The organism is Peptostreptococcus anaerobius 653-L (assembly GCF_000178095.1).
GTDB classification, from domain to species: Bacteria; Bacillota; Clostridia; order Peptostreptococcales; family Peptostreptococcaceae; genus Peptostreptococcus; species Peptostreptococcus anaerobius.
Window position 1 is genome coordinate 1 of sequence record NZ_ADJN01000069.1, and the last position, 44,043, is coordinate 44,043.

The following is a 44,043-nucleotide window of genomic DNA, read 5'->3' on the forward strand; positions in this document are numbered from 1 at the left end:
GGATTAATAACTATTCGTGTATAATATCTAGATTGTATTGGTCTGAGAAATATTCTAGGAATTTCTTTTCAGTTGGAGTAAAGATTTTCTTTTTTGAGAATAGGAAATAGAAATCCCTATTCAGATTAAGTCCTTTAATTTTATAGTGTTTAATTTCTCCTCTTGCTATACTGCCTTCTACTGACATCTTTGAAACAAGTGAGGAACCAAGACCGTTTATTACCATTTCAATAATTGCTTCGTTGGATTCGACTACGGCTCTAACGTTTAAGTTATTAATTGAGATTCCAGCCTCAGAAAGTGACTTTGAAAGGGCATTTCTTGTACCAGACCCATCTTTTCTCATAATTAATACAAGGTCTTTAAAGGTGTTTATGTCTACAACCCCATCCTTGTTTGGTATTTCTAGGTCAGTAGGGCATATCAGACAAAGATCATCTTCGAGAATCTTATGGTACTCAACATGCGGATGCTTTGTTTTTGATCCTACTATACCGAATGTCGCCCTTTCACTAAGAATCTCAGGTACTACAAGGTTAGAATCGCAGTGGCTGATATAGAAATTTATATTTGGATATTCTTTGCAAAATTTAGACAAGAAACCAGGGAATATGTAGGTCTCGGGTATAGAACTACAGACTATATGTATAGAACCTTCAATCTTACCTGAATACTCTTTGATGTCGTATACTGCCTTTTTACAGTTGTTTATTATGACGATAGCATGTTTGTAAAGAAGTTGTCCAGAGTCTGTCAGTGTTATAGTCTTATTGGACCTGTTTAATAGGACTGTTTGTAACTCGTTTTCGAGGTTTTGTATATGTGAACTTACAGTAGGTTGTGTTAGAAAAAGTTCCCTAGCTGCCTTGGAAAAACTCTTGTACTTTGAGACAGCTACGAAAACTTCCAGTTGTTTTATATCCATTTAATCCTCCTTTAGAAAAATAGAATACTATTATTATATTTTCATTATACTACAATAGACAAAAAAAAGATAGATTTTAGCAATAATAGTGATAGGAATATATAATATATCGATTAGTAAGGATTGATTATTGCATATTTATCCTACACTTTCATGATATTAGTAGATATTCACTATATAAGATGATTTTTATAAAGACTAATTAGGAATTGTTTCTAATTTTTATTATAATACACCGATAAAAGTATAAAAATTATCTGAAAACATTAAAAAAGTAGTAAATTTTTGGATATGAATAAAAATATTAGAAAAAACTAAATATTCATATTAAATTCATATTAAAATTACTTATAATTCATATAGACCTGTTATCATAACAGTGTAAAGACGATGTGGTCGTTTTTATAAAATATAATTACCCTATAAACTGGTGACGAACTCCCTCACATCCTCGATAATCGTCATCAGGGCTATTTTTTTCCTATAGGCGGGATTCTCGTCTATAGGTTTTTTGCTGTTTAGATGTACTAGTAGAGGGCTGGTTATTGAGCAGTAAAAAATAGTGTGAAGTAAATACTATCACACTATTATTAGTTCTATATGATTTTTATTAATTATATCTATCCACTCTTGACTGATTCCTGAATCGGTTATTATCTTATCTACCTTGTCTAGATTACACACAAAAGATGGTCTTACCTCTCCAAACTTACTTGAATCTACTAATAAAATAACTTCAAGAGAATTTTCTATGCTGAATTTTTTGATTGCAACTTCATAGGAGTTTGCACATGTCAGACCTAATTTTTCATGTACACCTGCAGCTGACAGGAATAGCTTTGTTGTCCTGGTATTGCTTACAATTCTGAGTGCATCTGGTGATTCAAACATACCTGTGTCTCTATGAAAGCTTCCACCTGAAAAAAGTATTTTAACATTGGGTTTTGATAGCATATGTATTAGGTTGTTTGCACTGAAAATTAGACTTGTAAATGTTAGATCGGGGTCTATATATTGTGATAGCCTCTCTGTAGTCGTTCCTAAGTCTATACATACAATATCATCTTCGTTAATTAGTTCAGCTGCTTTTTTTCCTATGGCTAATTTCTCATCTTCCATTTTTCTGGAGTTTTCATTTAAGTTATATGTAAAAACAATGTCATTTGTTTGTTTAAGAGGATTGCTCTGTCTAGGATTAAAAACAGCAGATCCATAGAAGTTATCTATTATTTTTTTTTCTTCTAAGTATTTTAAATCTCTTCTAATAGTCATCTCTGATACATCCAACATAAGGGCTAGTTCTTTAACTGAAGCACCATTATGTTCTTCGAGTATCTTTACTATATTATTCAGTCTATCTTCTTTTTTACTCAAATATACCGCCTCCATTCTCATTTATTATAACAAAAAAATATTGAGATTGGTAGAAAATGTGAAAAAATAACAAAAAATATTAATTTTAGAAAAAACGTTATCAAAAAGTGATAAAATACAAACAAAATTATTGACATATGTTCGAGTATGCAATATTATAATAGTGTAATCAAAATTAAGTTTTAAGTAAGTTTTTTAAATAGCATAATTTATTGGAGGTATATAAAATGAAAAAAGAAGAAATACTTAGTTGTATCGACCATACTTTGTTAAAAGCATTTGCAAAATGGGAAGATATAGATACTTTATGTGAGGAAGCTGTAAAGGCAAAGACTGCATCAGTATGTGTTCCTCAGTCATATATCAAGAGGATAAGTGAAAAATATCCTGACCTAAATATATGTACAGTAGTAGGTTTTCCTCTTGGTTACAATAGCACAGGATCAAAAGTACAGGAAATAAAGGATGCCTTGGAAAACGGTGCAAATGAAATAGATATGGTAGTAAACATATCAGATGTTAAAAACGGAGACTATGACAAGGTCGAAGAAGAGATAAGAACTCTAAAGGAAACTTGTAAGGGCAAGGTCCTAAAGGTAATAATAGAGACTTGTTACTTAAATGAAGAAGAGAAGATAGCGATGTGTAAGGCTGTTACAAACGCAAAGGCAGATTATATAAAGACATCTACTGGATTCGGAACAGCAGGAGCTACTATGGAAGATATTTTATTATTTAAGAAACATATAGGACCAGATGTAAAGATGAAAGCTGCAGGTGGAATTAAATCAGTTGCTGACTTAGAGGCATTTATTGAAGCAGGATGCGATAGAATAGGCACTAGCTCAGCACTAAAGATGTTAGAGGGGGCTTCAAATGGTGGAGAATATTAATAAGATAAAAAGAGTTTTTTTGATAGTATTAGATAGCTTTGGAATTGGTGAGCTAGAGGATGCGGCTGATTATGGTGATGAGGGTAGCAATACCCTAGCAGCCATAGTAAAGTCAGACAAGTTCAAGGCTCCCAACTTGCAGAAGCTAGGACTTTTCAATATAGAGGGTGTAGACCACTCAATGGCAGTTGAAAAACCTCTTGCAAGTTTTGCAAGACTAAAAGAAATGTCAAAGGGCAAGGATACTACAATAGGCCACTGGGAAATAGCTGGTATAGTTTCAAATAAACCACATCCAACATTTCCAAATGGATTCCCAAAAGACTTCTTAGAAGAGTTTTCAAAGAGAACTGGAAGAGGTTACTTGTGCAATATGCCATACTCTGGTACAGCTGTTATTGAAAGATATGGACAAGATCATATGAAGACAGGTGATTTAATAGTCTACACTTCAGCTGACTCAGTATTCCAAATAGCTGCTCATGAAGAAGTTGTGAGTCTAGATGAACTATATAGATACTGTGAAATAGCTAGAGAATTACTAAAGGGAGACGACTTAGGAGTAGGTAGGGTAATAGCAAGGCCTTTTGTAGGAGAGCCAGGTAACTTTACAAGGACTCCTAACAGGCATGACTACTCATTAGTTCCTCCTAAAAAGACAGTGATGGACGAACTTTTAGAAGAGGGTAAGGATTCTATAGGTGTCGGCAAGATATACGATATATTCGCAGGCAAGGGAATAGCTCAGACCCACAAAATGAAAAACAACGAAGACGGAATGAATATAACAATTGACCTTATGGACAAGGACTTTGAAGGTATGTGCTTTACAAACCTAGTTGACTTTGATATGAAGTTTGGGCATAGAAATGATATAGATGGTTATGCAAATGCTACGACTGAGTTTGATCTTCAACTTGGACAGATGATGGATAAGATGAGAGACGATGATCTATTGATACTAACAGCTGATCATGGTTGTGACCCGTCTACACCAAGTACTGACCATTCAAGAGAACACGTTCCAATGCTAGCATATGGAAAGATGATTAAAGAAGGTATTGATTTAGGAACTAGGACTTCTTTCTCTGATATAGCTAAGACAATATCAGAAGCCTTCTCTACAAAGGGAGAAATCGAAGGAAATAGTTTTTATAAAAATATAGTAAAGTAAAAAAATACATCTAATTCGGGAGGAAATATGAAATTTTTATTTAATTTATTGGGAATCGTTCTTGTTCTAGCTCTTATGGTTTTGGTTTCTTATAACAGAAAAGCTATAGACAAGAAACAGGTTTTAAAGGCATTATTGGCGCAGGTTGTTATGGCAGCGATTATAATCAAGGTTCCAGCTGGTAGGGCAGTTATATCAACAGTAAGTGATGCTATAGCTAAGGTACTAAATTATGGTAGTGAAGGTATACAGTTTGTATTCGGATCTTTGGGGTTGGCTTCATCACCAACAGGATTTATATTTGCATTTCAGACTCTAGGTAACATAGTATTTATCTCTGGTTTGGTATCTGTACTATACTACTGTGGTATATTAGGATTCGTTGTTTCAAAGTTAGGCTGGGTACTTGGTAAGGCGTTTAAGACATCTGAGGTTGAGAGTTTTGTAGCTGTTGCCAATATGTTTTTAGGACAGACAGATTCACCAATACTTGTAAGTAAATACCTAGGTATGATGACAGACAGTGAAATAATGTTAGTTTTAGTATCAGGTATGGGTAGTATGTCAGTTAGTATAATTGCGGGTTATGTGGCTCTTGGTATACCAATGGAATCATTACTTATAGCATCAACTATGGTACCGATCGGGTCAGTTATAATATCTAAGATAATTTGTCCACAGACTGAAGAAATCAACGAGGTTGGAGAAGTTAAGATGGATAGAAAGGGTAACCACGAAAATGTTATCGACGCTATGTCAACAGGAGCTATAGACGGTATGAACATGGCGCTTGCAATAGGAGCAGCACTAATAGCTATAATATCTATAGTTGCCCTATTAAACGGAATACTAGGTAATTTTGGACTTTCACTAGAAGGAATATTATCTTACCTATTTGCACCTCTTGGTTATCTAATGGGTCTTGAAGGTGGTAATGTATTAAAGGCAGGAGAACTACTAGGTTCTAAGCTTATATTAAACGAGTTTGTTGCATTTGGTAAATTAGGACCAATGCTAAAGGCTATGGATCCTAGAACATCACTTATGTTATGTGTATCACTTGCAGGGTTTGCTAATGTAGGTAGTATAGGTATGTGTGTATCTGGTATATCAATACTTTGCCCAGAAAAGAGAGCTACTCTAGCTAGACTTGGAGTAAGAGGTATGATAGGTGGATTCTCAGTGAGTTTATTATCAGCTATGATAGTAGGTTTATTGATGTTAATATAGAAATTATTCAGTAAGATTGATGAATTAGTAGAATAGATATAGAAGATATATTTTTAGGTAAGAATTAGATATATACTTTTTGAAGTTTATTTTGGAGGTGGATATCATGAGAATGATAGATATAATAGAAAAGAAGAAAATAAAAGAAGAATTAACAGACAAGGAAATACAGTTCTGGGTTAGTGGAGTTACTGATGGTTCTATACCAGACTACCAGACTAGTGCCCTATTAATGGCTATACTTCTAAATGGTATGTCAGAAAGAGAAACAGCTACTCTTGCAGAAGCTATGATGCATAGTGGAGACGTTATAGACTTATCTTGCATAGAAGGTATAAAGTCTGACAAGCACTCCACTGGAGGTGTGGGTGATAAGACATCAATAGCCCTAGGATCAATAGTTGCAGCTTGTGGTTTAAAGGTTGCCAAGATGTCAGGTAGGGGTCTTGGACACACAGGTGGAACACTTGACAAGCTAGAATCTATAGATGGATTAAATATATTCCTTACAGAAGACGAATTTAAAAAGCAGGTAAGTGAAGTTGGTCTAGCTATTATCGGTCAGACTGGTGAGTTAGTCCCAGCTGACAAGAAGCTATATGCCCTAAGAGATGTTACAGCAACAGTTAACTCTATACCTCTTATAGCATCATCAATCATGTCAAAGAAATTGGCTTCAGGTTCTAATGCTATACTACTTGATGTTAAGTATGGTGAAGGAGCATTTATGCCTACAGTTGAAGATGCAAAAGAACTTGCTACAGCCATGATATCTATAGGTAACAGACTAGGTAGAAACACAATGGCTATGATAACTGATATGAACCAGCCTCTAGGAAATACAATCGGTAATGCCTTAGAAGTTGAAGAAGCAGTTGAAACAGTAAAGGGAAATGGTCCAAAAGACTTCACTGAATTGTGTATGTGCGCTGGTGAGATAATGTTGATGCAGGGTGAACTAGCATCAAACAAGGAAGAAGCAAGAAAGATGCTTGAAGAAGCTATATCTAGTGGAAAGGCATATGAAAAGCTAATTCAGATGGTCAAAGCCCAGGGTGGTAACATAGAACAGATAAAGGATACAAAATTATTACCACAGTCTAAGTTCGTAACAGAAATGAAGTCAAAGGAAGCTGGCTTTGTTCATAATATACATTCACAGCAGCTTGGAATATTGGCTATGCACCTAGGAGCTGGCAGAGCTACTAAGGACGATCCAATCAACTATGCTGTAGGTCTTAAGATGAACTCAAAGAAGGGTGATAGGGTTGAAGTAGGAGACCTACTTTGCACAGTATACCATGATGAACCTCTTAAAGATGAATGGATAGAAATGTTCTACAACACATTTAGCTTTGGTGATGAAAAAGTTGACCCAATACCAATTGTTGAAGCTATACTAGACTAATTCAATTGAAAAAAGAGACAGAAATAAATCTGTCTCTTTTTTGCTATACTATTAAACATAAAGTGAAAAATATATATTCTGATAAACAAATATGATAAAAATTTTATAGATTTATTGATACAAATGTTGTATACTAGTATTGTATAAATTTAGTATTAGTTAAGAATAGGAGGTAACAAAATGAAGCTCTTAACTTTTAAGGGAGGTATACATCCTCCGTATGGAAAAGAGTACGCTAACAAAAAACCAATTGAGAAAGCAGCAGCGCCTGCTAAAGTTTATATCCCTCTTCAACAGCATATCGGTGCACCTGCAAAGTGTATTGTAGCAGTTGGTGATGAAGTTAAACTTGGACAGAAAATTGGTGAAGCCCAAGGCTTTGTATCTTCTAACATTCACTCTTCAGTTTCTGGAGTTGTAAAGGCAATTGAGCCATGTGGTGTTCCTGGTGGGACAGCTATGTGCGTCATAATTGAAAACGATTTTCAAGAAACTCTTCATGAGAGCGTTAAGCCAAATAAAGACGTTGAAGAATTGAGCAAAGAAGAAATTGTAGGAATTATTAAAGAGGCCGGTATAGTTGGTATGGGTGGTGCAACATTCCCTAACCACGTAAAGATATCTCCTCCACCAGACTCAAAAGCAGAATTTGTTATACTTAACGGTGCTGAGTGTGAGCCTTATCTTACAGCAGATGATAGGTTGATGGTTGAGTATCCAGAAAAAGTTGTTTACGGTCTAAGAGCGCTTTTAAAGGCATTAGATGTCAATAAAGGATTCATAGGTATTGAAGCAAACAAACCAGAAGCCTTAAAGAACGTGACTGAAGCTGCTAAACCTTATCCAGAAATTGAAGTAGTTGGAATGCAGGTTAAGTATCCAGAAGGTGCTGAAAAACAGCTTATATATGCATGTACAGGAAGAGAAGTTCCATCAGGAGCACTTCCAATAGCTGTTGGAGCAGTGGTAAGTAACGTCGCTACAGCTGCAGCAATATCAAACGCTATTAGAGAAGGTATGCCTCTAGTAGAGAGAATAACAACAGTAACAGGTCCTTGTATAAAGGAACCTAAGAATTTAATAACAAAGGTTGGAACAAAGTTCAGTGAAATAATTGAGCAGTGCGGTGGAATCAAGGAAGGCGTAACAGCATCTAAGCTAATCGCCGGTGGTCCTATGATGGGTCTTGCACAGTATACTTCTGACATATCTACTAACAAGGGTTCTTCAGGTATCCTAATATTGCCAGAAGAAATGGCTGTAGCACCAGAACAGATGAACTGTATCAAGTGTGGTAGATGTACAGACGTATGTCCAGCATTCCTTCAACCATTATTTATAAGTGCATATTCGTTAAAGAATAATTTTGACGAAGCGGAAAAGCATAGGGCTATGGATTGTATAGAGTGCGGTTCATGTTCATACATTTGCCCAGCTAGAAGGTTATTACTTCCTTCTATAAGACAGGCAAAGAGAGAAATAGGCGCAAAGAGAAGAAAAGCTCAAGCAGCACAGAAGAAATAATAGTTAGGGGGAAAAATGATGAATAATAAATTGATAGTATCTTCTTCACCTCATATTAGGACAAATCAAGATACTTCATACATAATGAAACAAGTTTTACTTGCATTACTTCCAGCTACTCTAGCAGGTGTATACTACTTTAGAGTACAGGGTATAGTGACAATATTAGCTTGTGTAATCGGAGCAGTATGTTCTGAGTGGTTATATTGCAAAATAACAAAGAAGCCTTCAACAATAGGTGACTATTCAGCAGTGGTTACAGGTTTATTGTTAGCTTTTAACGTGCCTGCAGGTCTTCCTATATGGATGTGCATATTTGGTGCAATATTCTCAATAATAGTTGTAAAAATGGTATTCGGTGGTATAGGATTCAACTTCCTTAACCCAGCTCTTGCAGGTAGAGCCTTCTTATTGGCTTCTTTCCCAGTAGCTATGACTACATGGTTAAAGCCAGGTGCTAACCCAGATGCGGTTACTACTGCAACTCCTCTAAGCTTCTTAAAGCTAGCAGGTGCAGAGGGAATGGGAAGTGCAACAGATGCACTTACTAGGATACATGGAGCAAACATAAGTATAGCTGATATGTTCATGGGTAACATAGGTGGTACAATAGGTGAAACATGCTCATTGCTTTTAATATTAGGTGGAGTATACCTAATCTATAAGGGAATAATATCATATGTTATGCCTGCTACATATATCTGTCTAGTAGTTGTACTTACATTTATATTTGGCGGATTCAATGCAGAATTTGCAATCTATCAGGCATTTGCAGGTGGTTTGTTACTTGGTGGTTTCTTCATGTTGACAGACTACACTACATCTCCAATGACTAAAAAGGGTCAGATAATATATGCAGCAATTGCAGCAGTGATAGCTACTTGTATCAGACTATGGGGTGGATATCCAGAAGGTGTATCTTACTCAATCTTATTTGCAAACTGTCTAGTTCCACTAATAGACAAGTATGTACACAACAGAGTATTCGGGGAGGTGCGTAAATAATGAATAGTATGGTTAAAATAGGAACAACATTATTTGCATTCTCAGCAATAGCAGCTGGTCTACTAGCTGGTACAAACCAGATGACAGCTCCGAAGATAGCAGTGCTTAATGAAAAGGCCAACAACGAAGCAAGAATGCAGGTTCTTCCAGAAGCTAAGGAATTCAAAAAGGTAGAAGAAGGCCAGTACAAGTCAGCAGGCGCTGCTACTGTAAGAGAAGTATTCGAAGGTAGCAACGGTTCTGAAAAGGCTGGTTATACAATAAAGGCTGCTCCATCTGGTTACGGTGGTGAAGTCGAAATAACAATCGGTATATCAAAAGATGGAAAGATTTCCGGTGTTTCAATAGGCAACAACTCAGAAACTCCTGGTCTAGGTGCCAAGTCAGCTGATCCAGCTTTCAATGGTCAGTACAAGGGTAAGGCAGCCAAGCCAATCGAAGTTATAAAGGCTGGTAACCCAGCTGATAACCAAATAAAAGCAATATCTGGTGCAACAATAACATCTAAGGCAGTAACTAGCGGTGTTAACGATGCAATCAAGGTATTTGATACATTAAACAAATAGGGGGAGATAAGATGAGTAATTTAATAAAGATATTAAAAAACGGTATAATCGATGAGAACCCTACATTTGTTCAGGTAATAGGTATGTGTCCAACACTAGCCGTTACAAGTTCAGCAATAAATGGTATAGGTATGGGGTTGTCTACAGCAGTGGTACTTTCTTGTTCAAACTTGGCGATATCACTTCTTAGAAAGATAGTACCAGATAAGATAAGAATACCATGTTTCGTAGTAGTTATAGCTACATTCGTTACAATAGTACAGATGATGTTAAAGGCTTATATGCCAGCACTTGATGCCGCACTTGGTCTTTACATTCCGCTTATAGTTGTTAACTGTTTGATACTTGCAAGAGCAGAAGCTTATGCTTGTAAGAATAAGCCAGTTGATTCATTCGTAGACGGTATAGGAATGGGTCTTGGTTTTACACTTGGTCTTACAGCTCTAGGTGCAGTTAGAGAAATATTAGGAGCAGGAAGCATCTTCGGATTCGTATTCCTTCCAGCTCAGTTTAACACATTGTTATTCATATTACCTCCAGGAGCTTTCTTAACTCTAGGATTCTTGATGGCGATATTTAACAAAGTGACAAAGAAAAAAGCGTAAAGGGGTGTAGAGATTGAAATTAATATTATTATTCTTATATATAGTACTTGTTAATAATGTTATAACTTCTCAGTTCTTGGGTATATGTCCATTCTTGGGTGTATCTAAGAAGACTGATACAGCTATCGGTATGGGTGTAGCAGTTACATTCGTTATAGCGCTTGCATCAGTTATAACTTATTTCATACAGATGGTTTTAGATAAATTTGGTATTGGATACCTACAGACAATAGCATTTATACTTGTTATTGCTTCTATAGTTCAGTTCGTTGAAATGGTAATAAAGAAGTCATCTCCATCGCTTTACCAGGCGCTTGGTGTTTACCTTCCTCTTATCACAACAAACTGTGCCGTGTTAGGTATTGCTATTGTTAATATAACAAAGGGTTACAATCTAATTGAAACTCTAATAAACGGTGTGGGAGCTGGTATTGGCTTCACACTTTCAATAGTAATATTTGCAGGTATCAGAGAAAGACTTGAATTGGCAGACATACAGGAAGCTTTTGAGGGATTCCCAATAACATTGATTTCTGCGAGTCTAATGTCAATAGCCTTTCTAGGATTCACAGGTTTAATTAAATTATAAGGGGGGTACTAGAGAATGCTAATTGTATATGCGGTAGTAGTACTAGGTGTACTTGGTTTGATCTTTGGTATGATCCTTGATTTCGCTTCAAAGAAGTTTGCTGTAGAAGTAGACCCAAAAGAAGCTGAAGTATTAGAAGTATTGCCAGGAGCAAACTGTGGTGGTTGTGGATTCCCAGGTTGTGGAGGTCTTGCAGCTGCTATAGCTAAGGGAGAAGCACCAGTTAATGGCTGTCCAGTTGGTGGAGCAGGCGTTGCAGAAAAAGTTGCAGCAATAATGGGTGTTGATGCCGGTTCAGGAGAAAAGTTAGTTGCTAATGTAAGATGTAAGGGCACATGTGAAGCTACTAAGAATAAATATGAATATAGTGGTATACAGGATTGTAGGGCTGCAGCATCTCTTATAGGAGGTCCTAAGGGATGTTCTTATGGATGTTTAGGTCTTGGAACTTGTGTACAGGTTTGTAAGTTCGATGCTATCCACGTTATAGATGGAGTTGCTGTAGTTGACGAAGAAAAGTGCGTTAACTGTGGTAAGTGTATCGATATATGTCCTAAGGGGCTTATTGAACGTAAGCCAGCTAACAAGACTGTTACAGTTCAGTGTAAGTCAAATGACTTTGGTAAGGCAGTAAAGGAAAATTGTTCAGTTGGTTGTATAGGTTGTGGTATCTGTTTCAAGGAATGTCCTTTCGATGCTATAATCTTTGAAAACAAGCTAGCACAGATTGATTATGACAAGTGTAAGCAATGTAACAAGTGTGCAATGAAGTGTCCTACTAAGGTTATTAAGCCAAAGGAAAGAAAAAAACCAGCTCCAAAGCCAGCTCCAAAGCCAGCTGAAGCAGTAGCTCCTAAGACAGAAGCTAAGCCAGCAGAGGTTAAGGAAGAGGCTAAGACAGTTGAAGCAACTGATGAAAAACAGGGTAACTAGTCTTAACTAATATAAAATAAAAAGATCCTTGGGATTTCCTAAGGGTCTTTTTTATATGCTTTTAAAATTTTGTGTATGCAACCGTGTATATGTGATTCTTGTATATATGGCTTGTGTAAGCCACATGGCCTATAAGACCTTATTTCGGTTTAAAAAATTATCCTTAGTGTCTATATAACTACAAAATATATAAGTTGGAGGACACGCTGTGAAAAATATAAGGATAAGAGAAATGAACGATGATGAAAGACCTGTGGAGAAAATGATAAAAAAAGGAGTCAAATACCTAAATAACTCTGAGTTACTGGCTATACTGATAAGGACTGGAAGTAGAAATGACAGTGCTATTAGTCTATCTACAAAGATACTAGCTAAAACTGATAAGGGTATCAGGGGCTTGGTAGATATGACTATAGAAGACCTGTGTATGATAGAGGGTATAGGACCTACAAAGGCTACCATAATAAAGGCTGCCCTTGAACTTGGGTCTAGGGTGTCTGGATATATTCCTAAAAACTACAAAATCAAAAACCCATGGGACATATATTCTTTTTATATGGAAGAGATGAGGTACCTAAAGAAAGAAGTATTCAAGGTAGTATTACTCAACACCAAAAATGAAATAATAAGCGACATTAACATATCTATTGGCAGTCTTAATTATTCTATTGTGCATCCTAGAGAGGTATTTACAGAAGCTATAAAAAAGAGCGCAAACTCTATAATACTTATGCACAACCATCCATCAGGCAATCCTAATCCTTCACTAGAGGATATAAACGTGACCAAGAGGCTGAGAGAATCTGGTGAAATACTGGGCATAGAGGTACTCGATCACGTCATTATAGGAGAAGGGGTTTACTACAGCCTTAAGGAAGAGGACGATATCTAAGGAAATGGAAGTTTTTAAGTGGTTTACTTATGTTGACACGCCTATATGTCTGACGTATAATATAAATTAGTATAGTATGTTAGAATAAAATTCAAGTATGAGAAAATGTATTATCTATATAAGTTTTTGGTCTTGTAAAATAGCAATATTTTATAAGTAGACAAGTATTTTGGAGCGAAACCGATAAAAATATATAGATAGGCACATTCAAATAGTACTTAACTATAAAATAGGAGGATGTTATGGGTTTCTTTAGTAAATTATTCGGTACAAAGGTAAACAACATTATAACAAATGATATGGCTATAGATCTTGGTACTGCCAACACGCTTGTATATATCAAGGGTCAGGGAATAGTGGTGGATGAACCATCAGTAGTAGCTATAAGAGAGGACAATAATGAAATACTAGCTGTAGGTAATGAGGCTAGAGAGATGATGGGAAGGACGCCAGAGAACATCTTAGCAATTCAGCCAGTTAAAGAGGGTGTTATATCAGATTTTGAAGCAACTCAGGCTATGATGAGTTATTTTATACAGAAGGGATCAAAGGGACTAGTAAGTCCTAGGATTATAGTGTGTGTTCCTTATGGCATAACAAAGGTTGAGAGAAAGGCTATCGAGGAGGCAGCTATGCAGTCTGGCGGTAGAGAGATATTTATATTAGATGAACCTATGGCAGCAGCTATAGGAGCAAAACTAAATGTCAACGACCCAGAAGGCAATATGATAGTGGATATTGGTGGTGGAACTTCTGAAATTGCAGTTATATCACTTGGTGGGGTAGTTGCAGCCAATTCAATAAGAATAGGTGGAGACGAGTTCAATTCAGCAATAGAAAACTATGTTAGAAGAGAATATAACATTGTAATAGGTACTAGAACTGCAGAGATAATTAAGCTTGAAATAGGTTCAGCCTATCCAGGTGACAAGGAAATGGAAATGAACGTAAGTGGTAGGGATATTATGACAGGCCTGCCTAGAACTATAACAATAGGCTCTACAGAAGTTAGGGAAGCCTTGAGAACTCAGATTGAAGAGGTAATAGAAGCTATAAGGACTACTCTTGAACAGACACCTCCAGAATTGGCGTCTGATATATTGGACAAGGGTATATTTTTAACAGGTGGAGGATCTCTTCTTAGGGGTCTTGATAAGCTGATAAATGTTGAGACCTCGCTTGATGTCAAGGTAGCTGAAAATCCACTTATGGCGGTTGCACTTGGAGCAGGTGCAGCAGTGGAAAATGAAGACATATTCCATAGCATAGTAATGATGAATCAAGAGAGTTAGTTGGTGGTATAGTTGAAGTTAAGTAAAAATGAAAGAAGGAAGCTAACAACTAAGGGACTATTGTCTACTATTGTCATAGTAGTAGTTCTTGGTGTTACAGCCATTTCATTTTCAAATGGCGGAAGAGTTGATCAGATAGAAAATAGTGGAATACACCAATTTTTCTATGGATTTGGCAAGCACATTAATAGGGTCCTTGATTTTGGTCAGGGATTTGTTAGCGATATTATATACTTTAGGCATAATTCACGCAAGTTGAAGGAAGTAGAGGCCCAAAACGACAAGCTAAAGAAGGAGATTATTGATCTAAAGGGAGAAGGAGAAAAGATGGAATCTCTAGATAGACTCAAAAAATCCCTTAACTATGTCAGTAGTGACTCTAGAAATGAATTGGTATCTGCAAGTATTATAGGTAAGAATGATGGAGACTGGTACAAGTCTTTTATAATAGATGCTGGTTCGGATGCAGGTGTTTCAAAAAATAGTATTGTTATAAATGACAAGGGTGTAGTGGGCATTGTCTATAGTGTGAGTAATAGGTATTCTAAGTCTATAAGTCTGGTTGATTCCAGGGCATCTGTTAGCTTTAAGGTACCTGGAGAAAGTGACAAAAATGGTGTTATCACAACATCTTCAATGGTTGGTAATGCAGATTTTACGGATGTTGACAAGCTTTTGAGGGGATATATGTTCGATTCAAAATCAAAAATCAAGACAGGAGACTTGATAGTTACATCTGGAGTTGGTCTTTATCCTGAGAACATACCTATTGGAAAGATAACTAGTGTGAATTATGATAAAAATAAGTCCATGAAGATAATAAAGGTAAGACCTAATGTTGATTTTAAAAAACTAAATGACGTAAGTATAATTCCTCCAAGAAGGACAGAATAGGAGGCCAGTATGAAAAATATTATGCTATTTATTATAGGAGTGGTTATCCTTTTATTGGAGACCTTCCTTACTAACTTTTTAAATGCTAGTGTAAGTATAAATTTTCTACTCGTATTCATAATTTTGATTTCACTTTATTATGATAAGAACTATTCACTTGTTTTAGGAGGAATTTTAGGTTTAATAAGCGATTTGGTTTCAGGGGGGATAATAGGTGTTACAGGAGTTCTTTTCCTTGCGACATCATACTTTATTTCCAGCATAGAGAAGTCTATATTCAAGGATGACAAAAAAATCATATGCCTTTTGGTGTATATAGTTAGTGCGGGCTACTCCTTGCTAAATGGTGTAGTGTCTGCTATATTTTTTGTTCCACCATCCTTGTTTGTAGCTCTACTTAAGATGATTATAGTATTTCCAATATTAAATTCTTTAATAGCTTTTGTAGCCTATACTTTATTTGAAGATAGGCTGAAGAAATTGAGAGAAGATTAGGGGGGTAAAATGAACAAAGATACATTATTAAAGTCTAGGCTTAAGACCTTAAACAAGGTGATTTTTGTTATTCTAGCCCTGATATTAGTGAAGATAGTCTATATGACTACAATAGAGGGGGACCAGTATGTAGACCTAGCCAATCAGAAGACCTACAAGAGGATAATGGTTCAGGCACCCAGGGGTGAGATTAAGGATAGGAACGGTATCGTACTTGCTGGGAACACTCCAGAGTTTACCGTGCAGATTGTAGGCGATTCATTTAACCAAAAGGGTGTTGACAATGACGAGTACCAAAACAAGACAGCCTATTCACTGGTTAGGATACTGGAAAAAAACGAGGAAAAGTATGAAGATGACTTTCCTATATTTATAGAGGCTGGTAGGTATAGGTACACTTATGACAAAAAAATAGAGGAATTCAAGAGTGAAAATGGAATTCCAAAAAACTACAGTCCAAAGCAGTGTTTCTACTATATTACGGACTCTTTGATAAAAAATGGGCTGCTTTCCCTTGCTGATAGGGAAAAAAATCCAGTAGACCTCCAGTCCAAGATGAATTCACTTGGCTACTACCCGCCTATATTGGTGTCTACATGGCAATTTACAGAGGATAAGAACAAGATAGACTGGTTGGAAAGCTACAAGTTAGACTCAAAGACAGAGGCTGGAGATGCCTTTAAGAAGATTAGGGACTCCTATTACAAGATAGACAAGTCCATATCAGATAGAGAAGCTAGAAAGATAATGATAGTAAGAAACCTACTAAAGTCCAATATATATACACAGTATAATCCTGTGACCTTGGCAAAAGGTATAAAGAAAGAAACAGTTGCCCAGATTGAAGAAAATTCAATGAACTTGTCAGGTGTTTCTGTTGCAGTCAAACAAAAGAGGGTATATCCAAACAAAAACCTAGCCTCACACGTATTGGGTTATGTAGGGAAGATACCTTCTTCAAAGCAGCAAGAACTTTTGACAAAAGGTTACTCCAGTGATAGCAATATAGGGCTTTCTGGTGTAGAGCATAGTTTTGAAGAAAAGCTAAAAGGAAAAGATGGATATAAGGAAGTAAAGGTTGATAGCGTAGGTAGGGTGATCAATGAGATGAAGTCTGTAAGCCCTGTTTCTGGGTCCAGTCTTTACCTTACTATAGATTCAAAGCTACAAACAGTTGCAGAAGAGTCATTAGAAAGAGCTATAAATTCTGCTAGAACTGGTTCAACATTTAAAAGTCAGTTCGGAGATATAAGTATAGGTGACGTAGGGCCAAAAGCTAAATCAGGTGCTATAGTAGCCATGGATGTTTCTAGTGGAGATGTGCTTGCTATGTCAAGTTTTCCAAATTACGATCCTAATAAGTTTGCAGAAGGCATAAGTGCTAGTGACTACAACAACTACCTGCCTAAGAACCAAAATGACTTGTTGGCTCCGAATCCATTATTAAACTTGGCTACACAGGGGGCCTTCCAGCCGGGTTCAACATTTAAGCTGATAACAGCTATGGCAGCTCTTGAGTCAGGTCTAAACCCAGAATATACTATAAATGATCCGGGTGTTATAAGAATGGGTAATAGGAACTTTGCCGATTATATATGGCATAAGTCCAGAAAAGGCCATGGTATTGAAAACCTGTATAAGGCAATACAAGAGTCTTGTAACGTGTATTTTTATATAATCGGTAGTGACAAAAACTGGCTCACAGGTCAGGACCTAAACCTAGGCATGGGTGCTAAAAAGATATTAGACTATGCTAAAAAGTTTGGTCTAGACCAAGAGACGGGGCTTGAAGGCCAGTTGGAACAGAGAAATGGTAAGGTTCCTAGTGAAGAGCAAAAGATAGAAAAGACAAAAATTCAGATGAAACTTGCTATAGAAAAGACAATGAAGGATCATTTTGAAGGAATAGACTACACCAAAAATAATGACCTTTTTGAGAACAAGGTAGAAGAGATAGTATCTTGGATAGATGAAGACAAACCTGTAGGAAGATCTGAGGCTATAACCAGGCTAAAAAAACTAGGTGTAAAGTCTCAATATGTAACAGATGATGCAGATTATCTAGTATTCTCTTATATAAATTATGCAAAATGGGGTGTTGGTGATACCTTTAACTTGTCTATAGGGCAGGGTGAGAATGCATACAATCCCGTACAGATTGCAAGATATGTATCTGCAATAGCCAATGGTGGATATCTGGTAAATGTAAATGTAGTAAATAAGTCGGAATCTCCAAATGGCAAGATAGGCGAAGAGGCAAATAGAAGGTTAGACAAGATAAGCTTTAAAAACGATAAGAATCTAGAAGACTTGAAAATAGGTATGGTCAGGGTTTCTCAGCAAGGTCTAGCCAAGAAGGCTTTTGAAAACTTCCCTATAAAGGTTGCGTCTAAGACAGGTACAGCTGAGAAAACTGGTAAGATTCCAACTGACAATGAGTTTGCATACTTGATGTCTCATTTGGCTTCTTATAAGGTTGAAAAGGACAAGGTAATAGCCAAGTATGAAGAACTTAAGACAGAGAAAGAACAGGAATTAACTAAGAACAAAATAGAGGAATTAAAGAAAAAGATAGCTAGTCCACAAACTAGTAAAGATGACAAAGAAAAGTATGAAAAAGAGCTTAAAAATGGAGTAAGGGTCAAATTAGATAATACAGACAAGATTAATTCTTTTTATCTAAGAAAGGCTATAAAGCTACTTAACCACAAGCTTACAAATGAAGATATTGATAGTTTTAAGGAAAACTATGGTTCATTCGCTTGGTGTGTTGCATTTGCTCCAGCAGATAATCCTAAAATAGCAGTTGCGTGTATGATACCACAGGGAGAATCCTCCTCATATGCAGTGCTACCTATCAGGGAGGTCTTAGGATCATACTTTAAGTTAAAACCTAATCTTGATAAAAAAGAAGCAGACAAAAAATCCGATAATGACAAGAATAGGTCAAATAAAAACGATCAAGAAGAGACAAATGAAAATGACCATATAGGCTCATCTAATAATGAAGATAGGACAAATGGCTATGGTCTTGAGGGTGTAGACTAAAAGAGAGAAGGGAATTATGAAAAAACTTGAATACAGGAAAAAACTTAAAATATTAAGAAATATTGACTGGAAGCTTATATCAATAGTTTTGGTGATTTTCTTCTCAGGTCTTATAGTGCTGAGCAGTGCCACTCACGCAAATCTGACGGGGAACTTTACCCAAATATATAAGCAGTTGCTGGCCTTTGTGATGGGTACACTTATAATAGCTGTCTTTATGATGATAGATTATAACAGCATAGGTAAACACTACAAGGAGCTCTATGTAATAAGCTTGGTACTTTTGGTACTAGTTTTGATACCAGGTATAGGCGATGTCCAGTTTGGTGCTAGGTCATGGATCCGTATAGGTAGTTTTAACTTACAGACTTCCGAGATAGTAAAGACTACCTTTATATTGAGCTATGCCTATATAATTGATAAGAATAAGAAAAATATAAACGATTTAAAGACTTTGTTTCTATTGGTCGTCTATGCATTTCCCTTTATAGGACTACTGCTTAGCCAGCCTGATTTAGGAACTGCAATAGTATTTTCTGTTATGATATTCTTCATGCTGTATGCGGCAGGACTTAACAATAAAATACTTAGAAATGTTGTAATAGTAATGGTTATATTGGCGCCTATTATGTATTTTTTGATGGCACCACACCAGAGGATTAGGATAGTTAACTTCTTTAACCCAGAGGCTATGAGTAACTATCAAGTGTTGCAGTCTATGATAGCTATTGGTTCAGGAGGAATATTTGGAAAAGGACTTTACAATGGGTCTCAAAACCAAGAGTCATTTCTACCTGTTAGGGACAGTGACTTTATATTTGCAGTTGTGGGAGAGGAGTTTGGCCTGATAGGAATGCTATTTTTTATAGTCCTATTTGTACTTCTAATCACTAGACTCTTAATGATAGCAAAAAAATCAAAAAATACCTATGGAAGTTTGGTTATAGCTGGTATAACAGGTATGTTTACCTACCAGATAATACAAAATATAGGTATGACAGTAGGTTTGATGCCAGTAACAGGGGTTACCCTACCATTTGTAAGTTACGGGGGCAGTTCTCTGCTTACATCTATGGCCAATATAGGCATTGTCTTAAATATATGTCTTAGAAGAAAGAGAATGGGCTTGTATTCATAAAATACTAGCCCTTGTTCAAAAAGGAGAAGAACTTTGTATAATTATTTAAAGCACGAAAAGGTCGATATAAAAAAAATACTTAAAAAGGTTGAAAAACCTGCCAGATACCTAGGTAATGAATTTAATACCATACACAAGAATACAGATGTAGAGGGCATGATAAGGTATGCTCATTGCTTTCCAGATATATATGAGGTTGGTATGAGCCACTTGGGTAGTCATATTCTCTATAATTCTTTGAATTTGGATGATGATGTCTATTGCGAGAGGGTCTACGCACCTGCTATAGACATGGAAGAGATGATGAGAGAAAATAAGATAAAACTTTTTGCCCTAGAGTCTAGGCAGTCTATAAGGTATTTTGACTTTGTGACATTTTCCCTACAGTATGAGATGTGCTATACAAATATACTAAATATGATGGACCTTGCTGGAATTCCTATCTTTAGGAAGGACAGATCAAAGGAAGACCCCTTTATAATGGTTGGTGGTTCATGTGCCTACAATGTAGAACCTATAGCTGATTTTGTAGACATAGTAGTCCTTGGAGAAGGAGAAGAGTTAAATAGGGAGGTAGTCAGAGCCTATAAAAAATGGATGCTTACAGACCCTTATGAGAGAGGGCTTACAAGAGAGGACTTTTTTAAGGAAATCGTAGAAATTGATGGTGTCTATATACCTTCATTTTACGAGTTTGACTACTATGAAGATGGTAGGGTAAGAGAACTAAAAAAGTTGTACGACAAGGCTCCTGACAGACCTAGAAAGAGGATAATTGAGAATATGGATCTTGTGGAATATCCTGAAAAGGTCATAGTTCCCTTTATTGAGACAATACACGATAGGATAGTCCTAGAACTATTTAGGGGCTGCACTAGGGGGTGTAGGTTCTGTCAGGCGGGTATGATTTACAGGCCTATCAGAGAAAAGTCTCTAGATAGACTAAAGTCAATAGTGGATAATATGGTCAAGAATACCGGCTATGATGAAATATCCCTGTCTTCTCTTAGCACAAGTGACTACTCGCATATAAGTGAGATTGCAGAATACTTGGTAGAAGAGTACGCTGACCAAAATATAGGAGTTTCCCTGCCTTCTCTTAGGTTAGACAATTTCTCTATGGATCTTGCTGATAAGGTCCAGCAGGTTAGAAAGACTGGTCTCACCTTTGCACCAGAGGCAGGTAGCCAGAGGATGAGAGATGTAATAAACAAGGGAGTAACGGAACAAGACCTAAGAAATGCTGTATCACGTGCCTTTGAAATGGGTTGGAAGTCTGTAAAACTATACTTTATGATAGGACTTCCTACAGAAACATACGAAGATCTTGACGGTATAAGAGACCTTGCCTATGAGGTAATAAATATATACAAGGAAATTAATGGTGGAATCAGGGGTAAATTCAATGTTACAGTATCTACATCTACCTTTGTACCTAAACCATTTACACCATTCCAGTGGCACCCACAGGACAACCAGCAGATGATAAGGGATAAGCAAAAACACCTTGTATCAGTCCTAAGACACGGCAATATAAAATACAACTACCACGATTCGCCAACTAGCCTTATGGAGGCAGTATTTGCCAGGGGTGATAGGAGATTATCTCAGGTATTATATGAAGTCTTCAAGAGGGGGGCCAAGTTTGACGGATGGGGCCAGCACTTTAGCCTTGATAGGTGGCTAGAGTCCATGGAGGTAGCAGGATTAGACCCATATTTTTATGCTTATAGGGATAGGGACTACGATGAGATATTCCCATGGGACCACATAGATGTAGGGGTAAGTAAGGAATTTTTGATAAGAGAAAATGAACTTGCTAAAAAGAACACGATTACAGCTGACTGCAGGCATGGCTGTAGGGGTTGTGGAGTAAATACAAATGATATAGGAAGGGGGCTATGTTAATGTCAATCACAATGAGAGTAAAATATATAAAGATAAAAGACATGATCTACATATCCCACCTAGATGTTCAGTCCTTGTTTCAGAGGGCTTTTAGAAGGGCTGGAATAAGTTTATCATACTCACAGGGTTATAATCCACATCCAAAGATGAGCTATGGTAATGCCTTGGCCCTAGGTGTTGAAAGTTACGGAGAATATGTGGATATAGATATAGAAAACGACATATCAGAAGAAGAATTGATGACTAGTATAAATGCTCAGTTACCAGAGGGGATAAAGTTTGTCAAATGCCTGAGAAGAGACGGGTCTGAGAGGGCATTGGCATCAAATATAGAGTATGGTGACTATGAGTTCTATGTGGATAACTTAAGAGACTATAGTCTCGAATGTTTAAAAGATAAGCTTGATTACTTCTTAAACCAAGAAGAGATCCTAGTTACAAAGAAAAATAAGAAGAAGCAACTAGTCGAGGTGGATATAAGACCAATGATTCAAAAGTTATATCCAATAGATATAATAGAGGGGAGACTCCATATAGGGGCCCTACTTGCAACGGGTTCTAAGCAAAATTTAAATACAAATGTGTTTTTACCATGTATTTTGGCTTACTTGGACATTGAGCTCGATTATTTGGACGTAGATATCATAAGAAATGACCTGTATATGTATATTGGCTCAAGCTTAGTCAAGCCTATGGAGTAGGCCATGAAGAGATACTATATAGAGGATTTCGTCAATTCTAGGAAGTTGGCAGTTATGGATGATGGTGACCTAGTAGACCTAGTAATAGAGAAAAATGATGCTTCTGTCAGGATCAAGGACATATATGCTGGAAGGGTAGAAAGGGTGCTTCCGGGCATGGAGGCCTGCTTTGTAGATATAGGTTCAGATATATCTGGCTACCTAAAGCTTGGACAAAGTAGCACACTAAAGGTTGGTGACAGGGTCTTGGTCCAAGTCAAAAAGTCTGACAAGGAAAACAAGAGACTTAGCCTAGACCTCGAGATATCCTTGACTGGAAGGGGACTTGTTTATATTGGTGGTCTTAAAAAACCAGTGTTTTCAAAGTCCATAAAAGATTCAAGCCAAAGGTCCAGGATAAGGTCTATACTTCCATCACCTGAGTATCTTGTAAGGACTAGGGCACAGTATATGCTAGACCAAGATTTGATAAAAGAGGCTGGTATATTGGAGAGAGACTATCAAGATGTTTTGGATTCTTTTAAGAAAAATAGGAGGATTGGCCTATTAAGACCAGCCCAATCTATAGTACTGGAATATATAGGTGATAATATAGGTGTAGATCAAGATGAAGGATCTTCTGATGAGATAGACAGGATAGTATATAGTGTGTATGGTATAGAAGAGGACTTTAATAAAGACCTGAGGGCATACTTAAAGACTGTTTCTAGCGACCTATTGTTGAAATTAGATAAGAAAAAGAATACGGATATATTTGAAGCCTATGGTATCAACACAAGGATAGGAAGATTATTGTCTAAGAGGGTGGATACAAAGCAAGGACCCTACATCATAATTGATAGGACAGAGGCCCTTAACATAATAGATGTCAATACAGGTGGTTTTGTAGGCTATAGTGACTATGAAACTACTGTTACAATGGCCAACAAGATAGCTGCCAAGGAAATAGTAAGGCAGATACTGATGAGAGATTTAAGTGGCATAATACTTGTTGATTTTATAGATATGAAGGACAAGTCAGCAAGAGACAGCCTAATAGATATTATAAATCAAGGTCTCTCTGAAGATGAGAGAAAATTTAAAGTCCATGGTTATACAAGACTGGGCCTGCTAGAGATATCCAGGTCTAGAAAGTCCAAGTCTATACTTGACTATTACGAAGATATTGACCCAAAGAACCTTTCTAGAATCAAGTCACTTGATTCTGTCATTGACGAGATTGAGAGGAGGGTACAAATAGAGGTATACCATAAGCAAAATTATGATATCAAGTTATGTGATATCCTATATGAATACAGGTTGGTTGAAATAGAAGAAATATTTAAATCATGTCAGGGCATGATCAAAAAAATGGAAGTTAGGTACAATGCGAATATTGAAAAATAGTTGTATTTTTAGATACTTGGAGGTTATATATGCTACTAAAGATCTTTCTTATATGCTTGGGAGCTGGTGTAGGTGCTTTGGCACGTTACAAGCTAGGAGAGTGTATTAAGAACAAGAATAAGAAAAAATTGAAGACCAAATTTTCACTACATACATTTATAATTAATGCGGTCGGGACTTTTTTGTTGGCTCTTTCATATTACTATATGAAAAATGATAAGCTAGTTGACCTAGTACAGCTAGGCTTTTGTGGTGGTTTTACTACATATTCGACCATGTTTTATGAAGCTCTTGATATATCCAATAATGGCTCTAAGTTATGGTCCATTACATATGTACTTTCGAGTATATTCTTGGGGGCTCTCTTGTTCTTAATAGTGGCTACTGTAGCTGACCTATAGGACTAGTATTATAAGGGAGAAAATATGAACAAGTCATTATATATATTTTTTGGAGGTTTTCTTGGAGGACTGATGAGGTACCTAGTTGGCATATTTGAAAAATCTCTATTTGGTACAGGGGATTATTCCATTTTAACAGTCAACTTAGTTGGGGCTTTTTTGCTTTCCACGATAAACTACTATGCTATAAAAAAGAAAAAAATAGATAGGTCTTCACCTTGTTACATAGGTCTTACTACTGGTTTTTTGGGAGCATTTACAAGTTTTTCCAGCCTTACAAAAGACCTTGTATTGTTTAGTCAAGAGTCTATGGCAAAGGGAATGGTCTATCTATTGCTTAGCTTGTTTGGGGGCTATATAATGGCCATCTTGGGGTCAATCCTAGGCGACAAGTTAGCAAGAATAAATAATAAATTTTGTTAAGAAAAAGGAGGTGTAGGTTTGGTAAATTTATTGATGTTGGGAACAGGTGGTAATGTACCATCATATAATAGATTTTGCTCCTGCCTCTTTATCAATTATAAGGGAAAGAAGATATTGATAGATTGCGGTGAGGGTACACAGATAGCCATGAAAAGGTATGGGTGTGGTTTTAAGGATGTAGATCTTTTGTTGATTACCCACCTTCATGGAGACCATATAAATGGAATGTTGGGTCTTTTGGCTACAATGGGCAATTCAGAAAAGAGAAACCCACTTACTATAGTTGGTCCTAGGGGAATAAAAAATGCAATAAGGGCTATGATGGTCCTATGGGAGGGTCTACCATTTAGTTTGAGGGTAATAGAAAATCCAGCTGGGAGCTTTTCCCTAATTGATGATGTATTTAAAGAAATAGAGATATCAACTTTGGAAGTTAGCCATTCTACTGAGTGCCTGGCCTATAGTCTCTACTTTAGAAGAAATAGGTTATTCGATATAGAAAAGGCAAAATCAAATGATGTACCTAAGAAACTTTGGAAGGGTCTACAGTCAGGCAGGACCTATTATATTGATGACAGGTCATATGTCCCTGACATGGTTTTAGGTCGTGAGAGAAGGGGAATAAAGCTGTCTTATGTAACTGATACAAGACCTGTAGAGTCTATACCTGATTTTATATATGGAAGCGACTTATTTATATGTGAGGGTACCTATGGAGATGATATGGATATAGCCAAGGCTGTTAAGAATAAGCATATGACCTTTAGGGAGGCTGCTGGCCTTGCCAAGAGTGGTAAGGTAGACAAGCTATTGATTACACATTTTTCTCCATCTCTAGAGGAGCCTAAGGACTACATGGCAAATGCTACAAGTGTATTTAAGAACACTGTGATAGCTCATGATGGCATAAGGCAAGACTTATCTTACAAAGATTAAGATTGATTTTAATATAACAAGTAATAGACTGTATTTACTAAAAATATAAAAGTTTATTACTTGTTTTTTTATTAAAAACCTTTTAATTATAAGATAAAAATGGTATAATTAATTATCAGAAAATTTTGTCAAAAACTCCTGCAGGGGGTGTTTTTTATTTTAAGGCACTTGTTATTAATATAGCAAATAAAAATATGACATTAAAAAATAATAGAAAAAAGCAATAGGTCTGTCTTGGATATTTTTAGGGTCAATGTTCTATTGAGAAATATGTTTGTATTATGAAGGGAGTGGGGAAATATGAGTAGATTATACATTAATACACCTAATACTGCCCAGGTAGTTGTAGAAGGTCTGTATAAGGATATGGAGAGGAGGATTATGTCTAGCCCTCCAGGTATATGTCCGATAGATATATCACTTTCTTTTTTGAGCCTATGTCATGCTCAGACCTGCGGAAAATGTGTACCATGCAGGATAGGCTTAGGCAAATTAAAGGAGTTGATGGAAAAGGTTTTATCATCAGAAGCAGACGAATCAACTATAGACCTGATTGAAGAAACTTCAAGGGTGATAATGGAAACAGCTGACTGCGCTATAGGAACAGAGGCTGCTGAAATGGTTCTAAAGGGAGTGATGGGATTTAGGGATGACTACCTATCACATATAAGGACTGGCAATTGTTCTATGGACAGGAATATATCTGTACCATGCGTTGCCCTATGCCCAGCAGGTGTTGACATACCAGGCTATATGGCCTTGGTAGGAGAGGGCAGGTACAAGGATGCTGTCAGGTTGGTAAGAAAGGACAATCCATTCACTACTGCCTGTGCCCTAGTATGCGAACACCCATGTGAGGCGAGGTGCAGGAGGACTATGGTAGATGCTCCTATGAATATCAGGGGTATCAAGTTATATGCTGCTGACCATGCTGGAGAGGTGCCACCTCCAAAACCAGCAAAATCAACAAATAAAAAGGTCGCTGTAGTCGGCGGTGGACCAAGTGGTCTATCGGCTGCCTATTACTTGTCCTTGATGGGCCACAAGGTGAGCGTATACGAGGCTAAGGACAAGTTGGGTGGTATGTTAAGATATGGTATACCTAACTACAGGCTACCTAGAAAGAGACTACAGGAAGATATAGATGCCATACTAGCAACTGGTATAGAGGTCCATACAAATGTAGAAATAGGCAAGGATTTTAGTGTTGAGGACCTATCCAAAAAATTTGATGCAGTCTATATAGCCATAGGTGCCCATGACGATAAAAAGCTTGGCCTAGAGGGTGAAAATTCTAAGGGTGTCACATCAGCAGTAGAGATGTTAAAAAATATAGGCGATGAAAAGTATCCAGACTTTACAGGTAAGAAAGTTGTTGTAATAGGTGGTGGTAATGTTGCAATGGACGTTGCAAGAACTGCTATAAGGTGTAAGGCAGACAAGGTGTCTATAGTATACAGGAGGAGACAAGAGGACATGACTTGCCTACCAGAAGAGGTAGAGGGTGCTATAGCAGAAGGCTGCCAGTTGGTAACTCTTATGGCTCCAATAAGGATAGAGGCTGACAAGGACAACAATACAAAAGCTATATGGGTTCAACCACAGATGATATCTACAATAACAAACGGTCGTGCCAAGCCGATTAATTCTTCTAAGAAAGAGGAGAGGATAGAGTGTGACCAGATAATAGTGGCAATAGGACAAAATATAGGATCCAACCACTTTAAGGAGTTCGGTATGCCTGTTAAAAAGGGAATAATTGAGGCTCTTAATTCAAGTGAAGTAAAAAATATACCGGGTGTATTTGCTGGTGGTGACTGTGTTACAGGACCGGCTACAGTTATAAAGGCTATAGGAGCTGGCAAGGTAGCTGCTGCAAATATAGATGAATACTTAGGATTTAACCACAGGATTAGTGTTGATGTAGAGATACCAAAAGTGGATTTCAAGGACAAAAAAGCCTGTGCAAGGTCAAATATGAGGGAAGTCCCTATTGAAATAAGAAAGAATAATTTTGAAGAAATCGAGTTGGGGCTTACTAGGGAAGAGACAGAGCAAGAGGTTTCAAGATGCCTTAGGTGTGACCATTTTGGTTGGGGTAACTTTAGAGGGGGTAGGACTTTAAAATGGTAAATTTAATAATAGATAATGTTGAAGTAGAAGTAAAAGAAGGCACATCTATTATGGATGCAGCCAAGTTTGCTGGAGTTGATATACCTAGGCTATGCTTTTTAAAAGACCTTAACGAAATAGGTGCCTGCAGAATATGTATAGTGGAGCTAGAAGGCACCAACAAGCTGATAACATCTTGTAACAACAAGGTGGAAGATGGCATGGTCATCAGGACCAACAGCCCTAGGGTTAGGAAGGCAAGAAGGACAAATATAGAGTTTATCCTAGCAAACCATGATTTTAAGTGTGCTACTTGCGTAAGAAGTGGAAATTGCTCTTTGCAAGATATGGCCAACAGTATGAGTATTTTCAATATGCCTTTTGAAGTAAAGTATGAAAAAAAGGCATGGAACAAGGACTTCCCACTTCAAAAGTCTTTTGAGAAATGTATAAAGTGTATGAGGTGTATCCAGGTCTGCAACAAGGTCCAGAGTTTGGGTATATGGGATGTAGTAAATTCGGGCTACAGGACAAGTGTAGATGTTTCGTGGAATAGGACTATAGAACAGGCGGATTGCTCATTGTGTGGCCAGTGTATAACCCATTGTCCAGTGGGGGCACTTACCGTTAGAAATGATATAGACAAGGTCTATAGGGCTATGGAAGACCCTAGTATAGTAACAGTAGTTCAGGTTGCTCCAGCGGTTAGGACAGCCTGGGCAGAAAGACTTAATATAGACGAAAAAGATGCCAGCACAAATCTGATGGTGGCAGCCCTTAAGAAGATTGGCTTTGACTATGTATTCGATACTAATTTTTCAGCTGACCTCACTATAATGGAAGAAGCTACAGAGTTTTTAAATAAGTTTACAGCTGGACCTATGGAATTTCCTATGTTTACTTCATGTTGTCCGGGTTGGGTTAGGTTTATAAAGTCTCAGTACCCTGACCTAGTTAAGTACTTGTCTACAGCTAAATCTCCACAGCAGATGTTCGGTACAATAGCCAAGACTTATTATGCAAAACTATTAAATATTAATCCAAAAAAAATATTTTGCGTATCTATAATGCCTTGTACTGCCAAAAAGCACGAAGCTGATATACCTAGTATAAACGACTCAGAGGCACCTAAGGATGTAGATGTAGTCATAACCACAAGGGGGCTTGAAAAGATGATAAGGTCAGAAAATATTAAATTTGATATGCTAGAAGAAGAAGCCTTTGATATGCCCCTTGGTATAGGAAGTGGAGCAGGAGCTATATTTGGTGCTACTGGTGGAGTGATGGAAGCTGCCCTAAGATCCGCCTACTACTTTGTGACAGGCAAGGATCCAGAACCGGATGCTTTCAAGTCTGTAAGGGGCCAAAAGGGCTGGAGAGAGTCTACCTTTGATATAGAAGGTAATACTGTAAGAGTGGCTGTGGCAAGTGGTTTAAAGAACGCTAGAAGGCTTATAGAGGCGCTGCTTAGAAAGGAAGTATCCTATGATTTTGTAGAGATAATGGCCTGTCCAGGAGGATGTTCGGGTGGTGGTGGCCAACCTATAAAGGATGGTCAGGAACTTGCTGAAAAAAGAGCCAAAAAGCTATATGACATAGATAAGAAGATGGCTCTTAGGTATTCACATGAAAATCCGTCCATAATAAAGGTCTATGATGACTATCTTGGAGTACCAAACTCCAAACTTGCCCACAAACTCCTACACACTGACCACGAGATGTGGGATATGGCCCTATCACCTAGGTTGACTATGGTAGAGGATGACTTTTATGATGAATATTAGCTTGAAAAATGAGATATTTGCCTAAGAGTAAGAGTAATATATAACCCTCAATACTAAATTATACAACGAAACTATTTGTTACTAGAAAAAACTATAACAATGAGTTAAAATGAAATATAGTGGGCAGGCTTGACTCAGGTCGGCTTACCCACTATATTTTATTGGAGGCGATTTACTTGGCTAAGATAACAGCTATTGAATTTCAAAAGAAGAATAAGGATAGGGTTAACTTATATCTTGATGGGCAGTACTTTATGTCCTTGTATGCTGAGTTAATCTATAAGTTTAAGCTTGAAAAGGGGCAGGATATAAATATAGAGGACCTAACAGAGGTCATCAAAAACGATGATTTTGAGAAGGCTAAAAACAAGGCCCTCAATTCTATTTCCAAGGCAGAAAAATCCGAAAAAAGACTAAGGGAAAAACTAGCTGGAGAGTTTGCACCTGAAATCATAGATAAAGTAGTTGAATTTATGAAAAAATATTCCTTTATAGATGATGAGAGGTATGCTGACAGGATTGTCAACAATGATCTGAATTTCAAGAAATTGGGTAAGAATAGGATTAAACAAAACCTCTACTCAAAGGGTATATCAAGCTCTGATATAGACAGGGCAATATCTAATGTAGATAGGGACGTAGAGCTAGAAAATGCAATTATCCTAGCTAAAAAGAGGATGTCAAAGTTGAAGAATGAAGAGCCTAGGAAAAAAAGATCAAAAATATATCAACATCTGGCCTATAAGGGATTTGATTATAATACGATTAATTCTGCTCTTAGGAGAGTATTAGATGAAGAGGATGATTTTTTAGAATGAAGAATTTAGTATTGGTTATTTTAAGTTTGTTAGTAGGTGTGATAAATATAATAAGACTCTACTTAAATGATAGAAACAATTATTAGATTGGACTTATAATCCTCGCTGTGATAAAATATAATTATCATGGTTGAAGGGAAAAGACGATGAAAGAATTAGATGAACTATTAAAATATGCGATAGATAAAAACGAAAGTAAAATTAAAGATTTTTTGTCCTCTAAGAGAGGCTACAAGGTAGGTATAATGGGGGGAACATTCAACCCCATTCACAATGCCCACTTGGTTATAGCTGAATTTATAAGGGACAAGTATTGTTTGGATAAGATTATATTTATTCCTACAGGTAATCCACCACATAAGAGTCATGTAGTCGACAAGCAGCACAGGTTTGATATGGTAGTACTTGCAACTAGGAAGAATGATGATTTTTTCGTTTTGGACTATGAGATGAGACAGACCCATATGACATATACGGTGGATACTCTCAAGTATTTGAGGTCTATATATGATTTTGAAGACTTATATTTTATTACAGGGTCTGACACTATAAACCAGATAGAGACTTGGAAGGATTTTAGAGAAAACTTCGCTCTTGCCAAGTTTATAGCTGCTGCAAGACCTGGGATTAATCTTTTAGAAACACAGGAAAACATAGTAAGATATAGAAGGGAATATGGAGCCAGTATAGATATGTTATATGTGCCCGCCCTTGAGATTTCTTCAACCTACATCAGGTCTAGGTTAAAGAGTAACCATACAATCAAGTACCTGATGCCTACTAGGGTTGAAGAATACATTTATGATAGAGGAATATACGGAGGTGCAATAGACTAGATGGATATAGCAAATATGATAGATAAATTAGATGAATATCTACCAGAAAAGAGAAAGATCCATTCTATAAACGTGTCCAAGTCTGCGGTTAGACTGGCTAAAATCTTGGGGTGTGATGAGAAAAAAGCTGAGATAGCAGGTATCCTGCATGATACAGCTAAGTATGTAAAGTACGAAGACGTTCCTAAATATTGCACAAAGTATTCGATAGTTTTAGATGATATGGAACAAAAATCAACAGCCCTATCCCATAGTGTTGTTGGTTCATATATAGCTAGACATGAGTTTGGCATAGAGGATGAGGAGATACTTAGTGCAATTAGGTACCATACCACCGGAAGACCAGGCATGACAGATCTTGAAAAATCTGTCTACCTTGCAGATTTGATAGAGGTTGGAAGAAATTATCCGATGGTTGATGAACTTAGAGAACTGGCTTATTCAGGCAAAGTTGATGAAGCTGTACTAAGGTCTATGGACAATACAATAGGAGTAGTCCTAAAAAAGAAGGCACCTATGCATCTTAGGACAGTAGAGGCTAGAAACTACTACCTTAGTTTGGTAAAGGAAAAAGAAAAATTAAAAAAATAATGGACAATATATCTACAAAATAGTATAATTGGTAGATTAGCAGTTTAATAATAAGAGAGTATAGGAGGTTATAGTCTGTATAGGCTATGACCTTTAAAAAAGAAAGGGGATTTATGGAAACAGTTGAAAGTATATTAGCAAAGATTTATGATGCAATAGATGACAAGATAGGTCAGGATATAGTTATCTTAAACATCGGTAAGGTATCAAGCCTATGTGATTATTTTGTAATTGCAACAGGATCTTCTTCAAGGCAGGTAAAGGCTATAGCAGATAGCGTAGAGGATGAAATGACAAAGATTGATATAGAGCCAAGGGGTAAGGAAGGGATTACAAGCCAGTCTTGGGTCCTACTTGACTACGGCGATATCATGGTACATATATTTGACGAAGAAAACAGAGGTTTCTACAACCTAGAAAAGCTATGGAAGGATGCACCATACGTAGAAAGAGACGAACTAGCTTAAAGGATTATAATAGGAGTGGACATGACTAAGGATATTAAAAAATATACAAATGAATATGGGCCACTAGTATCCATAATAGTGCCTATCTATAATGCAGAAAAATATTTAAAAGACTGCCTAGAATCAATCAAAAACCAGACATACAAGAATATAGAGGTTATAATGGTAGATGATGGTTCCAAGGATGGGTCTGCTGGTATAGCTAGGAGGTATGCATCAAGCGACAGTAGGTTTATCTACATATTGCAGGAAAATTCAGGTGTATCAGTGGCTAGAAATACAGGTCTAAAAAAGGCTAGGGGCCAGTATTTGTGTTTTGCAGATTCAGACGATATACTCCATTGTGATATGGTCAGGGTTCATCATGAAAAGGTGGTTGAATCAGGACTTGATATAGGTGTTTCTACTTATAAGGTATTCAAGGACAAGTCTGAGATAGTAGACAACAAGCCATGTGACCTATTAGCCAAGACAAGTATAAAGAGCGACAAGGAAGCCCTTATAGCCATGCTAAAAGACGCTAAGTATTCAGGCTACACATGGAACAAGATATTCAAGACCAGCCTTGTAAAGGATTCAAGTGGCTTGAAGGTAGGCTTTGAAAAGAAGCTACATATGTGTGAGGACCTCTATTTTTGCAGTGTCTTGATGAAAAAGGCCGGTAAGGTTGCATTTTATGACCAAGACCTGTATTATTATTTTGATAATGTAAATGGTATTACAAGTGGCAAATACTCTAAGAAGTTGTTTACGCAGTTAGAGGCCTTAGAGATGATAGCTGCCCTCTATAAGGGTGATGCAGATGTTCAAAAAGAGATGGCAAGGGTCATGTGCCAGGTGACAGTCAGCCATTATTCTAGGATGATCAAGGCAGGTGTAAAAGACGATTATATTGAAAATATCTACAAGGATACTATTAAGAAGTATAGCAAGGGCTTAGACCATCCATCCGTAAATAAGAAGGATAGGATATTGGCTAATATGATTATGAAAATGCCAGCTAGCATCTACAGGCTGGTATATGGAATATACTCAAAGAGATTGTAAATTTAGACAGTATTCTCGTTGACATTGATATTCTAATATGTTAAGATAACTTGTATATAATATAAGGGACTAGGATCCTTTCAATAGGGGTAGGTCTTGATCCTATCCAATACAGACGGAGTAGTAGTTATAGAAGAAATTACAGAGAGTTGACGGTGGTGAGAGTCAATATTTTGGACATGATGAACTTGCCGGTCAACCTGTATGACCGTTGTTGGTTTAAAGACTTAACCGAGAGGGCAGGAATTCCTGTCAATTAGGGTGGTACCGCGAGTGATCTCGTCCCTAAACTATTTAGTTTAGAGGCGAGTTTTTTATTGTAAATTTTTAAGCTATTTACAACCGCTCCTAAACTAAGAATTTCAAACGATAATAAATATAAGGCCTAAGAGGTCAAAGAGCAATTATTAGGAGGTAATTTTATGAGCGTTTATGATTTTTCAAAAATCGAAAAGAAATGGCAAAAAGTCTGGAAAGACAATAACCAGTACAAGATGGATACAAGGGATGATTCAAAGCCTAAGTACTATTGTCTAGAAATGTTCCCTTACCCATCAGGTAAGATCCATATGGGGCATGTTAGAAACTACTCAATAGGTGACGTGGTAGCTAGGTTTAAGAAGATGGAAGGCTACAATGTCCTACATCCAATGGGATGGGACTCATTTGGTCTACCAGCTGAAAATGCAGCGATCAAGCATGGAGTTCACCCACACAAGTGGACAATGGCTAATATAGAGGAGATGAAGGACCAGCTATCAATGCTAGGCCTAAGCTATGACTGGGACAAGGAAGTAGCTACTTCAACTCCAGAGTACTACAAGTGGACACAGAAGATATTCTTAAAGTTCTTAGAAAATGACCTAGCCTACAAGAAGAAGTCATTTGTAAACTGGTGTCCATCATGTGAGACAGTACTAGCCAATGAACAGGTAGTAGATGGTCACTGTGAAAGATGTGATACACTAGTTGAAAAGAAGGAGCTAGAGCAGTGGTACTTTAAGACCACTGAATTCTCAGAAGAGCTACTAGCTGACCTTGATACACTAGACGGATGGCCAGAAAAGGTAAGATTGATGCAGAAGAACTGGATCGGTAAGAGTCACGGTGCCCATGTTGACTTCAAGGTTAAGGACATGGACAAGACTATCACAGTCTACACTACTAGACCAGATACAATATTCGGTACAACATTTATGGTTGTAGCTCCTGAGGCCCAGCTTGCAAGAGACCTTGTTGCTGGTACTGAATACGAAAAGGACTTGGACGAATTCCTTACAAAGATGCACACTATGACACAGATAGAAAGAGAAGCGGCGGACCTAAAGAAGGACGGTAGGTTTATAGGTAGGTATGTAATCAACCCTATAACAAACAAGGAAATGCCTATATGGATAGCCAACTATGTCCTAGCTGACTACGGTACTGGTGCTGTAATGGGTGTACCAGCTCATGACGATAGAGATGAAGATTTCGCTAAGACTTTTGATATGGAAATCGTGCCTGTAATAGATGAAGATGGAAAGATGATAAATTCTGGTGAATTTACAGGAATGGACAAGGATGAAGCCTTCAAGGCAATTATAGAAAAGCTAGAAAAGGACGGTCTTGGTAAGTCTACAACTAACTATAGACTAAGAGATTGGTTGATATCTAGACAGAGATACTGGGGATGCCCAATACCTGTAGTATACTGTGATGATTGTGGTATAGTGCCAGTCCCAGAAAAGGACCTACCAGTTTTACTTCCAACAGATGTAGAATTTACTGGAAAGGGAGAATCTCCACTTACAACTTCTGAAACATTCAACGACTGCGTTTGTCCTAAGTGTGGCAAGAAGGCTAAAAGAGAAGTAGATACAATGGATACATTTGTAGACTCATCTTGGTACTATATGAGATATGCAGACAACCAGAACACAGAAGATATATTTGACTCAGAAGTTATTGACAAGTGGCTGCCAGTTGACCAATATATAGGTGGTGTAGAGCACGCTATACTTCACTTATTGTATGCAAGATGGTTTACAAAGGCCTTTAATAAGATGGGAATGACAAAGCATGTTGAACCATTCAAGAACCTACTTACTCAGGGTATGGTACTTATGGATGGCTCAAAGATGTCTAAGTCTAAGGGGAATATAGTATCTCCAGTTGAGATGGTTGAAAAATACGGTGCCGACACTGCTAGATTATTTATCTTATTTGCAGCGCCACCAGAAAGAGACCTTGAGTGGTCAGAACAGGGAGTTGAAGGATGCTTCAAGTTCCTAAATAGGGTATTCAGAGTTGTTGATGAACTAGCAGATATTGCTAAGGTCAACCATGAATTCGGTGAACTGACTAAGGAAGACAAGGCTATGAGGGCCAAGACTAACAGTACACTTAAGAAGGTATCAGAGGACCTAAGCGACAAGTTTGGATTTAATACTGCTATAGCAGCCTTGATGGAACTTATAAACGACCTATACAAGTACAAGGAATTAGACACTAGAAACGATGCTGTTATCAAGGAAGCTATTGAAGCTGTAGTAGTTATACTAGCACCATTTGCCCCTCACCTAGGTGAAGAGTTATGGTCAATGATAGGCAAGCTGGGTAGCATATTCGATATAAGATGGCCTCAGTACGATGCTGAAGCTATAAAGTCTGATGAGATAGAGGTTGTAGTTCAGATAAATGGCAAGCTAAAGTCAAAGATAATGATAGATGCCAAGACAAGTAGAGAGGAGATGCAAGAAATAGCCCTAAAGGATGAAAAGATTGTTGAAGCTATTGAAGGCAAGAATGTTGTAAAAGTAATTGCAGTGCCTGGTAAGCTTGTCAACATCGTAGCTAAATAATTACGATTAATAGAATTATTTATTTTTTAGGTGTTGTCAAACCACAGACTATATGATAATATATAGCTGTGAAAAGAATATGTTAATATGATTATAAAGGGTTATTGCTTGAGTGCAGTGCCCTTTTTATTGTTTAATTTTAAGGTATTATTTATTTTGGCGAAAGTTTAAAAACAAAGAGAGAGGAGATTTGTATGGAAGCACAAAAGAGAAAAGAAGCAATCAGTGGTCTTATGTTAGGAGTAACAGCACTTGTTTGGGGTGTTGCATTTATATTCCAGAGGACTGGTATGGAACATATAGGTCCCTACGCATTTAATTTTTTCAGATGCCTTGTGTGTGTTATATTCTTGATGTTGGTATCTTATATATCGGATATGAGATTTAAGAGAAAGAATATAAAAGTTGGTGGATTTAAAGACAAGGCTATATTTAAGGGGGGTATACTCGCTGGTGTGGTACTATTTTTGGCTATGAGTTCACAGCAGGTAGGTATGGTGAGTACAACTGCTTCAAAGGCAGGTTTTATAACTACAATGTATATAGTTATAGTTCCACTTTTAGGTGTCTTCTATGGAAGAAAGGTATCTCCTAAGATTGTTGTATGTGTTGCACTAGCTGCTGTAGGCCTATATCTATTGTCTATCAAGAGTGGTTTTACTATCAGCAGGGGGGATTTCTTTGTATTTGTGTCCGCTATTTTTTATTCTCTACAGATAGTAGTAATAGATATATTTGCACCAGGTGTGGACTCAATCAAGTTATCTTTAGTCGAATTTATAACTGCGGGCATATTATCTCTTGTTGCTATGCTCGTTCTTGAGACAGTAACAATGGAATCAGTTATGCTTGCATCTACAGCTATCTTATATACAGGTTTGATGTCAAGTGGTATTGGATTTACTTTACAGATAGTTGCTCAAAAAAATTTACAGCCCACAATAGCATCACTTCTTATGAGTTCTGAATCAGTTGTATCTTTACTTGCAGGAATTGTACTATTGGGTGAGAGTTTGACTAGTAGAGAATTTTCAGGATGTTTTATATTGGTAGTGGCAATTTTACTAGCTCAGATTGATTTCCCTGTTAAAAAAATAAAAAAGAGTCATTAGTATATAGATAAGACAATACTTATAAAGGGCTTAGTAATGAATTATAAAATTCTACTAAGCCTTTTTATTTTTATAAAAAAATAAATTGAGCATACTTATCTTAAGTAAACTTACAGCAAAATAATTATAATATTTATTAATAAGGTGTTTTAGATTATTGTGAGTTTAGAAAACCATTCAATAAACTGAAAATTCACAGTTTTGAAAGTTTTACCTAATTAAAAATAAGTTATTTATATGTTGATAATGTTTTCTTAATGTGTTAATATATTATTTGTGTTGCGGGGGATTTGCAATACGGGAAAATAAAAATATTATAGGAGGAAGAAAATGAAAGACAAGAAATTTAAATTAGGTTTAGTTTCTAAGCTTATCATTGCAATCGCAATAGGTATTGCATTGGGTAGTTTTAAGTTCATACCAGCAGGTCTACTAAGAGTATTGATTACTTGTGCTAGCTTGTTCGGTGAATTTTTAAGTTTCATAATACCACTAATGATTATAGGTTTTGTGGTAAAGGGTATTGCGGAATTATCAGATGGTGCAGGTAAATTATTGGGTATAACAGCCATAACTGCATACTGTTCAACACTTGTGGCAGGAACAATAGCATTTTTTGTAGCAAGTAACTTTTTCCCAACATTTATAACACCAGACTTAATCGAAAAGGTAAAGGGTACGGTGCCAGCACTTGAGACTTATTTTAAGATTAATTTAAAGCCTATGTTAGATGTAACTAGTGCAGTTGTATTTGCATTTATAATGGGTCTAAGTATCTCTTGGTTAAAGTCAAAGGGTAGAGGTAAGGTATTATATGAAGTATTCGATGACTTTGAAGCAATTATATCTAGAGTGTTAAGCAAGGTTATAATACCATTACTTCCAATGTTCATATGTGGTAACTTTGCAAACATGGCTTATACAGGATCTGTAGCAAGTGTACTTTCAATATTCTGGAAGGTATTCGTAACAGTAATTATCCTTCACTTATTATATGTAAGTGCTATGTTTATAGTATCTGGTACATATGCAGGCAAGAACCCATTTAGATTAATAAGAAACCAGGTGAATGGTTATGTGACAGCTGTAGGTACTCAGTCTTCAGCGGCCACTATACCAGTAAATATAGAATGTGCTAAGAAAAATGGTGTATCAGAAGATATCAGAAACTTCGTTGTGCCACTATGTGCTACAATACATCTTGCAGGATCAATGATAACTATAACATCTTGTTCTGTAGCCGTTTTACTTATGAACGGTCTTCCATTTAGCTTTGCAACTGTATTTGGATTTATAGCTATGCTAGGTGTTGCAATGGTTGCAGCTCCAGGTGCTCCAGGTGGTGCTATAATGTCAGCTCTTCCATTCTTACCAATGGTTGGTATTACATCACAGGTAATGCAGCAGCTAATGATCACTCTATACTTAACTCAGGACTCTTTCGGTACAGCAGCTAACGTATCAGGTGACAACGCTATAGCAGTATTTGTAGACAAGCTATACAGCAAGCATATAAACAAGAGTGCATAATAAACTCAGATAAAAATATGTAGTTTAATAAAATTTATATCTGTAGATTCCTAGCCTTTTAGCTAGGGTCTACGGATTTTTTTCTTTATAGGTTGACATATAGTAGCCATTCAGTTATAATCTCTATTAGAAGGGGAGTAGCGCTGTTGCCTCTGGTTGAGTATACCGGTGGTTTACATCTGTTAGTCGTCAGGCCAGTATTTTTATACTCGGTTAACAGACAAGTTTACCTTGATAGCAAGACCTTCAGAATAAGGGCAGATTGTACTTATTTTGAAAGTTTTGTTATTGAGGTTTTTTTTTACAATAAATTATATATTGGAGGTATCTTATGGAGAGAAATACGCAGGAAAAGTACTACCTGCTTGAAGCTGATGATGCAATATCAAAGCTAGCTTCATCAAAAAATGGTTTGAGTGAGGTAGAGGCTCAAAAGAGGTTAAATGACTTTGGTAAAAATGAACTTAGGGAAAAAGAAAGTGACCCTACTTGGAAGATATTTTTGGAGTCCTTTAAAGATCCTATGGTTATCATATTGATTGGGGCTGCAATACTTCAGATAGTAACAGGATCTGTGATGGAGTCTTTGATCATATTTGTCGTCTTGATTTTAAATGCTGTACTAGGTACAGTCCAGACAAAAAAGGCGGAGTCATCAATAAACAGTTTAAAGCAGATGTCAGTTCCATCTGCCAAAGTTATTAGGGATGGACAAAAACACACAGTATCTTCTACGGAAGTAGTGCCTGGAGATATAGTTCTATTAGAAGCTGGGGACTATGTGCCAGCAGATGGTAGGCTAATAGAGGCAGAGTCTTTGAAGATTGTTGAGGGTATGCTGACAGGTGAGTCCGAACCAGCACAAAAGAGCACAGGGAAATTGATGGAAGAGTCATCAGTTGGTGATAGGGTAAATATGGTCTACTCAACATCAATGGTAGTAAATGGTAGGGCAACATACGTCTGTACAAGGACTGGTATGGATACAGAAATAGGCAAAATAGCAGACCTACTAGAAAATACAGATGCTAAGCAGACACCACTGCAGTCAAATATAGAGATATTCTCTAAGAAGCTTGGTGTTGCAATAGTCCTTATATGCCTACTTATATTTGGTATTCAGGTATTTAGAGCATACACACATCCTACTGGAGTTGAGATGAAGACAGTAATACTTAACTCATTTATGTTTGCAGTTGCAATAGCTGTAGCAGCTATACCAGAAGCCCTTTCTTCTATAGTTACAATAGTCCTTTCAATCGGTACTAAGACTATGTCAAAGAAGAATTCTATAATAAGAAAGTTACCTGCTGTTGAAACTCTTGGATCAACATCTATAATATGTACAGATAAGACAGGTACTCTTACAATGAACAAGATGACAGCAGTAGAGTACTACAAGTATTCAAAGGATGCAGAATCAATAGAGGTTGTAGAAGAACCTAAAAAAGATTCAGTGGATTTGGAAAACTTCAATTCAGAAGATATGTTAAATATAGCTGCTGCCCTCTGTAATGACTCAGTTATAAAGGAAGATGGCAAGGAGATAGGAGACCCTACAGAGGTTGCACTTACAGTACTTGCTGACAAGAAGGGCTATATAAGTGACAGGGTAAGGGATATTTATCCAAGACTCCAGGAGCTGCCTTTTGATTCAGATAGAAAGCTGATGAGTACCTACCACAAGATCAATTCTAAGGGTATCATGATAACCAAGGGAGCTCCAGATATTATTATATCTAGGTCTAGCAAGGTATTGGTTGGAAGTCAAGTCGTTGAAATGACTGAGGACATAAAAAATGAAGTAAGAGACCAGAATGAAAAATATTCAAATAAGGCTCTTAGGGTATTGGCCTTTGGATATAGACAAATGGACGAGGGCAAGAAAATTGGAATCGAAGACGAGGATAAATTTATCTTTATAGGTCTAGTTGCTATGATTGACCCGCCAAGAAATGAAGTTATAGAAGCAGTAGCAAAGGCAAAGTCAGCAGGTATCAAGCCTATAATGATCACTGGAGACCACAAGACCACAGCAGTAGCTATAGGTAAAAACATAGGCCTATTTAATGAAGGTGATATATCATATACAGGACTAGAACTTGACAATCTGACTGATGAAGAATTGGACAAGCAGCTAGAAAAGATAAGTGTATATGCCAGAGTTTCTCCTGAAAACAAGATAAGAATCGTAGGAGCATGGCAGAAAAAGAACAAGGTCACTGCTATGACAGGTGATGGAGTAAATGATGCTCCAGCCCTTAAAAATGCTGACATAGGTATAGCTATGGGGTCTGGAACAGAAGTTGCCAAAGAAGCTGCTTCCATGGTATTGGTAGACGACAACTTTGCGAGTATTATAGCTGCAGTTGAAGTAGGTAGGACTGTATATTCAAATATTAAAAAGTCTATAACATATCTATTTTCAGGTAATTTAGGTGCCATAATATCTATCTTATTTGCAGTGTTTGCAGGATGGACAAATCCTTATACAGCCCTTCAGTTGATATTTATAAATATGGTAAATGACTCTATACCAGCGATTGCTCTTGGTATGGAAAAACCAGAAGAAGGTGTCATGAGTATGGATCCTAGGGAAAAAAATGAAGGTCTACTAGGCGGCGGAACACTTCAGGCTATCCTATCAAGGGGGGTATTTGTAGGTATAGCGGCCATTGTAGCCCAGTATGTAGGTATGAAGCACTCTCCTAATATGGGTGTAGCCATGGCATTTACAACCCTATTGCTTGCTAGGACCCTACAGACATTTGCATGTAGGTCAGATTTTAGAAGTGCATTTGCCATAGGTTTCTTCTCAAACAAATATGTAGTAGGTGCAGTACTTATATGTCTATCATTATTGGGTCTGGTATTGTTACCACCAGTGAGGGGAATATTTGCTATACCAGCTGAATATTCAATGACTAACCTAGCAGTATCATTCCTTATAGCCTTGATATCAGTCCTATTTATGGAAATAGCAAAGGCTATAAGTTACTCTAAGGTAAAAAAATTGAGAGCAGAAAATAGACTAGATATATAAACTATCTATATAAAATACACACAAAAGCACAATTATGAATTATATATGAAGATTTGATGAAATAAATAAACAATTAATAAAAATTATCAATTAGGTATTGACAAGTCTACCCAAATGTTATATTATATTCACATAAGATGATAACGATTATCATCAAGGACAAGGAAATTGATAGAGTATAAATATATTATGGGGGGATAAGATGAGTTTATTAGTAATTGGTGGTCATGAAAGAATGGAAAAAGACTATTATAAGTTGGCAAAGAGTAGAGGATATAAGACTAAGGTATATACAACAATGTCTAGCCAGGTCAAGAATTCTATAGGAAGTCCTGATGCAATAGTAATATTGACTTCAACTGTATCTCATAAACTGACTAGGATAGTTGAGTCTCAGGCTAAGAAGATGGATATACCTATTATAAGGCATAAAAATTCTAGCAAGGTAGCTTTTAATGAATGTCTATCACAGGTAGACCTATGTCTGGGTAATTGTCAAGATTGCAGAAAGCTTGGTAAGTGTAAGGGTATGGCTAACTAATTATCTATACTCAACTAAATTAAATTGAGACAACCCTCTTGCTTACATAGATATTATGATTGATGTGAAAGCAAGAACAATACTTATATAATAATTTTAAAGATGTTCCTTTATGGGGCATCTTTAATTTTGAGATTTATTTCTTTTCTTATTCTAGATTAATTTACTTGATATATGTTTAATAGGATATATCTTTTGGGTATTATTATCATATAATTTTAGGAGGAGGAAATGACTTGAAGGATACTTATTTTGTTAAAATTAAAGAAATAATCAATGAAGGTAAAAATAGATCTACTTATATATTCGATATACCAGAAGAAATGAAGTGGGTGGAGGGAAGTCATATCTCTCTAGCACTTAAGGAAGCCTTGGTAGATGGCAAGTTTGATAAAACTCTTGTGCGTAAGTTTTCTATAGCTACAACAATAGATGAAGGAAAGATAGCTCTTTCTACAAGACTTGACAGTAGTGATTCTGACTATAAGAAGAAGTTGTCAAATATGTGCGTTGGTGATGAATGTATCTTATATGGATGTGAATCACATATGCCAATTAGAAGGGAAAATAAGAAGCTAGTACTTATATCTATGGGTGTAGGTATGGCAACCATGAGGCCTATAATTAAGACCTACCTGTATGATACTAGGGGGGTAGATGGCATACAGAATATATGTGTTGATAGGACTGGCGACTACCTATACAGGTCTGAGATTTCATGCGATATAGAAAACAATCTTGAAACAATAGTAGCCAAGTCTAGAAGTGACATAAAGGATATACTAGGCAATAGAAATATAATAGACTACCACAATTCTATATTCTATATAGTTGGTAGCAAGGACTTCTTGAAGAGTATAATAAAGATTTTGAAATACAATGGCGTAGGTCAAGACTCTATTATGATTGACAAGTCTAAGGCTGCTCTTGAGACTTATTTTAATGCCGAAAAGTACGATGTTCTAAAGGTAAAGGAATATCATAAAACTTCTAATAAATTTATGCCCCTTGCCTTTGCAGGTGGTGGTTGCTCATGTGGAGGCAACTGTACTTGTAAGTAATAAAAAAGGACCCACGATTTTTTGTCGATGGGTCTCTTTTATGGTATGACGGGCATGCCGTCAGTCTGTGGTGAAAGTCCACGTAGGGCGTAGTTGCCGACGAACCTCATAGCAACTTGCAAGGTTATCACCGTGAGGTGATGGCGAGAAGAAGCAATAGCAAAATCGTAGCCTGACGTACAGAAACCTAATATCAAGGCTTACATAAAGGATGAGTGGGCCATTAGTCACAAAGTCCAAAAGGCAAACGTAACTTATGTAAGTAAATTAGGCAGGTAGACGAGGAAAGACTGACGACTTATCCCGTGAGGTCTCACAGAGGGAAAAACTAGTAACAACGAACTGTGAGAAGTCAGCAGAAGCCATAGTAGTGGAGAAGTTTCTGTAATGGGAATGGAGCGAAGGGCCGAACAATTCTAAAAGTCAAAGTGACTTAATCAAACTGAGTATATAAGTTCGACGAGAAATATAGTAGCAAAGACGTAACGGAGTGAACATTTCACAGGAGCTAGGGCTAG

The 44,043-nt window shown here is 36.9% G+C and carries 37 protein-coding genes and 1 other annotated feature; of the genes, 35 read left to right on the top strand and 2 right to left on the bottom strand.

Annotated features, from left to right (window positions below):
* Positions 1 to 10: 10 nt before the first annotated feature.
* Positions 11 to 925, bottom strand: a complete 915-nt coding sequence (locus HMPREF0631_RS08910) for a selenium metabolism-associated LysR family transcriptional regulator (RefSeq protein WP_002844618.1) — start codon at positions 923 to 925, stop codon at positions 11 to 13.
* Positions 926 to 1,504: 579 nt separating this feature from the next.
* Entirely contained in the window at positions 1,505 to 2,299 is a 795-nt protein-coding gene (locus HMPREF0631_RS08915; RefSeq protein ID WP_002844619.1) for a DeoR/GlpR family DNA-binding transcription regulator, read from the bottom strand.
* A 227-nt stretch (positions 2,300 to 2,526) separates the two neighbouring features.
* Between HMPREF0631_RS08915 and deoC the strand changes: the two genes are divergently transcribed.
* The 35 genes from deoC to HMPREF0631_RS09090 all read left to right on the top strand — a co-directional run bounded on the left by deoC (position 2,527) and on the right by HMPREF0631_RS09090 (position 43,525).
* A complete protein-coding gene (gene deoC, locus HMPREF0631_RS08920) occupies positions 2,527 to 3,192 on the top strand; it encodes a deoxyribose-phosphate aldolase (RefSeq protein WP_002844624.1) in 666 nt (221 codons plus the stop codon).
* Positions 3,176 to 4,366: a phosphopentomutase gene (locus HMPREF0631_RS08925; RefSeq protein WP_002844599.1), complete on the top strand. Its 1,191-nt coding sequence runs from the start codon at positions 3,176 to 3,178 to the stop codon at positions 4,364 to 4,366. The genes deoC and HMPREF0631_RS08925 overlap by 17 nt, the downstream gene beginning before the upstream one ends.
* A gap of 27 nt (positions 4,367 to 4,393) precedes the next feature.
* Positions 4,394 to 5,596, top strand: a complete 1,203-nt coding sequence (locus tag HMPREF0631_RS08930; RefSeq protein ID WP_002844611.1) for a NupC/NupG family nucleoside CNT transporter — start codon at positions 4,394 to 4,396, stop codon at positions 5,594 to 5,596.
* A 106-nt stretch (positions 5,597 to 5,702) separates the two neighbouring features.
* Positions 5,703 to 7,004 carry a pyrimidine-nucleoside phosphorylase gene (locus HMPREF0631_RS08935; protein WP_002844597.1) on the top strand — a complete coding sequence of 434 codons (1,302 nt, stop codon included), beginning with the start codon at positions 5,703 to 5,705 and terminating at the stop codon, positions 7,002 to 7,004.
* Positions 7,005 to 7,184: 180 nt separating this feature from the next.
* Positions 7,185 to 8,528: an electron transport complex subunit RsxC gene (rsxC, locus tag HMPREF0631_RS08940; RefSeq protein ID WP_002844616.1), complete on the top strand. Its 1,344-nt coding sequence runs from the start codon at positions 7,185 to 7,187 to the stop codon at positions 8,526 to 8,528.
* Between the two features lie 18 nt (positions 8,529 to 8,546).
* Positions 8,547 to 9,533, top strand: coding sequence for an RnfABCDGE type electron transport complex subunit D (locus HMPREF0631_RS08945; RefSeq protein WP_019595462.1), 987 nt, complete (start codon positions 8,547 to 8,549; stop codon positions 9,531 to 9,533).
* Positions 9,533 to 10,099 carry an RnfABCDGE type electron transport complex subunit G gene (locus tag HMPREF0631_RS08950; RefSeq protein ID WP_002844635.1) on the top strand — a complete coding sequence of 189 codons (567 nt, stop codon included), beginning with the start codon at positions 9,533 to 9,535 and terminating at the stop codon, positions 10,097 to 10,099. Before HMPREF0631_RS08945 ends, HMPREF0631_RS08950 begins: the two co-directional genes overlap by 1 nt.
* An 11-nt stretch (positions 10,100 to 10,110) precedes the next feature.
* On the top strand, positions 10,111 to 10,704 hold the full coding sequence (rsxE, locus tag HMPREF0631_RS08955; protein ID WP_002844610.1) for an electron transport complex subunit RsxE: 594 nt from the start codon (positions 10,111 to 10,113) through the stop codon (positions 10,702 to 10,704).
* Positions 10,705 to 10,717: 13 nt separating this feature from the next.
* Positions 10,718 to 11,293, top strand: coding sequence for an electron transport complex subunit RsxA (gene rsxA, locus HMPREF0631_RS08960; RefSeq protein ID WP_002844590.1), 576 nt, complete (start codon positions 10,718 to 10,720; stop codon positions 11,291 to 11,293).
* A 15-nt stretch (positions 11,294 to 11,308) separates the two neighbouring features.
* Positions 11,309 to 12,226, top strand: a complete 918-nt coding sequence (gene rnfB / locus HMPREF0631_RS08965; protein WP_002844633.1) for an RnfABCDGE type electron transport complex subunit B — start codon at positions 11,309 to 11,311, stop codon at positions 12,224 to 12,226.
* Between the two features lie 232 nt (positions 12,227 to 12,458).
* Positions 12,459 to 13,118, top strand: a complete 660-nt coding sequence (radC, locus tag HMPREF0631_RS08970) for a RadC family protein (protein ID WP_002846136.1) — start codon at positions 12,459 to 12,461, stop codon at positions 13,116 to 13,118.
* Between the two features lie 242 nt (positions 13,119 to 13,360).
* Complete coding sequence (locus tag HMPREF0631_RS08975) at positions 13,361 to 14,410, top strand: rod shape-determining protein (RefSeq protein ID WP_002844587.1); 1,050 nt, start codon at positions 13,361 to 13,363, stop codon at positions 14,408 to 14,410.
* Positions 14,411 to 14,422: 12 nt separating this feature from the next.
* The gene (gene mreC / locus HMPREF0631_RS08980; RefSeq protein WP_002844594.1) at positions 14,423 to 15,304 is read left to right on the top strand and encodes a rod shape-determining protein MreC; all 882 of its coding nucleotides are present in this window, start codon (positions 14,423 to 14,425) and stop codon (positions 15,302 to 15,304) included.
* A gap of 9 nt (positions 15,305 to 15,313) precedes the next feature.
* Positions 15,314 to 15,799, top strand: coding sequence for a rod shape-determining protein MreD (mreD, locus tag HMPREF0631_RS08985; RefSeq protein ID WP_002844586.1), 486 nt, complete (start codon positions 15,314 to 15,316; stop codon positions 15,797 to 15,799).
* Positions 15,800 to 15,808: 9 nt separating this feature from the next.
* Entirely contained in the window at positions 15,809 to 18,847 is a 3,039-nt protein-coding gene (locus HMPREF0631_RS08990) for a penicillin-binding transpeptidase domain-containing protein (protein WP_002844613.1), read from the top strand.
* A 16-nt stretch (positions 18,848 to 18,863) separates the two neighbouring features.
* Positions 18,864 to 19,985, top strand: a complete 1,122-nt coding sequence (gene rodA, locus HMPREF0631_RS08995) for a rod shape-determining protein RodA (protein ID WP_002844614.1) — start codon at positions 18,864 to 18,866, stop codon at positions 19,983 to 19,985.
* A gap of 33 nt (positions 19,986 to 20,018) precedes the next feature.
* Positions 20,019 to 21,893 carry a TIGR03960 family B12-binding radical SAM protein gene (locus HMPREF0631_RS09000; protein ID WP_002844592.1) on the top strand — a complete coding sequence of 625 codons (1,875 nt, stop codon included), beginning with the start codon at positions 20,019 to 20,021 and terminating at the stop codon, positions 21,891 to 21,893.
* A complete protein-coding gene (locus tag HMPREF0631_RS09005; RefSeq protein ID WP_002844589.1) occupies positions 21,893 to 22,594 on the top strand; it encodes a TIGR03936 family radical SAM-associated protein in 702 nt (233 codons plus the stop codon). Before HMPREF0631_RS09000 ends, HMPREF0631_RS09005 begins: the two co-directional genes overlap by 1 nt.
* Positions 22,595 to 22,597: 3 nt before the next feature.
* Positions 22,598 to 23,980 carry a ribonuclease E/G gene (locus HMPREF0631_RS09010; RefSeq protein ID WP_002844628.1) on the top strand — a complete coding sequence of 461 codons (1,383 nt, stop codon included), beginning with the start codon at positions 22,598 to 22,600 and terminating at the stop codon, positions 23,978 to 23,980.
* 29 nt (positions 23,981 to 24,009) lie between these two features.
* Positions 24,010 to 24,381 (top strand): FluC/FEX family fluoride channel, encoded by a 372-nt coding sequence (locus tag HMPREF0631_RS09015; protein WP_002844609.1) that lies wholly within the window; start codon positions 24,010 to 24,012, stop codon positions 24,379 to 24,381.
* A gap of 24 nt (positions 24,382 to 24,405) precedes the next feature.
* Positions 24,406 to 24,804 carry a fluoride efflux transporter FluC gene (locus tag HMPREF0631_RS09020; RefSeq protein ID WP_002844591.1) on the top strand — a complete coding sequence of 133 codons (399 nt, stop codon included), beginning with the start codon at positions 24,406 to 24,408 and terminating at the stop codon, positions 24,802 to 24,804.
* Positions 24,805 to 24,822: 18 nt separating this feature from the next.
* Entirely contained in the window at positions 24,823 to 25,740 is a 918-nt protein-coding gene (locus HMPREF0631_RS09025) for a ribonuclease Z (RefSeq protein WP_002844588.1), read from the top strand.
* Positions 25,741 to 26,040: 300 nt separating this feature from the next.
* A complete protein-coding gene (locus HMPREF0631_RS09030; RefSeq protein ID WP_002844581.1) occupies positions 26,041 to 27,873 on the top strand; it encodes an NAD(P)-binding protein in 1,833 nt (610 codons plus the stop codon).
* Positions 27,867 to 29,636 carry an NADH-dependent [FeFe] hydrogenase, group A6 gene (locus HMPREF0631_RS09035; RefSeq protein ID WP_002844596.1) on the top strand — a complete coding sequence of 590 codons (1,770 nt, stop codon included), beginning with the start codon at positions 27,867 to 27,869 and terminating at the stop codon, positions 29,634 to 29,636. The genes HMPREF0631_RS09030 and HMPREF0631_RS09035 overlap by 7 nt, the downstream gene beginning before the upstream one ends.
* Positions 29,637 to 29,812: 176 nt before the next feature.
* Entirely contained in the window at positions 29,813 to 30,454 is a 642-nt protein-coding gene (gene recX, locus HMPREF0631_RS09040) for a recombination regulator RecX (protein WP_002844631.1), read from the top strand.
* A gap of 146 nt (positions 30,455 to 30,600) precedes the next feature.
* Positions 30,601 to 31,290 (top strand): nicotinate-nucleotide adenylyltransferase, encoded by a 690-nt coding sequence (nadD, locus tag HMPREF0631_RS09045; RefSeq protein ID WP_002844605.1) that lies wholly within the window; start codon positions 30,601 to 30,603, stop codon positions 31,288 to 31,290.
* The gene (yqeK, locus tag HMPREF0631_RS09050) at positions 31,291 to 31,881 is read left to right on the top strand and encodes a bis(5'-nucleosyl)-tetraphosphatase (symmetrical) YqeK (RefSeq protein WP_002844603.1); all 591 of its coding nucleotides are present in this window, start codon (positions 31,291 to 31,293) and stop codon (positions 31,879 to 31,881) included. It begins immediately after the preceding gene.
* Between the two features lie 113 nt (positions 31,882 to 31,994).
* On the top strand, positions 31,995 to 32,348 hold the full coding sequence (gene rsfS / locus HMPREF0631_RS09055) for a ribosome silencing factor (RefSeq protein ID WP_002844626.1): 354 nt from the start codon (positions 31,995 to 31,997) through the stop codon (positions 32,346 to 32,348).
* A gap of 21 nt (positions 32,349 to 32,369) precedes the next feature.
* A complete protein-coding gene (locus tag HMPREF0631_RS09060; RefSeq protein WP_002844607.1) occupies positions 32,370 to 33,395 on the top strand; it encodes a glycosyltransferase in 1,026 nt (341 codons plus the stop codon).
* A gap of 108 nt (positions 33,396 to 33,503) precedes the next feature.
* Positions 33,504 to 33,685, top strand: a binding site (T-box leader).
* Between the two features lie 132 nt (positions 33,686 to 33,817).
* Positions 33,818 to 36,238 (top strand): leucine--tRNA ligase, encoded by a 2,421-nt coding sequence (gene leuS, locus HMPREF0631_RS09065; protein WP_002844582.1) that lies wholly within the window; start codon positions 33,818 to 33,820, stop codon positions 36,236 to 36,238.
* Positions 36,239 to 36,432: 194 nt separating this feature from the next.
* The gene (locus HMPREF0631_RS09070) at positions 36,433 to 37,350 is read left to right on the top strand and encodes a DMT family transporter (RefSeq protein WP_002844585.1); all 918 of its coding nucleotides are present in this window, start codon (positions 36,433 to 36,435) and stop codon (positions 37,348 to 37,350) included.
* Between the two features lie 330 nt (positions 37,351 to 37,680).
* Positions 37,681 to 38,880 (top strand): dicarboxylate/amino acid:cation symporter, encoded by a 1,200-nt coding sequence (locus tag HMPREF0631_RS09075; protein WP_002844583.1) that lies wholly within the window; start codon positions 37,681 to 37,683, stop codon positions 38,878 to 38,880.
* Between the two features lie 331 nt (positions 38,881 to 39,211).
* Complete coding sequence (locus HMPREF0631_RS09080) at positions 39,212 to 41,923, top strand: cation-translocating P-type ATPase (RefSeq protein ID WP_002844601.1); 2,712 nt, start codon at positions 39,212 to 39,214, stop codon at positions 41,921 to 41,923.
* 202 nt (positions 41,924 to 42,125) lie between these two features.
* Positions 42,126 to 42,464: a DUF2325 domain-containing protein gene (locus HMPREF0631_RS09085; RefSeq protein WP_002844595.1), complete on the top strand. Its 339-nt coding sequence runs from the start codon at positions 42,126 to 42,128 to the stop codon at positions 42,462 to 42,464.
* A gap of 236 nt (positions 42,465 to 42,700) precedes the next feature.
* Positions 42,701 to 43,525, top strand: coding sequence for a ferredoxin reductase domain-containing protein (locus HMPREF0631_RS09090; protein ID WP_002844621.1), 825 nt, complete (start codon positions 42,701 to 42,703; stop codon positions 43,523 to 43,525).
* Positions 43,526 to 44,043: the final 518 nt, after the last annotated feature.

Coding starts and splice junctions, on each gene's coding strand:
- HMPREF0631_RS08910 (WP_002844618.1), bottom strand. CDS start 925: ATGGATATAAAACAACTGGAAGTTTTCGTAGCTGTCTCAAAGTACAAG.
- deoC (WP_002844624.1), top strand. CDS start 2,527: ATGAAAAAAGAAGAAATACTTAGTTGTATCGACCATACTTTGTTAAAA.
- HMPREF0631_RS08925 (WP_002844599.1), top strand. CDS start 3,176: ATGGTGGAGAATATTAATAAGATAAAAAGAGTTTTTTTGATAGTATTA.
- HMPREF0631_RS08930 (WP_002844611.1), top strand. CDS start 4,394: ATGAAATTTTTATTTAATTTATTGGGAATCGTTCTTGTTCTAGCTCTT.
- HMPREF0631_RS08935 (WP_002844597.1), top strand. CDS start 5,703: ATGAGAATGATAGATATAATAGAAAAGAAGAAAATAAAAGAAGAATTA.
- rsxC (WP_002844616.1), top strand. CDS start 7,185: ATGAAGCTCTTAACTTTTAAGGGAGGTATACATCCTCCGTATGGAAAA.
- HMPREF0631_RS08945 (WP_019595462.1), top strand. CDS start 8,547: ATGAATAATAAATTGATAGTATCTTCTTCACCTCATATTAGGACAAAT.
- HMPREF0631_RS08950 (WP_002844635.1), top strand. CDS start 9,533: ATGAATAGTATGGTTAAAATAGGAACAACATTATTTGCATTCTCAGCA.
- rsxE (WP_002844610.1), top strand. CDS start 10,111: ATGAGTAATTTAATAAAGATATTAAAAAACGGTATAATCGATGAGAAC.
- rnfB (WP_002844633.1), top strand. CDS start 11,309: ATGCTAATTGTATATGCGGTAGTAGTACTAGGTGTACTTGGTTTGATC.
- radC (WP_002846136.1), top strand. CDS start 12,459: ATGAACGATGATGAAAGACCTGTGGAGAAAATGATAAAAAAAGGAGTC.
- HMPREF0631_RS08975 (WP_002844587.1), top strand. CDS start 13,361: ATGGGTTTCTTTAGTAAATTATTCGGTACAAAGGTAAACAACATTATA.
- mreD (WP_002844586.1), top strand. CDS start 15,314: ATGAAAAATATTATGCTATTTATTATAGGAGTGGTTATCCTTTTATTG.
- HMPREF0631_RS08990 (WP_002844613.1), top strand. CDS start 15,809: ATGAACAAAGATACATTATTAAAGTCTAGGCTTAAGACCTTAAACAAG.
- rodA (WP_002844614.1), top strand. CDS start 18,864: ATGAAAAAACTTGAATACAGGAAAAAACTTAAAATATTAAGAAATATT.
- HMPREF0631_RS09005 (WP_002844589.1), top strand. CDS start 21,893: ATGTCAATCACAATGAGAGTAAAATATATAAAGATAAAAGACATGATC.
- HMPREF0631_RS09010 (WP_002844628.1), top strand. CDS start 22,598: ATGAAGAGATACTATATAGAGGATTTCGTCAATTCTAGGAAGTTGGCA.
- HMPREF0631_RS09015 (WP_002844609.1), top strand. CDS start 24,010: ATGCTACTAAAGATCTTTCTTATATGCTTGGGAGCTGGTGTAGGTGCT.
- HMPREF0631_RS09020 (WP_002844591.1), top strand. CDS start 24,406: ATGAACAAGTCATTATATATATTTTTTGGAGGTTTTCTTGGAGGACTG.
- HMPREF0631_RS09030 (WP_002844581.1), top strand. CDS start 26,041: ATGAGTAGATTATACATTAATACACCTAATACTGCCCAGGTAGTTGTA.
- HMPREF0631_RS09035 (WP_002844596.1), top strand. CDS start 27,867: ATGGTAAATTTAATAATAGATAATGTTGAAGTAGAAGTAAAAGAAGGC.
- nadD (WP_002844605.1), top strand. CDS start 30,601: ATGAAAGAATTAGATGAACTATTAAAATATGCGATAGATAAAAACGAA.
- yqeK (WP_002844603.1), top strand. CDS start 31,291: ATGGATATAGCAAATATGATAGATAAATTAGATGAATATCTACCAGAA.
- rsfS (WP_002844626.1), top strand. CDS start 31,995: ATGGAAACAGTTGAAAGTATATTAGCAAAGATTTATGATGCAATAGAT.
- HMPREF0631_RS09060 (WP_002844607.1), top strand. CDS start 32,370: ATGACTAAGGATATTAAAAAATATACAAATGAATATGGGCCACTAGTA.
- leuS (WP_002844582.1), top strand. CDS start 33,818: ATGAGCGTTTATGATTTTTCAAAAATCGAAAAGAAATGGCAAAAAGTC.
- HMPREF0631_RS09070 (WP_002844585.1), top strand. CDS start 36,433: ATGGAAGCACAAAAGAGAAAAGAAGCAATCAGTGGTCTTATGTTAGGA.
- HMPREF0631_RS09075 (WP_002844583.1), top strand. CDS start 37,681: ATGAAAGACAAGAAATTTAAATTAGGTTTAGTTTCTAAGCTTATCATT.
- HMPREF0631_RS09080 (WP_002844601.1), top strand. CDS start 39,212: ATGGAGAGAAATACGCAGGAAAAGTACTACCTGCTTGAAGCTGATGAT.
- HMPREF0631_RS09085 (WP_002844595.1), top strand. CDS start 42,126: ATGAGTTTATTAGTAATTGGTGGTCATGAAAGAATGGAAAAAGACTAT.